General features: G+C 68.1%; 63 protein-coding genes, 3 tRNA genes and 3 pseudogenes (1 of these 69 running past the window's edge). 61 read left to right on the top strand and 8 right to left on the bottom strand.

The window, feature by feature from the left end; all coding sequences use genetic code 11:
• Positions 1–244, bottom strand: partial view of an NAD(P)H-binding protein gene (locus AB0I73_RS25690; RefSeq protein WP_363041026.1) — the 5' end (the start) only. Its footprint begins 413 nt before the window's first position; only the first 244 of its 657 coding nucleotides appear in the window; it begins with the start codon at positions 242–244; its stop codon lies off the left edge, out of view.
• A 115-nt stretch (positions 245–359) separates the two neighbouring features.
• The gene (locus AB0I73_RS25685; protein ID WP_363041024.1) at positions 360–1637 is read right to left on the bottom strand and encodes an amidohydrolase family protein; all 1278 of its coding nucleotides are present in this window, start codon (positions 1635–1637) and stop codon (positions 360–362) included.
• A 240-nt stretch (positions 1638–1877) separates the two neighbouring features.
• On the opposite strand from AB0I73_RS25685, the gene AB0I73_RS25680 reads away from it, so the two are divergent.
• The 9 genes and pseudogenes from AB0I73_RS25680 (at position 1878) to AB0I73_RS25640 (ending at position 7198) form a co-directional block, all read left to right on the top strand.
• Positions 1878–1950 (top strand) — tRNA-Thr (locus tag AB0I73_RS25680).
• A 46-nt stretch (positions 1951–1996) separates the two neighbouring features.
• Positions 1997–2069: transfer RNA gene (locus AB0I73_RS25675), tRNA-Met, on the top strand.
• An 87-nt stretch (positions 2070–2156) separates the two neighbouring features.
• On the top strand, positions 2157–2321 hold the full coding sequence (rpmG, locus tag AB0I73_RS25670; RefSeq protein ID WP_003948671.1) for a 50S ribosomal protein L33: 165 nt from the start codon (positions 2157–2159) through the stop codon (positions 2319–2321).
• A 130-nt stretch (positions 2322–2451) separates the two neighbouring features.
• Entirely contained in the window at positions 2452–2904 is a 453-nt protein-coding gene (locus tag AB0I73_RS25665; protein WP_363041023.1) for a MaoC family dehydratase N-terminal domain-containing protein, read from the top strand.
• Positions 2905–2912: 8 nt separating this feature from the next.
• The gene (locus AB0I73_RS25660; protein WP_363041040.1) at positions 2913–3347 is read left to right on the top strand and encodes a MaoC family dehydratase; all 435 of its coding nucleotides are present in this window, start codon (positions 2913–2915) and stop codon (positions 3345–3347) included.
• A 175-nt stretch (positions 3348–3522) separates the two neighbouring features.
• Complete coding sequence (locus tag AB0I73_RS25655) at positions 3523–4092, top strand: helix-turn-helix domain-containing protein (protein WP_363041021.1); 570 nt, start codon at positions 3523–3525, stop codon at positions 4090–4092.
• Positions 4093–4182: 90 nt separating this feature from the next.
• A complete protein-coding gene (locus tag AB0I73_RS25650) occupies positions 4183–5625 on the top strand; it encodes an MFS transporter (protein ID WP_363041019.1) in 1443 nt (480 codons plus the stop codon).
• A 62-nt stretch (positions 5626–5687) separates the two neighbouring features.
• A pseudogene (locus AB0I73_RS25645) lies at positions 5688–6065 on the top strand (hypothetical protein); the annotation flags it as partial.
• 77 nt (positions 6066–6142) lie between these two features.
• Positions 6143–7198 (top strand): UDP-N-acetylmuramate dehydrogenase, encoded by a 1056-nt coding sequence (locus AB0I73_RS25640; protein WP_363041017.1) that lies wholly within the window; start codon positions 6143–6145, stop codon positions 7196–7198.
• Positions 7199–7241: 43 nt separating this feature from the next.
• Here AB0I73_RS25640 and AB0I73_RS25635 read toward each other — a convergent pair whose 3' ends face one another.
• A complete protein-coding gene (locus tag AB0I73_RS25635) occupies positions 7242–8282 on the bottom strand; it encodes an adenosine deaminase (protein WP_363041015.1) in 1041 nt (346 codons plus the stop codon).
• A gap of 144 nt (positions 8283–8426) precedes the next feature.
• The gene (locus AB0I73_RS25630) at positions 8427–9653 is read right to left on the bottom strand and encodes a pyridoxal phosphate-dependent aminotransferase (protein ID WP_363041013.1); all 1227 of its coding nucleotides are present in this window, start codon (positions 9651–9653) and stop codon (positions 8427–8429) included.
• A 270-nt stretch (positions 9654–9923) separates the two neighbouring features.
• Between AB0I73_RS25630 and AB0I73_RS25625 the strand changes: the two genes are divergently transcribed.
• The 17 genes from AB0I73_RS25625 to AB0I73_RS25545 all read left to right on the top strand — a co-directional run bounded on the left by AB0I73_RS25625 (position 9924) and on the right by AB0I73_RS25545 (position 30563).
• Positions 9924–9996, top strand: a tRNA-Trp gene (locus AB0I73_RS25625).
• A gap of 108 nt (positions 9997–10104) precedes the next feature.
• Entirely contained in the window at positions 10105–10392 is a 288-nt protein-coding gene (gene secE / locus AB0I73_RS25620; protein ID WP_109381540.1) for a preprotein translocase subunit SecE, read from the top strand.
• A gap of 81 nt (positions 10393–10473) precedes the next feature.
• Positions 10474–11292, top strand: coding sequence for a transcription termination/antitermination protein NusG (nusG, locus tag AB0I73_RS25615; RefSeq protein ID WP_363041011.1), 819 nt, complete (start codon positions 10474–10476; stop codon positions 11290–11292).
• Between the two features lie 207 nt (positions 11293–11499).
• Positions 11500–11934: a 50S ribosomal protein L11 gene (gene rplK, locus AB0I73_RS25610; RefSeq protein WP_006130605.1), complete on the top strand. Its 435-nt coding sequence runs from the start codon at positions 11500–11502 to the stop codon at positions 11932–11934.
• Positions 11935–12018: 84 nt separating this feature from the next.
• The gene (gene rplA, locus AB0I73_RS25605) at positions 12019–12744 is read left to right on the top strand and encodes a 50S ribosomal protein L1 (protein ID WP_202275705.1); all 726 of its coding nucleotides are present in this window, start codon (positions 12019–12021) and stop codon (positions 12742–12744) included.
• A gap of 169 nt (positions 12745–12913) precedes the next feature.
• A complete protein-coding gene (locus tag AB0I73_RS25600; protein WP_363041008.1) occupies positions 12914–13885 on the top strand; it encodes a hypothetical protein in 972 nt (323 codons plus the stop codon).
• Between the two features lie 135 nt (positions 13886–14020).
• Positions 14021–14854, top strand: coding sequence for an LppX_LprAFG lipoprotein (locus AB0I73_RS25595; protein WP_363041006.1), 834 nt, complete (start codon positions 14021–14023; stop codon positions 14852–14854).
• Between the two features lie 318 nt (positions 14855–15172).
• Complete coding sequence (gene rplJ, locus AB0I73_RS25590) at positions 15173–15703, top strand: 50S ribosomal protein L10 (RefSeq protein WP_363041004.1); 531 nt, start codon at positions 15173–15175, stop codon at positions 15701–15703.
• A gap of 114 nt (positions 15704–15817) precedes the next feature.
• The gene (rplL, locus tag AB0I73_RS25585) at positions 15818–16204 is read left to right on the top strand and encodes a 50S ribosomal protein L7/L12 (RefSeq protein WP_363041002.1); all 387 of its coding nucleotides are present in this window, start codon (positions 15818–15820) and stop codon (positions 16202–16204) included.
• Positions 16205–16830: 626 nt separating this feature from the next.
• On the top strand, positions 16831–20316 hold the full coding sequence (rpoB, locus tag AB0I73_RS25580; RefSeq protein ID WP_363041000.1) for a DNA-directed RNA polymerase subunit beta: 3486 nt from the start codon (positions 16831–16833) through the stop codon (positions 20314–20316).
• Positions 20317–20427: 111 nt separating this feature from the next.
• Positions 20428–24327: a DNA-directed RNA polymerase subunit beta' gene (locus AB0I73_RS25575; protein WP_363040998.1), complete on the top strand. Its 3900-nt coding sequence runs from the start codon at positions 20428–20430 to the stop codon at positions 24325–24327.
• Between the two features lie 300 nt (positions 24328–24627).
• A complete protein-coding gene (locus AB0I73_RS25570; RefSeq protein WP_363040996.1) occupies positions 24628–25101 on the top strand; it encodes a DUF1707 and DUF4190 domain-containing protein in 474 nt (157 codons plus the stop codon).
• 328 nt (positions 25102–25429) lie between these two features.
• Positions 25430–25801 (top strand): 30S ribosomal protein S12, encoded by a 372-nt coding sequence (gene rpsL, locus AB0I73_RS25565; protein ID WP_003948652.1) that lies wholly within the window; start codon positions 25430–25432, stop codon positions 25799–25801.
• A 2-nt stretch (positions 25802–25803) separates the two neighbouring features.
• Positions 25804–26274, top strand: coding sequence for a 30S ribosomal protein S7 (rpsG, locus tag AB0I73_RS25560; protein WP_003998848.1), 471 nt, complete (start codon positions 25804–25806; stop codon positions 26272–26274).
• 39 nt (positions 26275–26313) lie between these two features.
• Complete coding sequence (gene fusA / locus AB0I73_RS25555; protein WP_363040994.1) at positions 26314–28440, top strand: elongation factor G; 2127 nt, start codon at positions 26314–26316, stop codon at positions 28438–28440.
• A gap of 155 nt (positions 28441–28595) precedes the next feature.
• On the top strand, positions 28596–29789 hold the full coding sequence (tuf, locus tag AB0I73_RS25550; RefSeq protein WP_363040992.1) for an elongation factor Tu: 1194 nt from the start codon (positions 28596–28598) through the stop codon (positions 29787–29789).
• A 312-nt stretch (positions 29790–30101) separates the two neighbouring features.
• Positions 30102–30563: a hypothetical protein gene (locus AB0I73_RS25545; protein ID WP_363040990.1), complete on the top strand. Its 462-nt coding sequence runs from the start codon at positions 30102–30104 to the stop codon at positions 30561–30563.
• 41 nt (positions 30564–30604) lie between these two features.
• On the opposite strand, the gene AB0I73_RS25540 is transcribed toward AB0I73_RS25545, so the two are convergent.
• The 3 genes from AB0I73_RS25540 to AB0I73_RS25530 are packed head-to-tail and all read right to left on the bottom strand — an operon-like array spanning position 30605 to position 32549.
• Positions 30605–31105, bottom strand: a complete 501-nt coding sequence (locus AB0I73_RS25540; protein WP_363040988.1) for an FtsX-like permease family protein — start codon at positions 31103–31105, stop codon at positions 30605–30607.
• 50 nt (positions 31106–31155) lie between these two features.
• Positions 31156–32187 carry a hypothetical protein gene (locus AB0I73_RS25535; protein ID WP_363040986.1) on the bottom strand — a complete coding sequence of 344 codons (1032 nt, stop codon included), beginning with the start codon at positions 32185–32187 and terminating at the stop codon, positions 31156–31158.
• Entirely contained in the window at positions 32184–32549 is a 366-nt protein-coding gene (locus AB0I73_RS25530) for a PadR family transcriptional regulator (protein ID WP_363040984.1), read from the bottom strand. The genes AB0I73_RS25535 and AB0I73_RS25530 overlap by 4 nt, the downstream gene beginning before the upstream one ends.
• A gap of 426 nt (positions 32550–32975) precedes the next feature.
• Between AB0I73_RS25530 and AB0I73_RS25525 the strand changes: the two are divergent.
• Positions 32976–33851 (top strand): annotated as a pseudogene (locus AB0I73_RS25525) (helix-turn-helix transcriptional regulator).
• Complete coding sequence (locus tag AB0I73_RS25520; RefSeq protein WP_363040982.1) at positions 33848–34057, top strand: DUF397 domain-containing protein; 210 nt, start codon at positions 33848–33850, stop codon at positions 34055–34057. The pseudogene AB0I73_RS25525 and the gene AB0I73_RS25520 overlap by 4 nt, the downstream one beginning before the upstream one ends.
• A gap of 13 nt (positions 34058–34070) precedes the next feature.
• Here AB0I73_RS25520 and AB0I73_RS25515 read toward each other — a convergent pair whose 3' ends face one another.
• Positions 34071–35528, bottom strand: a complete 1458-nt coding sequence (locus AB0I73_RS25515; protein ID WP_363040980.1) for an FAD-binding oxidoreductase — start codon at positions 35526–35528, stop codon at positions 34071–34073.
• Between the two features lie 279 nt (positions 35529–35807).
• Here AB0I73_RS25515 and gdhA point away from each other — a divergent pair, with 279 nt between their 5' ends.
• The 33 genes and pseudogenes from gdhA to rpsK all read left to right on the top strand — a co-directional run bounded on the left by gdhA (position 35808) and on the right by rpsK (position 54231).
• Positions 35808–37166, top strand: coding sequence for an NADP-specific glutamate dehydrogenase (gdhA, locus tag AB0I73_RS25510; RefSeq protein WP_181383744.1), 1359 nt, complete (start codon positions 35808–35810; stop codon positions 37164–37166).
• Positions 37167–37276: 110 nt separating this feature from the next.
• Positions 37277–37609: a cupin domain-containing protein gene (locus AB0I73_RS25505; RefSeq protein ID WP_363040978.1), complete on the top strand. Its 333-nt coding sequence runs from the start codon at positions 37277–37279 to the stop codon at positions 37607–37609.
• A 96-nt stretch (positions 37610–37705) separates the two neighbouring features.
• Entirely contained in the window at positions 37706–38353 is a 648-nt protein-coding gene (locus AB0I73_RS25500; RefSeq protein WP_363041038.1) for a hypothetical protein, read from the top strand.
• A gap of 5 nt (positions 38354–38358) precedes the next feature.
• Positions 38359–38832, top strand: coding sequence for a hypothetical protein (locus tag AB0I73_RS25495; protein ID WP_363040976.1), 474 nt, complete (start codon positions 38359–38361; stop codon positions 38830–38832).
• Positions 38833–39354: 522 nt separating this feature from the next.
• Positions 39355–39663 carry a 30S ribosomal protein S10 gene (gene rpsJ, locus AB0I73_RS25490; RefSeq protein WP_003948644.1) on the top strand — a complete coding sequence of 103 codons (309 nt, stop codon included), beginning with the start codon at positions 39355–39357 and terminating at the stop codon, positions 39661–39663.
• Between the two features lie 18 nt (positions 39664–39681).
• Entirely contained in the window at positions 39682–40326 is a 645-nt protein-coding gene (gene rplC / locus AB0I73_RS25485; protein ID WP_109381518.1) for a 50S ribosomal protein L3, read from the top strand.
• A gap of 7 nt (positions 40327–40333) precedes the next feature.
• Positions 40334–40993 carry a 50S ribosomal protein L4 gene (rplD, locus tag AB0I73_RS25480; protein WP_109381517.1) on the top strand — a complete coding sequence of 220 codons (660 nt, stop codon included), beginning with the start codon at positions 40334–40336 and terminating at the stop codon, positions 40991–40993.
• On the top strand, positions 40993–41412 hold the full coding sequence (gene rplW / locus AB0I73_RS25475; RefSeq protein ID WP_363040974.1) for a 50S ribosomal protein L23: 420 nt from the start codon (positions 40993–40995) through the stop codon (positions 41410–41412). Before rplD ends, rplW begins: the two co-directional genes overlap by 1 nt.
• 52 nt (positions 41413–41464) lie before the next feature.
• Entirely contained in the window at positions 41465–42301 is an 837-nt protein-coding gene (rplB, locus tag AB0I73_RS25470; RefSeq protein WP_109381515.1) for a 50S ribosomal protein L2, read from the top strand.
• Positions 42302–42313: 12 nt separating this feature from the next.
• Positions 42314–42595 carry a 30S ribosomal protein S19 gene (rpsS, locus tag AB0I73_RS25465; protein ID WP_003948639.1) on the top strand — a complete coding sequence of 94 codons (282 nt, stop codon included), beginning with the start codon at positions 42314–42316 and terminating at the stop codon, positions 42593–42595.
• A 42-nt stretch (positions 42596–42637) separates the two neighbouring features.
• A complete protein-coding gene (gene rplV, locus AB0I73_RS25460; RefSeq protein WP_363040971.1) occupies positions 42638–42985 on the top strand; it encodes a 50S ribosomal protein L22 in 348 nt (115 codons plus the stop codon).
• On the top strand, positions 42985–43812 hold the full coding sequence (rpsC, locus tag AB0I73_RS25455; RefSeq protein ID WP_004927271.1) for a 30S ribosomal protein S3: 828 nt from the start codon (positions 42985–42987) through the stop codon (positions 43810–43812). The genes rplV and rpsC overlap by 1 nt, the downstream gene beginning before the upstream one ends.
• 5 nt (positions 43813–43817) lie before the next feature.
• The gene (gene rplP, locus AB0I73_RS25450) at positions 43818–44237 is read left to right on the top strand and encodes a 50S ribosomal protein L16 (protein ID WP_109381513.1); all 420 of its coding nucleotides are present in this window, start codon (positions 43818–43820) and stop codon (positions 44235–44237) included.
• The gene (gene rpmC, locus AB0I73_RS25445) at positions 44237–44461 is read left to right on the top strand and encodes a 50S ribosomal protein L29 (RefSeq protein ID WP_003998824.1); all 225 of its coding nucleotides are present in this window, start codon (positions 44237–44239) and stop codon (positions 44459–44461) included. The genes rplP and rpmC overlap by 1 nt, the downstream gene beginning before the upstream one ends.
• Positions 44461–44748: a 30S ribosomal protein S17 gene (rpsQ, locus tag AB0I73_RS25440; RefSeq protein WP_279334424.1), complete on the top strand. Its 288-nt coding sequence runs from the start codon at positions 44461–44463 to the stop codon at positions 44746–44748. Before rpmC ends, rpsQ begins: the two co-directional genes overlap by 1 nt.
• Before the next feature lie 155 nt (positions 44749–44903).
• Positions 44904–45272, top strand: coding sequence for a 50S ribosomal protein L14 (gene rplN / locus AB0I73_RS25435; protein ID WP_003992364.1), 369 nt, complete (start codon positions 44904–44906; stop codon positions 45270–45272).
• Between the two features lie 2 nt (positions 45273–45274).
• Positions 45275–45598: a 50S ribosomal protein L24 gene (rplX, locus tag AB0I73_RS25430; RefSeq protein WP_109381511.1), complete on the top strand. Its 324-nt coding sequence runs from the start codon at positions 45275–45277 to the stop codon at positions 45596–45598.
• Positions 45598–46155 carry a 50S ribosomal protein L5 gene (rplE, locus tag AB0I73_RS25425; RefSeq protein ID WP_109381510.1) on the top strand — a complete coding sequence of 186 codons (558 nt, stop codon included), beginning with the start codon at positions 45598–45600 and terminating at the stop codon, positions 46153–46155. Before rplX ends, rplE begins: the two co-directional genes overlap by 1 nt.
• A gap of 5 nt (positions 46156–46160) precedes the next feature.
• On the top strand, positions 46161–46346 hold the full coding sequence (locus tag AB0I73_RS25420; RefSeq protein ID WP_363040967.1) for a type Z 30S ribosomal protein S14: 186 nt from the start codon (positions 46161–46163) through the stop codon (positions 46344–46346).
• Between the two features lie 239 nt (positions 46347–46585).
• Positions 46586–46984, top strand: coding sequence for a 30S ribosomal protein S8 (gene rpsH, locus AB0I73_RS25415; RefSeq protein WP_013001411.1), 399 nt, complete (start codon positions 46586–46588; stop codon positions 46982–46984).
• Between the two features lie 24 nt (positions 46985–47008).
• A complete protein-coding gene (gene rplF / locus AB0I73_RS25410) occupies positions 47009–47548 on the top strand; it encodes a 50S ribosomal protein L6 (RefSeq protein WP_109381509.1) in 540 nt (179 codons plus the stop codon).
• Positions 47549–47551: 3 nt separating this feature from the next.
• Entirely contained in the window at positions 47552–47935 is a 384-nt protein-coding gene (gene rplR, locus AB0I73_RS25405; RefSeq protein ID WP_109381508.1) for a 50S ribosomal protein L18, read from the top strand.
• Between the two features lie 39 nt (positions 47936–47974).
• Positions 47975–48580: a 30S ribosomal protein S5 gene (rpsE, locus tag AB0I73_RS25400; protein WP_109381507.1), complete on the top strand. Its 606-nt coding sequence runs from the start codon at positions 47975–47977 to the stop codon at positions 48578–48580.
• Between the two features lie 2 nt (positions 48581–48582).
• Positions 48583–48765 (top strand): 50S ribosomal protein L30, encoded by a 183-nt coding sequence (rpmD, locus tag AB0I73_RS25395; RefSeq protein ID WP_109381506.1) that lies wholly within the window; start codon positions 48583–48585, stop codon positions 48763–48765.
• Positions 48766–48767: 2 nt separating this feature from the next.
• Positions 48768–49223, top strand: a complete 456-nt coding sequence (gene rplO, locus AB0I73_RS25390; protein WP_109381505.1) for a 50S ribosomal protein L15 — start codon at positions 48768–48770, stop codon at positions 49221–49223.
• Positions 49224–49464: 241 nt separating this feature from the next.
• Positions 49465–50778, top strand: a complete 1314-nt coding sequence (gene secY, locus AB0I73_RS25385; RefSeq protein ID WP_363040964.1) for a preprotein translocase subunit SecY — start codon at positions 49465–49467, stop codon at positions 50776–50778.
• A complete protein-coding gene (locus tag AB0I73_RS25380; RefSeq protein WP_109381503.1) occupies positions 50778–51431 on the top strand; it encodes an adenylate kinase in 654 nt (217 codons plus the stop codon). The genes secY and AB0I73_RS25380 overlap by 1 nt, the downstream gene beginning before the upstream one ends.
• Positions 51432–51560: 129 nt before the next feature.
• Entirely contained in the window at positions 51561–52397 is an 837-nt protein-coding gene (map, locus tag AB0I73_RS25375) for a type I methionyl aminopeptidase (RefSeq protein ID WP_363040961.1), read from the top strand.
• A 100-nt stretch (positions 52398–52497) separates the two neighbouring features.
• Positions 52498–52590: pseudogene (locus tag AB0I73_RS25370) on the top strand (type I methionyl aminopeptidase); the annotation flags it as partial.
• 181 nt (positions 52591–52771) lie between these two features.
• Entirely contained in the window at positions 52772–52993 is a 222-nt protein-coding gene (infA, locus tag AB0I73_RS25365; protein ID WP_003948620.1) for a translation initiation factor IF-1, read from the top strand.
• A gap of 66 nt (positions 52994–53059) precedes the next feature.
• Positions 53060–53173, top strand: a complete 114-nt coding sequence (gene rpmJ / locus AB0I73_RS25360; protein WP_003974245.1) for a 50S ribosomal protein L36 — start codon at positions 53060–53062, stop codon at positions 53171–53173.
• Positions 53174–53380: 207 nt separating this feature from the next.
• Positions 53381–53761 carry a 30S ribosomal protein S13 gene (rpsM, locus tag AB0I73_RS25355; RefSeq protein ID WP_361157573.1) on the top strand — a complete coding sequence of 127 codons (381 nt, stop codon included), beginning with the start codon at positions 53381–53383 and terminating at the stop codon, positions 53759–53761.
• A 65-nt stretch (positions 53762–53826) separates the two neighbouring features.
• Positions 53827–54231 carry a 30S ribosomal protein S11 gene (gene rpsK, locus AB0I73_RS25350; RefSeq protein ID WP_003948617.1) on the top strand — a complete coding sequence of 135 codons (405 nt, stop codon included), beginning with the start codon at positions 53827–53829 and terminating at the stop codon, positions 54229–54231.
• The last annotated feature ends 162 nt before the right edge of the window (positions 54232–54393 follow it).

Here is a 54393-nt window from a genome sequence, read left to right as displayed (position 1 = left end):
CGCCACTGCCCGGACCGGCGCCCGCGGCGAACACCGCGGCGTCCGCGCCCCGGAGTTGCTCCGCGACCTCCTCCACCGACGCCGACTCCAGGTCGAGTACGACCGGTTCGGCGCCGAGTTGCCGCAGCGCGTCGGCCTGTTCGGGCTTGCGGATGATGCCCGCCGCCTCGTCCCCGCGCGCGACGAGCAATCGCTCCAGCCGCAGCGCGATCTGACCATGACCACCAGCGATGACAATGCGCATGTCTTCGACCGTACGCCGTGGCGATCGCATCCGCCCGCGACGTACCGAACACGACGTCCTGAACGCGGAGTCCTGAACGTGAAGTCCTGAACGCGCCGGGCCGAACGCGACGGGTCTACGACGTTTCGCCACGTCCCTGCCGGGGCAGCCCCCGCCCCGGCTCCGCGGGCGGTGCCGTCGTCGAACCGCGGTACTCGCGTACCGCGCTCGTGCGGGTCACCACGCGTCCCCGGTGCACCACGATCCGGCTGTACGCCAGTGACAGAGCCGCCGGCAGCCGGTCGCCGCGGACCGCGAGGAGTTCGGCGGGGAAACCCGCCTCCACCCGTACCTCGGGGAGCCCGAGGGCCGCCCGTGCCGAGGTGCTCACCGCGTCGTAGGCGTCCTCGGGGGACAGTCCGTGACGGGAGGCCAGCAGGTACGCCGCCTCCAGCGGGTCGCCTCGGCCGACCGGGTTCGACACGTCCCGCAGGGCGCCGCTCCCGGCCGCCACCCGGACGCCCGCCGCGCGCAGCAGCCGTACGGGAGCCGTGCCCCGGCGGTCGACGCCGCCGCAGCCGCCCTGCGGCAGGCACACCACGGTCACCCCGGCCGCCGCCAGTTGGTCCGCGGTCCGCGAGGCCGCTTCGGCGGGCAGCCGTCCGAGGCCGCCGCACGGGCTGAGCGTCACCCCCGGTCGCAGCCCGCCCGCCATCGCCGCGAGCCGGGCCAGGCGGGCGGGGTCGGCGGTGTCGGTGTGCAGGTCGACGGGGACGCCGTGCTCGGCGGCGACCTCCAGGACCGCCTCCACGTACCCCGTGGGATCGGGGTCGACGTCCGGACAGCCGCCCACCACCGACGCGCCCATCTTCACCGCGTCCCGCAGCATCGCGAGCCCGTCCGCTCCGGCCGCCCCGGTCAGCACGCGCGGCATCGCCGCCGTCGCCAGCTCGGTCAGCCCGCGCAGCGCATGTTCGACCTGCAGCACGGCGGTCAGTGCGCCGAGCCCGGTCACGTCGTCCACGCGCACATGTGCCCGCAGTGCCGTCGCCCCGTGCCCGAGCTGGAGCAGCGCGGCCTCCGTCGCCCGGCGCCGGACGTCCTGGGGCTCGTAGGAGACGGGGCCGTCGGCGTCGGCGGAGAGGGCGGTGTCGGCGTGGCTGTGCGGCTCGACAGGGGCCGGGAGGAGCAGATGGCCGGCGAGATCGACCCGGGTGCCGCCCCCGCGGGCGCCGTCCACGGTCAGACTGCCGGCCGTGCCGACCGCCTCGATGAGTCCGCCGCCCAGCCGTACGTCCACGGTCCGGCCGTCGGTGAGCCGCGCGCCGCACAGCAGGAGCGGCTCCGGGGCGGCCGGGCCGGAGGGCGACGAGGGCGACGAGGGGGGCGGCGGCTGAGGCCGGCTGTCGGGCATCGCGCTCCTGGGGCTCGGACTGCGCGCGGTCGTCGCAGGATCACACAGAGGGAAGATCACGCAGAGTGAGTCGAGCCTAGGGCGGTGATCCGCCCCTCGCCGGGAGGAGCGCAATAGTCGTACCGGCATGGTCGAGTGGGAACTGCTTCGCTCCCGGGAAGGGTGAGCCACAGGGTGGGACAGGGACCGCGAAACGGATTTGGGTGAACGGCGGCGGAGCGTGTAATGTCTTCATCGCTCGCCCCAATAGCTCAGTCGGCAGAGCGTCTCCATGGTAAGGAGAAGGTCAACGGTTCGATTCCGTTTTGGGGCTCTGGTGTGTGAGGTTCCCGCCGCGAGGCGGGGCCCGACCGCATCACAGCGGTGTAGCTCAGTCGGTAGAGCAAGCGGCTCATAATCGCTGTGTCACCGGTTCAAGTCCGGTCACCGCTACACACAGTAGCCGATTGCGGGGTCGGTCCTTCGGTCGGCTACTCTTTCTGTGTTCATTCGTCTATCCGTTCGTCAAGGAGCACTCACGTGGCTGCCACCGACGTCCGCCCGAAGATCACGCTGGCCTGCGTGGAGTGCAAGGAGCGGAACTACATCACCAAGAAGAACCGGCGTAACAACCCGGACCGTCTTGAGATGAAGAAGCACTGCCCGCGTTGCAATGCGCACACCGCGCACCGCGAAACGCGATAAATCAGGCTCGTACGCGAGGCCGTCCCCGTGGTCAGGGGGCGGCCTCGCGTCGTTCTGCTCACCGGCCCACCGTGGCCGTACCGGATTCAGGCCGACCAGGGCCGGACCAGACACAGGAGGTGCTGCGCGCATGGCGCTCGACCAGTCCTTCGTGGGACGGAGCTACCCGCCCACCGATCCCTATGAGGTGGGCCGGGAGAAGATCCGCGAGTTCGCCGAAGCGGTGGGGGACGCCAACCCGGCGTACACGGACGTGGAGGCCGCCAAAGCGCTCGGCCACCCCGATGTGATCGCCCCGCCGACCTTCGTGTTCGCGATCACCTTCAAGGCCGCGGGCGAGGTCATCGCCGATCCACGGCTCGGTCTGGACTACAGCAGGGTGGTGCACGGCGACCAGAAGTTCGCCTACCGCCGCCCGGTGCGTGCCGGAGACCGGCTCACCGTCACCTCGACCATCGAGGCGATCAAGTCGATGGCGGGCAACGACATCCTGGACATCCGCGGCGAGGTGCACGACGAGGCCGGCGAACACGTCGTGACCGCCTGGACCAAGCTGGTGGCCCGTGCCGCCGAGGAGGCGTGAGCAGCATCATGACGGCGAAGATCTCCTACGCCGACGTCGAGGTCGGCACCGAGCTGCCCGCACAGACGTTTCCCGTGACCCGGGCCACCCTCGTCCAGTACGCGGGTGCCTCCGGCGACTTCAACCCCATTCACTGGAACGAGAAGTTCGCCAAGGAGGTCGGCCTGCCCGACGTCATCGGGCACGGCATGCTCACCATGGCCGAGGCGATCCGCGTGGTCACCGACTGGGTGGGCGACCCGGGTGCGGTCGTCGAGTACGGCGTTCGCTTCACCAGGCCGGTCGTCGTCCCCAACGACGAGCAGGGCGCCACCATCGAGGTCAGCGGCAAGGTCGCGGTCAAGCTCGACGACCACGATCGCACGGTCCGCGTCGACCTCACGGCGACCAGCGCCGGGCAGAAGGTGCTGGGGATGTCCCGGGCGGTCGTACGGCTCGCCTGACCCGCGGATCCCCAAGCCCCGCAGATCCCCGAGCAAGGGGCGTTCTCCATCGAGAGATCGAGAGCGCCCCTCGCGTCGTCCTGGGGTGCCCGGCCCCAGGGCGCCCGTCGTTCCGGTCCCTCCAGCCGCGTTTCACCTCTTGACGCAGTTAGTGATTGAGCACTAACTTCATGGCATGGCCAGGATGAGTGCGGAGGAGAGGCGCGAGAGCATCGTCCGCGTGGCGAGCGCCGAGTTCGCCCGCGGCGGCTACCACGGCACGTCGACCGAGGCGATCGCCAAGCGGGTCGGTGTCTCGCAGCCGTACCTCTTCCGGCTCTTCCGGGGGAAGAAGGCCATCTTCCTGGCGGCGGCGGAACGCTGCGTGGCGGACACCATCCGCATGTTCACGGAGGCCTCCGAAGGGCTGGAGGGCGAAGAGGCCCTGCACGCCATGGCGAGCGCCTACACGCGGACCATCGCGGAACGCCCCGAGCTGCTGATGATGCAGATGCAGATGTACCTCGCGGTGGCGGCCGCCGAGCAGGAGGGCGATCGCGAGTTCGGCGAGACGGTGCGCGCCGGCTGGCTGCGCCTGTGGGACGTCGTCCACCTCGCGCTGGGGGCGGACGTCGGCGGGACGACGAACTTCATGGCGCACGGCATGCTCATCAACTGCCTGGCAGCCATGGGGTTCCCGACCGGGCACCGGGTCTGGGAAGGGCTCGATCTGTCGGCACGGCTCGAGGGTGCACCGGAACAGTAGCGGAGGGGAGGGGGGCGGGATGGCGGCGCCCTTTTTCATGAACATGAAAGTTAGTCATCAATAACTAACAACTCATCTCCTGGGGGAGCGATGACACAACAGACCACCGCACGCGGCGGGCCGGCCGTCTGGGCCCTCGTCATCACCAGCGTCGCCGGTTTCATGGCGGCCCTCGACAACCTCGTCGTCACCACCGCGCTGCCCTCCATCCGCAAGGACCTGGGCGGTGCCCTGCACGACCTGGAATGGACCGTGAGCGCCTACACGCTCACCTTCGCCGTCCTGCTGATGTTCGGCGCGGCCCTCGGCGACCGCTTCGGCCGCCGCCGGCTCTTCATCGCCGGAATCACCGTCTTCACCGCGGCCTCCGCCGCAGCGGCCATGGCACCCGGCATCGACTCCCTGATCGCCGCCCGCGCGGTGCAGGGCGCCGGCGCCGCGGTCATGATGCCTCTCACCCTCACGCTGCTCACGGCGGCCGTGCCCGAAGCCCGGCGCGGCATGGCGTACGGCATCTGGGGTGCTGTGAACGGTCTCGCCGTGGCCTCGGGACCGCTGGTCGGCGGCAGCCTCACCGAGCACATCTCCTGGCAGTGGATCTTCTGGCTGAACGTCCCGCTCGGCCTGATCCTCATCCCACTGGCCCGCCTGCGCCTCGCCGAGTCCCACGGCACCGGAGCCCCGCTCGACCTGCCCGGCACCCTGCTCGCCAGCGGCGGACTCTTCGGCGTCGTCTACGGCCTGGTCCGCGGGCCCGTCGACGGCTGGACCGGCACCGTCGTCCTGACCGGCCTGTTCACCGGGACGGCGCTGCTCGTCGGCTTCGTCCACTACAGCATCCGGGCCAAGAACCCCATGCTGCCGATGCGGCTGTTCCGCTCCCGCGCCTTCTCCGGCATCAACGCGGCGAGCCTGCTGATGTTCCTCGGCATGTTCGGCTCGATCTTCCTGCTCAGCCAGTACATGCAGGGTGTACTCGGTTACTCGCCCACCGAGGCGGGCCTGAGGATGCTGCCCTGGACCGGCATGCCGATGCTCGTCGCCCCGATCGCGGGCATCCTCTCCGACCGTGTCGGCGGCCGTCCGGTCGTCGCCACGGGACTGTTCCTGCAGGCGCTCGGTCTCGCCCACCTCGCGGTGGTGGCGACGGCCGATGCCTCCTACGCCGCCCAGCTGCCCGCCCTGGTCATCAGCGGCATCGGCATGGCGCTGTACTTCGCCCCGGCCTCCAACCTGGTGATGTCCAGCGTCCGCCCGAAGGAGCAGGGCATCGCCTCCGGAGCCAACAACGCCCTGCGCGAGGTGGGCGGCGCACTCGGCATCGCGATCATGGCGTCGATCTTCGCGGCCCAGGGCGGCTACGAGTCCGGCCAGGCCTTCGTCGACGGCATGCGGCCGGCACTGGTCACCGGCGCCGCGGCAGTCGCCCTCGCGGGCATCGCGACCCTGTTCATACCGGCCCGCAGGCCCGCCGCTCCCCGCCCGCCCTCGGCCGCTCCGACGCCGGAGACGGCGCTGGAAACGGTCTCCTGAACGCCTCGAAGCGCCACTCACCCGTGCACACGCGCCCACTCCCACCACGGAAGGACCCGGTCGTGCCCACCCTCCCCTGGACCGTCCCGAACACCCCGCCGCCCCACACCGAAGTGCACGTCTTCGCCTCCCGCTTCGAGACCCGCACCCTCTGGGGAGCCCTGCGCTTCCTCCTCAGGACGCCCGGCGTGTGGCGGCAGGTCAGCAGGGCTCCCGGCGCGTACGGAGCCTCTTTGAAGGCGGAGCCGCTGCGCCGGACCTTCTGGACCCTGTCCGCCTGGGAGTCCAGGAAGGCCCTCGGCGAGTTCGCCCGTACCGGCCCGCACGGGCCGACCGCCCGAGGGCTCGCCGTGCAGATGCGCGACGCCGAGTTCGCCGGCTGGACCGTGAAGAGCGAGGACCTCCCCGTCGACTGGCCCGAGGTGCGGCGCCGCCTCTCCTCAAGGCCCGCGTGCGAAGGCACGCACGCGTACCGCCCCCGCCGGCCCGTCCCGGCGGGGGCCTTAGTCTTGAGCCCGTGCAGGAACTCCACGACGCGCCCCTCGCCCCGCTGACCACGTTCCGCCTGGGCGGACCCGCGACCAGGCTGGTCACCGCGACGACCGACGACGAGGTGATCGCCGTCGTCCGCCAGGCCGACGCCGACGGCACGCCCCTGCTGCTCATCGGCGGCGGCTCGAACCTGGTCGTCGGCGACAAGGGCTTCGACGGCACCGCGCTCGTCATCGCCACCAAGGGCGTCACCCTCGACGGCACCCACCTGGAACTGGCGGCGGGCGAGGTGTGGACCGACGCCGTCGCCCGCACCGTGGAGGCCGGCCTGGCCGGCATCGAATGCCTGGCCGGCATCCCCGGCTCGGCGGGTGCGACCCCGATCCAGAACGTCGGCGCGTACGGCCAGGAGGTCTCCTCCACGATCACCGAGGTGGTCGCCTACGACCGCACCACCGGTGAGACGGTCGTCCTGGCCAACGAGGAGTGCGCCTTCTCCTACCGCCACAGCCGCTTCAAGGCCGACCCCGAGCGTTACGTCGTCCTGCGGGTCCGCTTCGACCTGGAGGACGCCGGCGGTCTCTCCGGCCCGGTGAAGTACGCCGAGACGGCCCGTGCCCTCGGCGTGGAACAGGGCGACCGCGTCCCCCTGGCCGCGGCCCGCGAGACGGTGCTGGGGCTCCGCGCGGGCAAGGGCATGGTCCTGGACCCCGAGGACCACGACACCTGGTCGGCCGGCTCCTTCTTCACCAACCCCATCCTGACCACCGCGGAGTTCACGGCCTTCCGGACCCGGGCGCGACAGCTCCTCGGCCCCGACACGGAGCCCCCCGCGTACCCCGCGGGCGAGGGCCACACCAAGACCTCCGCCGCCTGGCTGATCGACAAGGCCGGCTTCACCAAGGGCTACGGCGACGGCCCGGCCCGCATCTCCACCAAGCACACCCTCGCCCTCACCAACCGCGGCGACGCGACCACCGAGGACCTCCTGGCCCTCGCCCGCGAGGTCGTGGCCGGCGTCCACCGGACCTTCGGCATCACCCTCACCAACGAGCCGGTGACCGTGGGCGTCACCCTCTGACCGAGGGCCCCTCCGCCGACACGCCGACACGCCGACGACGTCCTCACACCCCCGGCCCCACCAGCCACGCGTCGATCCCCGCCAGCAGCTCCGCCTTGACGTCCTCCGGCGCCACCGACCCCCGCACCGACTGCCGCGCCAGCTCCGCCAGCTCCGCGTCCGTGAACCCGTGGTACCGGCGCGCGATCTCGTACTGCGCCGCCAGCCGCGAGCCGAACAGCAACGGGTCGTCCGCACCCAGTGCGAGCGGCACGCCCGCCTCGAACAGCCGCCGCAACGGCACGTCCCCCGGCTTCTCGTACACACCCAGCGCCACATTCGACGCCGGGCACACCTCGCAGGTCACCTGCCGGTCCGCGAGCCGCTGCAACAGCCGCGGGTCCTCCGCCGCCCGCACCCCGTGCCCGATCCGGTCGGCCTCCAGATCGTCCAGGCAGTCCCGCACGGACGCGGGCCCGGTCAGCTCACCTCCGTGCGGCGCCGACAGCAGCCCGCCCTCGCGTGCGATGGCGAACGCCCGGTCGAAGTCGCGGGCCATTCCGCGCCGCTCGTCGTTGGACAGACCGAATCCGACGACCCCCCGGTCGGCGTACCGCACCGCCAGCCGGGCCAGGGTGCGCGCGTCCAGGTGGTGCTTCATCCGGTTCGCGGCGACCAGCACCCTGATCCCGAGCCCGGTGTCCCGCCGCGCCACGTCCACCGCGTCCAGGATGATCTCCAGCGCCGGGATCAGCCCGCCCAGCCGCGGGGCGTACGAGGTGGGGTCCACCTGGATCTCCAGCCAGCCCGAGCCGTCCTTCAGGTCCTCCTCCGCCGCCTCCAGCACCAGCCGGTGGATGTCCTCCGGCTCCCTCAGGCAGGAGCGGGCGGCGTCGTACAGCCGCTGGAACCGGAACCAGCCCCGCTCGTCCGTGGCCCGCAGACTCGGCGGTTCCCCGCTGGTCAGCGCGTCGGTCAGCGTCTCGGGGAGGCGCACGCCGTACTTGTCGGCCAGCTCCAGCACGGTGGCGGGCCGCATCGACCCGGTGAAGTGCAGGTGCAGATGGGCTTTCGGCAGCAGGGAGACATCACGTACACGTTCCATCCCAGGATCGTGCCGCACGCCCCGGCAGCCCCGGTAGCGCTTTCCCTGAACGTGGTCTTGCTCGCACACGAGCCCGAGCGAACGGAAGCGGGCCGCCTCCCGCGATGGGGAAGCGGCCCGCCGAGGCACTCACGGTGCGTGGGTTCAGTCCCGCGCCTCCGCCAGCAGCTTCTGGATCCGGCTCACGCCCTCCACCAGGTCCTCGTCGCCCAGCGCGTAGGACAGCCGCAGGTACCCCGGGGTGCCGAAGGCCTCGCCGGGTACGACCGCGACCTCGACCTCCTCCAGGATGAGCGCGGCCAGTTCGACGGAGTTCTGCGGCCGCTTGCCCCGGATCTCCTTGCCGATCAGGGCCTTCACCGACGGGTAGGCGTAGAACGCGCCCTCGGGCTCCGGGCAGACCACGCCGTCGATCTCGTTGAGCATCCGCACGATGGTCCGGCGTCGGCGGTCGAAGGCCTCACGCATCGTGGCGACCGCGTCCAGGGAGCCGGAGACCGCGGCCAGCGCCGCCACCTGGGCGACGTTCGACACGTTCGACGTGGCGTGGGACTGCAGGTTGGTCGCCGCCTTCACGACGTCCTTCGGACCGATGATCCAGCCCACCCGCCAGCCGGTCATCGCGTACGTCTTGGCGACGCCGTTGACCACGATGCACTTGTCCCGCAGCTCGGGCAGGACGGCGGGCAGCGAGGTGAAAGTGGCGTCACCGTAGACCAGGTGCTCGTAGATCTCGTCGGTCAGCACCCACAGCCCGTGCTCGACCGCCCAGCGGCCGATCGCCTCGGCGTCCTCGGCGCTGTAGACCGCTCCGGTCGGGTTCGAGGGGGAGACGAACAGGACGACCTTGGTCTTCTCCGTCCGCGCGGCCTCCAGCTGCTCCACGCTGACCCGGTAGCCGGTCGTCTCGTCGGCGACGACCTCGACCGGGACACCGCCGGCCAGCCGGATCGACTCCGGGTACGTCGTCCAGTACGGCGCCGGGACGATGACCTCGTCGCCCGGGTCGAGGATCGCGGCGAAGGCCTCGTAGATGGCCTGCTTGCCGCCGTTGGTGACGAGAACCTGGGCGGGGTCCACCTCGTAGCCGGAGTCGCGCAGCGTCTTCGCGGCGATCGCGGCCTTCAGTTCGGGCAGCCCGCCGGCCGGCGTGTACCGGTGGTACTTCGGGTTCCTGCACGCCTCGATGGCGGCGTCGACGATGTAGTCCGGGGTCGGGAAGTCGGGTTCACCGGCGCCGAAGCCGATCACCGGACGTCCGGCGGCCTTGAGGGCCTTGGCCTTGGCGTCCACGGCGAGGGTGGCGGACTCGGAGATCGCACCGATCCGGGCGGAGACCCGGCGCTCGGTGGGAGGGGTTGCAGCGCTCATGAACCCATCGTTCCAGACTGGAAACCCGTCCGGCACGGGGGTTTCACAGACTGAACAAGTACCGGCAAACCGTTGAACACCAGTCCGTATTCGCTCTTCCGGAGTCCCGCGGCCTGGACGATCTTGCATCGGAAGACCCGTCACGGGCGCTTTCTGTTCGACGCCCGGCGCCGGAACACGTACACTCACACCTCGTTGGCCTTCGCCGGCCGCGCTCGCCGGGTGCACACCAAGCATCCGTGTGAATGCGGTACGTTGGGGGACACACAAAGGGTCGTAGCTCAATTGGTAGAGCACTGGTCTCCAAAACCAGCGGTTGGGGGTTCGAGTCCCTCCGGCCCTGCTGCACACACCTCAGCCAGGATGTGTACGCATGTACGTACAGCAATGCATCGCCGTGCGGCTCATACCGGGCGCGGCACGGCCACGACCCGGAATCAGGTGAGGACGAGTGACGGACGCCGTGGGCTCCATCGACATGCCTGATGCCGAGGACGAGACGCCGGATGCCAGGAAGAAGAACCGCAAGGGCGGCAAGCGGGCCAAGAAGGGCCCCCTGAAGCGTCTGGCGCTCTTCTACCGGCAGATCGTGGCGGAGCTTCGCAAGGTTGTCTGGCCGACACGTAACCAGCTGTCGTCGTACACCACCGCAGTGATCATCTTCGTGATCGTCATGATCGGCCTGGTCACCTTGTTCGACTACGGTTTCGGTCACGCCGCCAAGTACGTCTTCGGCTGAGCCGCCAGCGAAGAGCGCCGAGGTACCCGGCGCTCATTTTCGCGTGTTCCACCCCTATGTATCCAGGAAGAAGCAGCCACCGTGTCTGACCCGAACGTGAACGACGCCGTTGAGCCTCGCGGCGAAGGGGCCGAGTCCGTCGAGGACGAGCTCGACGCCGTCGAGGTCGAGGCTGCCGACGCCGCGGACGAGACCGAGGAGCTCGGGGAGCCCGGGGAGGCGGCCGACGGGACCGCCGAGGCCGGGGAAGCCGCCGAAGAGGCCGAGGAAGTCGAGGACGTCCGCGACCCGGTCGAGCAGCTCCGCGAGGAACTGCGGACGCTGCCCGGCGAGTGGTACGTCATCCACACCTACGCGGGCTACGAGAAGCGCGTGAAGGCCAACCTGGAGCAGCGGGCCGTCTCGCTCAACGTCGAGGACCTCATCTACCAGGCCGAGGTGCCCGAGGAAGAGATCGTCCAGATCAAGAACGGTGAGCGCAAGACGGTCAAGCAGAACAAGCTGCCCGGCTACGTCCTGGTCCGCATGGACCTCACCGACCAGTCCTGGGGCGCGGTGCGTCACACGCCGGGTGTCACGGGCTTCGTCGGTGACGCCTTCAACCCGTACCCGCTGACCCTGGACGAGATCGTCAAGATGCTCGCGCCGGAGGCCGAGGAGAAGGCCGCCCGTGAGGCCGCCGAGGCCGAGGGCAAGCCGGTTCCGCAGCGCAAGGTCGAGGTCCAGGTGCTGGACTTCGAGGTCGGCGACTCGGTCACCGTCACCGACGGCCCGTTCGCCACGCTCCAGGCGACCATCAACGAGATCAACCCGGACTCCAAGAAGGTCAAGGGCCTGGTGGAGATCTTCGGCCGCGAGACGCCGGTCGAGCTCTCCTTCGACCAGATCCAGAAGAACTGACCCACCCCGAACCGCCGGCTCTGCCGGCTCCGCTGGGCAGAGTTCAGGACAAATGCTTCCGCGCAGGTCAGGCGAACGCTCAGGCGCCCGCCTGACCTGCTCGGTTTTTGGCCGCACATCCATACCCGCTATCGTTGTGCGGTATGCCTGCGTCCGGGCTGGTCCCGTCGCGCAGGCAGGACCCGAATGGAAAGGACCCGGAGAGCCATGCCTCCCAAGAAGAAGAAGGTCACGGGGCTCATCAAGCTCCAGATCCAGGCCGGTGCCGCCAACCCGGCTCCGCCGGTCGGCCCCGCGCTGGGTCAGCACGGCGTCAACATCATGGAGTTCTGCAAGGCCTACAACGCCGCGACCGAGTCGCAGCGTGGCTGGGTCATCCCGGTGGAGATCACGGTCTACGAGGACCGTTCCTTCACCTTCATCACCAAGACCCCGCCGGCCGCGAAGATGATCCTCAAGGCCGCGGGCGTGGAGAAGGGCTCCGGCGAGCCGCACAAGACCAAGGTCGCGAAGATCACGCGTGACCAGGTCCGCGAGATCGCCACCACCAAGATGCCCGACCTCAACGCCAACGACCTGGACGCCGCCGAGAAGATCATCGCCGGCACCGCCCGTTCCATGGGCGTCACGGTCGAGGGCTGACCTCCACCCCCGCAAGCCAGGCAGAAGTGTGGAAGGGCCCGCTCGGCCCGGACCACGACTCCTAAGAACCCACAGGAGCTTTAAGTGAGCAAGCGCAGCAAGTCTCTCCGCGCTGCGGACGCCAAGATCGACCGGGAGAAGCAGTACGCCCCGCTCGAGGCCGTCCGTCTCGCCAAGGAGACCTCCACGTCCAAGTTCGACGGCACCGTCGAGGTCGCCTTCCGTCTGGGTGTCGACCCGCGCAAGGCCGACCAGATGGTCCGTGGCACCGTGAACCTCCCGCACGGCACCGGCAAGACCGCCCGGGTCCTGGTCTTCGCGACCGGCGACCGTGCCGAGGCCGCGCGTGCCGCGGGCGCCGACATCGTCGGCGCCGACGAACTGATCGACGAGGTGTCGAAGGGCCGTCTGGACTTCGACGCCGTCGTCGCCACCCCGGACCTCATGGGCAAGGTCGGCCGCCTCGGCCGCGTGCTCGGTCCCCGTGGTCTCATGCCGAACCCCAAGACCGGCACCGTGACCCCGGACGTCGCCAAGGCTGTCAACGACATCAAGGGCGGCAAGATCGAGTTCCGCGTCGACAAGCACTCGAACCTGCACTTCATCATCGGCAAGACGTCCTTCGACGAGACCAAGCTGGTGGAGAACTACGGTGCCGCGCTGGACGAGATCCTCCGTCTGAAGCCGTCCGCCGCGAAGGGCCGCTACATCAAGAAGGCCTCGATGACGACCACGATGGGCCCGGGCATTCCGCTCGACCCGAACCGCACCCGCAACCTCCTCGTCGAGGAGGACCCGGCGGCGGTCTGAGCCTGAGGGCTCGTCCCGACCGGTCACGGGCCCCGGGCCCGCAGCGTCCCTGCTGCGGGCCCGGGGCCCGTTCCGGTTCCGGCACGTGTGCCGGGTGGTCTGCGCTACGGTTCGGCCAGGGGGTTCGCACGGGAGAGGGCGGGGGCGCGTACGGGTGGGACCGGGACCGATGACGATCACGACCGTGCGCCGTACGGGCCTGGTGCTCGCGGCGTCGCTCGCGCTCACGGCGCTGACCACGCTGACCGCGATCTCCGCCTGCACCTCCTCGACCGCCTCCGGCTCCTTCGGCTTCTTCGGCCCTTCTGGTTCCGCCGACCCCTCCGGCGGCCGTGGTGCCGGCGCCGGACAGCGGGACGAGGCGTCGCGCCTGCGGTCCGTCGCGGCGCTGCGGTCCGCCGAGCGCTCCACCGCCGGCGCGGGCTCCGCCCGCGTGGAGTCCACCACGGCCATGGGCTCGCTGATGTCCATGACGGCCGACGGCACCCTCGCCTGGGGCGACGACCTCATCGGCGCCCTGACCATCACCTACACGGACGGCGCGGTGGCCGACGCCATGCGTCGCCTCGGCAGCGCGTCGATGGAGGCCCGCTACCTGCCCGACGCCTACTACGCGCGCATGGGCGACACGTTCGCCGCGCGGACGGGCGGCGGGCACTGGCTCCGGTACGGCCACGACGACCTGGAGGACATCGCAGGCGGCGGAGCCGCCGGTCTCGGTGACCAGATCCGCGGCTTCACGCCCCAGCGGTGCGTGAAGCTGCTGCTGGCCTCCGGCGACGTGCGGAAGGTCGGTGAGGAACAGGTGCGGGGCACGCCCGCCACGCGCTACTCCGGCACGGTGGAACCGGCCCGTCTGAAGATCCGGAACCCGGGCCCAGGGACGGAGCGGTCGGCCGAACTGGCGGATCTCAAGGAGCAGTTGATCAGGTCCGGGGTCACCACCCAGACGGTGGACGTCTGGGTCGACGACCGGGATCTGCTGGTCAAGAAGGTGGAGCGGGCGGAGACGGCGACAGGTCGGCTCACCCAGACCGCGTACTACGCCGACTACGGCGTGCAGGTGACGACCGAGGCTCCCCCCGTCGCCGACACCCAGGACGCCACGAACGTGCTGGACGGCCGGCGTGCCGCCCCCTGAGCCGCCGCCCGCACCCCTTGCCAAGGCCCTCCGGCAGAACTCGAAGGCCGCTGTCAGAGGTGTGGGATAGGGTCAAAATCCTTGTTGTACAAGCCATGTGTTCCCTGGGGGGAACCGAGGACCTGGGGGGATTCGATGAGAACTTCCATACCTGCCGCCGGACTCACCGCGCTCGTTCTTGCGGCCGGCGCGGTCGGCTGTTCCAGTGGCTCCGAGGAGTCGCCCGAGATGACGCCGGCGGCGGCCGTGGCCAAGGCGGCGAAGAACACCGAGGACATCACGTCCTTCCGGTACACGATGACCGGTGAGGTCCCGGCGCAGGGCAAGATCGAGGCCGAGGCCTCGATGCGGGTCAAGCCCGATGTCGCCATGAGCATGCAGATGACGGCGCCCGGCGCGGGTACGCAGGGCAAGGTGGAGATCCGGCTCGTCGACAAGGCCATGTACATCGGCGGCGGCGCCGAGATGGCCAAGGAGATGGACGGCAAGAGCTGGATGAAGTTCGACATGGCCGAGCTCGGCGCCGACGCGGAGCTGAACGAGCTCGGCGCCCCCGGCCAGGCCGAGCAGAACCCGGCCACCGAGTCCACCTTCCTCACCGGCGCCAAGGACGTGAAGAAGGTCGGCACCGAGAAGATCGACGGGGTCGAGACCACCCACTACTCGGGCACCGTCACCCTCGACGACCTGCGCGACTCGCTCAAGGGCAAGGACGCCAAGGCCGCCGAGACCGGTGAGAAGAGCATCGAGCAGTACGAGAAGATGGGCGTCGAATCGCTCACGATGGACATGTGGGTCGACAGTGAGGACCACACCAAGCAGTTCCGGATGCGCGGTGACGCCACCCAGGGTCCGCTGGACATGACCATCAAGTTCCTCGACGTCAACAAGCCGGTGACGGTCGAGGCCCCGCCGGCCGAGGAGACCGCCGACCTGGCCGAGATGATGAAGGAAGCCGAGCAGGGCTGACCGGCCCGGACTGGACCGGTCGGCTGGTCCCGGGAACGGATTTGCCTCGCGGCGATCCGTTCCCGTACTCTCCTGAAGAAGCCAAAGACCGCTGGTTGTTGCCGTGCCCTCGTCAGAGAGTGCGGTGGCCGAAGGATCCGCTGAACTGCGGACGACCCGCGCAGGTGACAGTGGAAGAGTTCCCGGAATTCGCTGCCGCGAGGATGCGAATCACCGGTTGAGCCTCGCCCCGTGCGCCTGCGCCCGGGGCGTTTCGTTTTTCCCAGTCCTCCTTCGGGTCCGCGCGGTCCGAATCACCCGGAAGGAGGCCGAGGCTCTATGGCGAGGCCCGACAAGGCTGCTGCGGTTGCCGAGCTGACGGACAAGTTCCGCAGCTCCAACGCCGCCGTGCTGACCGAGTACCGCGGTCTCACCGTGGCGCAGCTCAAGACGCTGCGTCGTTCGCTCGGTGAGAACGCCCAGTACGCCGTGGTGAAGAACACGCTGACCAAGATTGCGGCCAACGAGGCCGGGATCACGCTGGACGACCAGCTCTTCGCTGGTCCGACGGCGGTCGCCTTCGTCACCGGTGACCCGGTGGAGTCGGCGAAGGGTCTCCGTGACTTCGCCAAGGAAAACCCGAATCTCGTCATCAAGGGCGGTGTCCTTGACGGCAAGGCGCTGTCCGCCGACGAGATCAAGAAGCTCGCGGACCTCGAGTCCCGCGAGGTTCTGCTCTCCAAGCTGGCCGGTGCCTTCAAGGGCAAGCAGTCCCAGGCTGCTCAGCTCTTCCAGGCGCTGCCGTCGAAGCTCGTCCGCACCGTGGACGCGCTCCGTGCCAAGCAGGACGAGCAGGGCGGTGCCGAGTAATTCGGCTCGCTTTCCGATCCTCGCCGCATGAGGTGAGGGTCGATGCGGGCCCGACGTACGCCCGCCTCACCCAGTACATCCGGCACCTGCCGATTTAGTGGAAGGACCGCCATCATGGCGAAGCTCACCCAGGACGAGCTGCTGGCCCAGTTCGAGGGCATGACCCTCATCGAGCTCTCCGAGTTCGTGAAGGCCTTCGAGGAGAAGTTCGACGTCACCGCCGCCGCCGCGACCGTGGCCGTCGCGGGCCCGGCCCAGGGTGGCCCGGCCGCCCCGGCCGAGGAGGAGAAGGACGAGTTCGACGTCATCCTCACCGGCGCCGGCGACAAGAAGATCCAGGTCATCAAGGTCGTGCGCGAGCTGACCTCCCTCGGCCTGAAGGAGGCCAAGGACCTGGTCGACGGTGCGCCGAAGCCCGTCGTCGAGAAGGTCAACAAGGAAGCCGCCGACAAGGCCAAGGAGGCCCTCGAGGGCGCCGGCGCCTCCGTCGAGGTCAAGTAAGACCTTCCGGGTCCGACAGGACTCCAGCGGCCCGGCTGAGCCGGATCCGCACCGCGTCCAGCAGGACGTGTAACGCGTAAGCGTCGAGGAGCGATCATCCATCCGGGTGGTCGCTCCTCGGTGTGTCCGGGGCCCGGCGGCGGCTGCCTTGCCCCTGGGACGGCGGGGGGTATGGTGATCTTCGATGCGGCCCTCCGCGGGCCGCGAAGAGTCGCCTGTTGAGAGGCGGTTCGAGCAAGGGGGGCCTTGACGAACCGCACGCAGCGCGCAATTCTCAGGACGCGTCGTCACAAGGATCCGAATCCGAGGCATGGATCGACGGCGAAGAGGGCAGTATCACGGTGCGTCGAGGGCACGACCGTGCCGCAGGAGTTGAGAACAACGAGGGCCTCTGAGGGTCTCGAAAACCCGCGCTGGACATCAGTGTGCCAAGTGGCTACACTGACCCTTTGCGCTGCCTGTTAGCTGTCCCCTGCCCGTCACCAGGGGTCTGCCCTCACTTGAGCACAGACGATCAGACCTCTCCGACCTGGCCTTTCCCGGTCGGACGGAGAAGCGTCCGACATCGTGTCCCGTGGGGGGCCGGCACGCGCGTAGTGAGTCCGAGCCCTCGGAAGGACCCCCTCTTGGCCGCCTCGCGCAATGCCTCGACCGCGAATACGAACAACGCCGCCAGCACCGCCCCGCTGCGCATCTCCTTTGCAAAGATCAAGGAGCCCCTCGAGGTTCCGAACCTTCTCGCGCTGCAGACCGAGAGCTTCGACTGGCTGCTCGGCAACGACGCCTGGAAGGCTCGCGTCGAGGCCGCTCTGGAGAACGGTCAGGACGTCCCCACCAAGTCCGGTCTGGAGGAGATCTTCGAGGAGATCTCCCCGATCGAGGACTTCTCCGGGTCGATGTCGCTGACCTTCCGCGATCACCGCTTCGAGCCGCCGAAGAACTCCATCGACGAGTGCAAGGACCGTGACTTCACATACGCGGCGCCGCTCTTCGTCACCGCCGAGTTCACCAACAACGAGACCGGCGAGATCAAGTCCCAGACCGTCTTCATGGGCGACTTCCCGCTCATGACGAACAAGGGCACCTTCGTCATCAACGGCACCGAGCGTGTCGTGGTGTCGCAGCTGGTCCGTTCGCCGGGTGTCTACTTCGACTCCAGCATCGACAAGACGTCCGACAAGGACATCTTCTCGGCCAAGATCATCCCGTCCCGGGGTGCCTGGCTGGAGATGGAGATCGACAAGCGCGACATGGTCGGCGTCCGCGTCGACCGCAAGCGCAAGCAGTCCGTCACCGTCCTGCTCAAGGCGCTCGGCTGGACCACCGAGCAGATCCTCGAGGAGTTCGGCGAGTACGAGTCCATGCGCGCCACCCTGGAGAAGGACCACACCCAGGGCCAGGACGACGCGCTGCTCGACATCTACCGCAAGCTGCGTCCGGGCGAGCCCCCCACCCGCGAGGCCGCGCAGACGCTGCTCGAGAACCTCTACTTCAACCCCAAGCGCTACGACCTGGCCAAGGTCGGCCGCTACAAGGTCAACAAGAAGCTGGGTGCCGACGCGCCGCTCGACGCGGGCGTGCTGACCGTCGAGGACGTCATCTCGACGATCAAGTACCTGGTGAAGCTGCACGCCGGTGAGATCGAGACCGTCGGCGACAGCGGCCAGACCATCGTCGTCGAGACGGACGACATCGACCACTTCGGCAACCGGCGCCTGCGCAGCGTCGGCGAGCTCATCCAGAACCAGGTCCGCACGGGTCTGGCCCGGATGGAGCGCGTCGTGCGTGAGCGCATGACCACGCAGGACGTCGAGGCGATCACGCCGCAGACCCTGATCAACATCCGGCCGGTCGTCGCCTCCATCAAGGAGTTCTTCGGCACCAGCCAGCTGTCCCAGTTCATGGACCAGAACAACCCGCTGTCCGGGCTGACGCACAAGCGTCGTCTGTCCGCGCTCGGCCCGGGTGGTCTCTCCCGTGAGCGGGCCGGCTTCGAGGTCCGTGACGTGCACCCCTCGCACTACGGCCGCATGTGCCCGATCGAGACGCCCGAAGGCCCGAACATCGGTCTGATCGGCTCGCTCGCCTCCTACGGCCGGGTCAACGCGTTCGGTTTCGTCGAGACCCCCTACCGCAATGTGAGCGACGGCCAGGTCACCGACGACGTCGACTATCTGACCGCAGACGAGGAGGACCGCTTCGTCATCGCGCAGGCCAACTCGCCGCTCACCGACGACCTGCAGTTCGCCGAGTCCCGCGTGCTGGTCCGCCGCAAGGGCGGCGAGGTCGACTACGTCAGCCCCGACGAGGTCGACTACATGGACGTCTCGCCGCGCCAGATGGTGTCGGTCGCGACCGCCATGATCCCCTTCCTCGAGCATGACGACGCCAACCGTGCCCTCATGGGCGCGAACATGATGCGTCAGGCCGTGCCGCTGATCAGGTCCGAGGCCCCGCTCGTCGGCACCGGCATGGAGTACCGCTCCGCCGCCGACGCCGGTGACGTGGTCAAGGCCGAGAAGTCGGGTGTGGTCCAGGAGGTCTCCGCGGACTACATCACCACCACCAACGACGACGGCACGTACATCACGTACCGCCTGGCCAAGTTCGCCCGCTCCAACCAGGGCACCTCGGTCAACCAGAAGGTCATCGTCAACGAGGGCGACCGCGTCGTCGAGGGCCAGGTCCTCGCCGACGGTCCGGCCACCGAGAACGGCGAGATGGCGCTCGGCAAGAACCTGCTGGTCGCGTTCATGCCGTGGGAGGGTCACAACTACGAGGACGCGATCATCCTGTCGCAGCGCCTCGTGCAGGACGACGTCCTCTCCTCGATCCACATCGAGGAGCACGAGGTCGACGCCCGTGACACCAAGCTCGGCCCCGAGGAGATCACCCGGGACATCCCGAACGTCTCCGAGGAGGTCCTCGCCGACCTCGACGAGCGCGGCATCATCCGCATCGGTGCCGAGGTCGTCGCCGGCGACATCCTCGTCGGCAAGGTCACGCCCAAGGGCGAGACCGAGCTGACCCCCGAGGAGCGCCTGCTGCGCGCGATCTTCGGTGAGAAGGCCCGTGAGGTCCGCGACACCTCGCTGAAGGTGCCGCACGGCGAGATCGGCAAGATCATCGGCGTGCGCGTCTTCGACCGCGAGGAGGGCGACGAGCTTCCCCCCGGTGTGAACCAGCTGGTGCGCGTCTACGTCGCGCAGAAGCGCAAGATCACCGACGGTGACAAGCTCGCCGGCCGCCACGGCAACAAGGGCGTCATCTCGAAGATCCTGCCGATCGAGGACATGCCGTTCCTGGAGGACGGCACCCCGGTCGACATCATCCTCAACCCGCTGGGTGTGCCGTCCCGAATGAACCCGGGGCAGGTACTGGAGATCCACCTCGGCTGGCTCGCCAGTCGCGGCTGGGACGTCTCCGGCCTCGCCGAGGAATGGGCCGAGCGTCTGCGGGCCATCGGCGCCGACCGCGTCGAGCCCGGCACCAACGTCGCCACCCCGGTCTTCGACGGTGCGCGCGAGGACGAGCTGGCCGGTCTGCTGCAGCACACCATCCCGAACCGCGACGGCGAGCGCATGGTGCTCCCGAGCGGTAAGGCGCGGCTGTTCGACGGCCGCTCCGGTGAGCCGTTCCCGGAGCCGATCTCGGTCGGCTACATGTACATCCTCAAGCTGCACCACCTGGTCGACGACAAGCTGCACGCCCGCTCGACCGGTCCGTACTCGATGATCACCCAGCAGCCGCTGGGCGGTAAGGCCCAGTTCGGTGGCCAGCGCTTCGGCGAGATGGAGGTGTGGGCGCTGGAGGCGTACGGCGCCGCGTACGCCCTCCAGGAGCTGCTGACCATCAAGTCCGACGACGTCACCGGCCGTGTGAAGGTCTACGAGGCCATCGTCAAGGGCGAGAACATCCCCGAGCCGGGCATCCCCGAGTCCTTCAAGGTCCTCATCAAGGAGATGCAGTCCCTGTGCCTGAACGTGGAGGTGCTGTCCAGCGACGGCATGTCCATCGAGATGCGTGACACCGACGAGGACGTCTTCCGCGCTGCGGAGGAGCTCGGCATCGACCTGTCCCGGCGCGAGCCGAGCAGCGTCGAAGAGGTCTGACGGGAGTTTCGGTCCGGAGGTTCAGCGATGAAGATCCCTGAACCTCCGGCCGGCCCCAGGACCCCCGTTTCAGACCCCACGACTTACGACCCTGAGAGGGATTGACGCATAGTGCTCGACGTCAACTTCTTCGACGAGCTCCGGATCGGCCTGGCCACCGCTGACGACATCCGTCAGTGGAGCCACGGCGAGGTCAAGAAGCCCGAGACCATCAACTACCGCACCCTCAAGCCGGAAAAGGACGGGCTCTTCTGCGAGAAGATCTTCGGTCCGACCCGGGACTGGGAGTGCTACTGCGGCAAGTACAAGCGCGTCCGTTTCAAGGGCATCATCTGTGAGCGCTGTGGCGTCGAGGTCACGCGCGCCAAGGTGCGCCGTGAGCGGATGGGCCACATCGAGCTGGCCGCGCCCGTCACGCACATCTGGTATTTCAAGGGCGTTCCGTCGCGCCTCGGCTACCTGCTCGACCTCGCCCCGAAGGACCTGGAGAAGGTCATCTACTTCGCGGCGTACATGATCACGTACGTCGACGAGGAGCGCCGCACCCGCGACCTGCCCTCGCTGGAGGCGCACGTCTCCGTCGAGCGCCAGCAGGTGGAGAACCGTCGCGACGCCGACCTGGAGGCCCGCGCCAAGAAGCTCGAGACCGACCTGGCCGAGCTCGAGGCCGAGGGCGCCAAGGCCGACGTGCGCCGCAAGGTGCGCGAGGGCGCCGAGCGTGAGATGAAGCAGCTGCGCGACCGCGCGCAGCGCGAGATCGACCGTCTCGACGAGGTGTGGAACCGGTTCAAGAGCCTCAAGGTCCAGGACCTCGAGGGCGACGAACTGCTCTACCGCGAGCTGCGTGACCGCTTCGGCACGTACTTCGACGGCTCGATGGGTGCCGCGGCGCTGCAGAAGCGTCTGGAATCCTTCGACCTCGAGGAGGAGGCCGAGCGCCTCCGCGAGATCATCCGCACCGGCAAGGGCCAGAAGAAGACCCGCGCGCTCAAGCGCCTCAAGGTCGTCTCCGCGTTCCTGCAGACCAGCAACAGCCCCAAGGGCATGGTGCTGGACTGCGTGCCGGTCATCCCGCCGGACCTGCGTCCGATGGTGCAGCTGGACGGTGGCCGCTTCGCGACCTCCGACCTGAACGACCTGTATCGCCGCGTGATCAACCGCAACAACCGCCTGAAGCGGCTTCTCGACCTCGGCGCGCCCGAGATCATCGTGAACAACGAGAAGCGCATGCTCCAGGAGGCCGTCGACGCGCTCTTCGACAACGGCCGTCGTGGCCGTCCGGTGACGGGCCCCGGCAACCGTCCGCTGAAGTCGCTGTCCGACATGCTCAAGGGCAAGCAGGGCCGCTTCCGTCAGAACCTGCTCGGCAAGCGCGTGGACTACTCCGCGCGTTCCGTGATCGTCGTCGGTCCGCAGCTGAAGCTGCACCAGTGCGGTCTGCCGAAGGCGATGGCGCTGGAGCTGTTCAAGCCGTTCGTGATGAAGCGTCTGGTCGACCTGAACCACGCGCAGAACATCAAGAGCGCCAAGCGCATGGTCGAGCGCGGCCGCACGGTCGTGTACGACGTCCTCGAAGAGGTCATCGCGGAGCACCCGGTTCTGCTGAACCGTGCGCCCACGCTGCACCGCCTCGGCATCCAGGCCTTCGAGCCGCAGCTGGTCGAGGGCAAGGCCATTCAGATCCACCCGCTCGTCTGCACCGCGTTCAACGCGGACTTCGACGGTGACCAGATGGCCGTGCACCTGCCGCTGTCCGCGGAGGCGCAGGCCGAGGCCCGCATCCTGATGCTGTCCTCGAACAACATCCTCAAGCCGGCCGACGGCCGTCCGGTGACGATGCCGACCCAGGACATGGTCCTCGGTCTGTTCTTCCTCACCACCGACGGCGAGATGCGCGAGCTCAAGGGCGAGGAGCGTTCCTTCTCCTCGGTCGCCGAGGCGATCATGGCCTTCGACGCGGGCGAGCTGTCGCTCCAGTCGAAGATCGACGTCCGCTTCCCGGTCGGCACCATCCCGCCGCGCAGCTGGACGCCGCCGGCGCGTGAAGCGGATGAGCCGGAGTGGCAGCAGGGTGACAGCTTCCGGCTGAGCACCACCCTGGGCCGTGCGCTCTTCAACGAGCTGCTGCCCGAGGACTACCCGTTCGTCGACTACGAGGTCGGCAAGAAGCAGCTCTCCGAAATCGTCAACGACCTCGCCGAGCGCTACCCGAAGGTCATCGTGGCGGCGACGCTCGACAACCTGAAGGCGGCCGGCTTCCACTGGGCGACCCGTTCCGGCGTCACCGTCGCCATCTCCGACGTCGTCGTTCCCGAGGCGAAGAAGGCGATCGTCCACGGCTACGAGGCGCAGGACGAGAAGGTCCAGAAGCAGTACGAGCGCGGTCTGATCACCAAGGACGAGCGCACGCAGGAGCTCATCGCGATCTGGACCAAGGCGACCAACGAGGTCGCCGAGGCGATGAACGACAACTTCCCGAAGACCAACCCGATCTTCATGATGGTGAACTCGGGCGCACGAGGCAACATGATGCAGATGCGTCAGATCGCCGGTATGCGTGGTCTGGTGTCGAACGCGAAGAACGAGACGATCCCGCGGCCCATCAAGGCCTCGTTCCGTGAGGGTCTGTCCGTGCTGGAGTACTTCATCTCCACGCACGGTGCCCGTAAGGGTCTGGCGGACACCGCCCTGCGTACCGCCGACTCGGGTTACCTCACCCGTCGTCTGGTCGACGTCTCCCAGGACGTCATCATCCGCGAGGAGGACTGCGGCACCGACCGCGGTCTGAAGCTGCGGATCGCCACGCGGGAGGCCGACGGCACCCTGCGCAAGGCGGACGACGTCGAGACCAGCGTCTACGCCCGCATGCTCGCCGAGGACGTCGTCATCGACGGCAAGGTGATCGCGCCGGCCAACGTCGACCTCGGTGACGTGCTCATCGAGCAGCTGGTGCACCACGGCGTCGAGCAGGTCAAGACCCGTTCGATCCTGACCTGCGAGTCCGCCGTCGGCACCTGCGCCATGTGCTACGGCCGTTCGCTGGCCACCGGCAAGCTGGTCGACATCGGTGAGGCGGTCGGCATCATCGCCGCCCAGTCCATCGGTGAGCCCGGCACCCAGCTGACGATGCGTACCTTCCACACCGGTGGTGTGGCCGGTGACGACATCACCCAGGGTCTGCCGCGTGTCGTCGAGCTCTTCGAGGCCCGTACCCCGAAGGGTGTCGCCCCGATCTCCGAGGCCGCCGGCCGCGTCCGGATCGAGGAGACCGAGAAGACGAAGAAGATCGTCGTCACCCCGGACGACGGCAGCGACGAGACGGCGTTCCCGATCTCGAAGCGCGCCCGTCTGCTGGTCGGCGAGGGCGATCACGTCGAGGTGGGCCAGAAGCTCACCGTGGGTGCCACCAACCCGCACGACGTGCTGCGCATCCTGGGTCAGCGGGCCGTCCAGGTCCACCTGGTCGGCGAGGTCCAGAAGGTCTACAACTCGCAGGGCGTGTCGATCCACGACAAGCACATCGAGATCATCATCCGGCAGATGCTCCGCCGCGTGACGATCATCGAGTCCGGCGACGCCGAACTGCTGCCCGGCGAGCTGGTCGAGCGCTCGAAGTTCGAGACCGAGAACCGTCGTGTGGTCCAGGAGGGCGGTCACCCGGCCTCCGGTCGTCCGCAGCTGATGGGTATCACCAAGGCCTCGCTGGCGACCGAGTCGTGGCTGTCGGCGGCGTCCTTCCAGGAGACGACCAGGGTCCTCACGGACGCGGCGATCAACGCCAAGTCCGACTCCCTGATCGGCCTCAAGGAGAACGTCATCATCGGTAAGCTCATCCCGGCCGGTACGGGCCTGTCCCGTTACCGCAACATCCGGGTCGAGCCGACCGAGGAGGCCAAGGCCGCGATGTACTCGGCCGTCGGCTACGACGACATCGACTACTCGCCGTTCGGCACGGGCTCCGGCCAGGCCGTTCCGCTGGAGGACTACGACTACGGTCCGTACAACCAGTAGGCGGGTCGGCTGAAGTACCGCAGGGCGGTCACCCCGGGCACAATGGGGTGGCCGCCCTGCGGCGTTCCGCGATCCGTATCCGTGAGCTGTACGAGTGACCCGTACCGGTGACCTGTACCGGTTTCGTGACGCGTAGCCCGTGCTGTAAGGCTTTGCGTGGGCGCATGATGGAATGACGTGTGCAGTCGGGGGAGGTACCTGGTGTCGCAGTCGCCGTATCCGTCGTGGCAGCCCTGGCAGGGGCGAGGCGCTCCACAGCCGTGGGGCGGACCGGGAGGGCCGCAGCAGGGCGGGCCCCCGATGCTGGCCTCGCACGCGGACCGGGAGCGCACCGTGGACGTGCTCCGGGCCGGGTACGCGGAGGGCCGTCTGGAGCAGCAGGAGCTCGAGCGGCGGGTGGCGCGGGCCTACCAGGCCCGTACGGTGGCGGATCTCTCGCTGCTGGTGGCCGATCTGCCGCAGGGCCCCGTGCCGCAGACCGCGGTGGTGCAGCAGCACGCCGTCCCCATGGCGCCGGCGACGTTCCTGCCCCGGCAGAAGACCAATGAGAAGGCGATCGGGTCCATGGTGTGCGGGGTGCTGTGCCTGGCGACGGGCGGGGTGACCGGCATCCCGGCCGTGGTGCTGGGGCACATGGCCCGTACGGAGATCCGGCGCTCGGGGGAGCAGGGGGACGGGCTCGCGGTGGCCGGGCTGGTGCTCGGCTGGCTGTCCGTGGCCGGCTGGGCCGCTTTCCTGTTCCTGTTGGTCATGTTCGGTATCGCGGCGGTGTGACGCCCGGGAGAACGGAAAGGGGCCGGAGCCACCCTTTCGAAGATCATTCCCTTTCCCGGGCTTCACTCGCTCCGCGCGGAGGCGGGGTGACGGCCCATTTGTTTTGACCGCAGCCAATGCTATAGGTACGCTCAGACCTTGTGCCTGGGGTGTGCCCTGGCCTCCGCGTGTGCCGTCAGACCGCGCCGGGGGCTGTGAACGGCCACCGCGATCATGCGCTTCTTTCTGCCTTGCGGCGGGAGTCCGCGGGATTCGACACACCCGACCGCGTGGGTCGGTGACGTTCCAGGTTAGCTGTACCTATCGGCACACAGAAACCGGAGAAGTAGTGCCTACGATCCAGCAGCTGGTCCGTAAGGGCCGGCAGGACAAGGTCGAGAAGAACAAGACGCCCGCACTCGAGGGCTCCCCTCAGCGTCGTGGCGTCTGCACGCGTGTGTTCACCACCACCCCGAAGAAGCCGAACTCGGCCCTCCGTAAGGTCGCGCGTGTGCGTCTGACCAGCGGTATCGAGGTCACTGCTTACATTCCGGGTGAGGGGCACAACCTGCAGGAGCACTCCATCGTGCTCGTGCGCGGCGGCCGTGTGAAGGACCTGCCGGGTGTTCGCTACAAGATCATCCGTGGCTCCCTCGACACCCAGGGTGTCAAGAACCGCAAGCAGGCCCGCAGCCGTTACGGCGCCAAGAAGGAGAAGTAAGAATGCCTCGTAAGGGCCCCGCCCCGAAGCGCCCGGTCATCATCGACCCGGTCTACGGTTCTCCTCTGGTGACCTCCCTGATCAACAAGGTGCTGCTGAACGGCAAGCGCTCCACCGCCGAGCGCATCGTCTACGGCGCCATGGAGGGCCTTCGCGAGAAGACCGGCAACGACCCGGTCATCACGCTGAAGCGCGCTCTCGAGAACATCAAGCCGACCCTCGAGGTCAAGTCCCGCCGTGTCGGTGGCGCCACCTACCAGGTGCCGGTCGAGGTCAAGCCCGGCCGCGCCAACACCCTGGCGCTGCGCTGGCTGGTCGGTTACTCCCGCGCCCGTCGCGAGAAGACCATGACCGAGCGTCTGCTCAACGAGCTCCTCGACGCCAGCAACGGCCTCGGTGCCGCTGTGAAGAAGCGCGAGGACACGCACAAGATGGCCGAGTCCAACAAGGCCTTCGCGCACTACCGCTGGTAGTCGCTACCCACATCGAGACCGAGAGAAGACTGAAGCCTTATGGCTACCACTTCACTTGACCTGGCCAAGGTCCGCAACATCGGGATCATGGCCCACATCGACGCGGGCAAGACGACCACCACCGAGCGGATCCTGTTCTACACCGGCGTGTCGTACAAGCTTGGCGAGACCCACGAGGGTTCCGCCACGATGGACTGGATGGAGCAGGAGCAGGAGCGTGGCATCACGATCACCTCTGCTGCGACGACCTGTCACTGGCCGCTCGAGGACAACGACTACACGATCAACATCATCGACACCCCGGGGCACGTCGACTTCACCGTAGAGGTGGAGCGTTCCCTGCGCGTGCTCGACGGTGCCGTGACCGTGTTCGACGGTGTCGCCGGTGTCGAGCCGCAGTCCGAGACGGTGTGGCGTCAGGCCGACCGTTACGGCGTGCCGCGTATCTGCTTCGTCAACAAGCTGGACCGTACCGGCGCGGACTTCCACCGCTGCGTCGGCATGATCAAGGACCGCCTGGGTGCGCAGCCGTTGGTCATGCAGCTGCCGATCGGCGCCGAGGCCGACTTCCACGGCGTCGTGGACCTGGTCCGCATGAAGGCGCTCGTGTGGTCCGCCGAGGCCGCCAAGGGCGAGATGTACGACGTCGTCGACATCCCGGCCACGCACGTCGAGGCCGCCGAGGAGTGGCACGGCAAGCTGGTCGAGGCCGTCGCGGAGAACGACGAAGAGATCATGGAGCTGTACCTGGAGGGCCAGGAGCCCACCCAGGAGCAGCTGCACGCCGCGATCCGTCGCATCACCATCGCGTCCGGCAAGTCCACCGACACCACCATCACCCCGGTGTTCTGCGGCACCGCGTTCAAGAACAAGGGCGTCCAGCCCCTGCTCGACGCGGTGGTGCGCTACCTCCCGACCCCGCTCGACATCGAGGCCATCGAGGGCCACGACGTCAAGAACCCCGAGGTCGTGATCACGCGCAAGCCGTCCGTGGACGAGCCGCTGTCGGCCCTCGCGTTCAAGATCGCGAGCGACCCGCACCTCGGCAAGCTCACCTACGTCCGGGTCTACTCGGGCCGCCTGGTGTCCGGCACCGCCGTGCTGAACTCCGTCAAGGGCAAGAGGGAGCGCATCGGCAAGATCTACCGCATGCACGCCAACAAGCGTGAGGAGATCGAGTCGGTGACCGCCGGCGACATCGTCGCCGTCATGGGCCTGAAGCAGACCACCACCGGTGAGACGCTGTCCGACGACAAGCAGCCGGTGATCCTGGAGTCCATGGACTTCCCGGCGCCGGTCATCCAGGTCGCCATCGAGCCCAAGTCGAAGGGCGACCAGGAGAAGCTGGGCGTCGCGATCCAGCGCCTGGCCGAGGAGGACCCGTCCTTCCAGGTCCACTCGGACGAGGAGACCGGCCAGACCATCATCGGCGGTATGGGCGAGCTGCACCTCGAGGTGCTGGTCGACCGTATGCGCCGTGAGTTCAAGGTCGAGGCCAACGTCGGCAAGCCGCAGGTCGCCTACCGCGAGACGATCCGCAAGGCCGTCGAACGCGTGGACTACACCCACAAGAAGCAGACCGGTGGTACCGGTCAGTTCGCCAAGGTGCAGATCGCGATCGAGCCCATCGAGGGCGGCGACGCCTCGTACGAGTTCGTGAACAAGGTGACCGGTGGCCGTGTGCCGAAGGAGTACATCCCTTCGGTGGACGCCGGTGCGCAGGAGGCCATGCAGTTCGGTATCCTCGCCGGCTACGAGATGACGGGCGTCCGCGTCACGCTTCTCGACGGTGGCTACCACGAGGTGGACTCCTCCGAGCTCGCGTTCAAGATCGCCGGTTCGCAGGCCTTCAAGGAGGCCGCGCGCAAGGCTTCGCCCGTGCTCCTCGAGCCGATGATGGCCGTCGAGGTCACCACGCCCGAGGACTACATGGGTGAGGTCATCGGCGACATCAACTCCCGCCGTGGCCAGATCCAGGCCATGGAGGAGCGGGCCGGTGCTCGCGTCGTGAAGGGCCTCGTGCCCCTTTCGGAGATGTTCGGCTACGTCGGGGACCTCCGCAGCAAGACGTCGGGTCGCGCAAGCTACTCGATGCAGTTCGACTCCTACGCCGAGGTTCCGCGGAACGTCGCCGAGGAGATCATCGCGAAGGCCAAGGGCGAGTAACGGACTCCGTTCACACGCTTTAGGCTTGACCCCGGAGCCTGCTTGGGGCATTCCGCCGCAAACCCGGTGGAATGCCCCCGGCCCCGGGCTTTCCAGCAAAGATCACCTGGCGCCGATGAGTAAGGCGTACAGAACCACTCCACAGGAGGACCCCAGTGGCGAAGGCGAAGTTCGAGCGGACTAAGCCGCACGTCAACATCGGCACCATCGGTCACATCGACCACGGTAAGACGACCCTCACGGCCGCCATTACCAAGGTGCTGCACGACGCGTACCCGGACCTGAACGAGGCCTCGGCCTTCGACATGATCGACAAGGCGCCCGAAGAGCGCCAGCGTGGTATCACGATCTCGATCTCGCACGTCGAGTACCAGACCGAGCAGCGTCACTACGCCCACGTTGACTGCCCCGGTCACGCGGACTACATCAAGAACATGATCACGGGTGCCGCCCAGATGGACGGCGCCATCCTCGTGGTCGCCGCCACCGACGGCCCGATGCCGCAGACCAAGGAGCACGTGCTCCTGGCCCGCCAGGTCGGCGTTCCGTACATCGTCGTCGCCCTGAACAAGGCCGACATGGTGGACGACGAGGAGATCCTGGAGCTCGTCGAGCTCGAGGTCCGTGAGCTCCTCTCCGAGTACGAGTTCCCGGGCGACGACGTTCCCGTCGTCAAGGTCTCCGCTCTGAAGGCCCTCGAGGGCGACAAGGAGTGGGGCAACACCGTCCTCGAGCTGATGAAGGCCGTGGACGAGTCGATCCCGGCTCCCGAGCGTGACGTCGACAAGCCGTTCCTGATGCCGATCGAGGACGTCTTCACGATCACCGGTCGCGGTACGGTCGTCACCGGCCGTATCGAGCGTGGTGTCCTCAAGGTCAACGAGACCGTCGACATCATCGGCATCAAGCCGGAGAAGACCACCACCACGGTCACCGGCATCGAGATGTTCCGCAAGCTGCTCGACGAGGGCCAGGCCGGTGAGAACGTCGGTCTGCTGCTCCGCGGCATCAAGCGCGAGGACGTCGAGCGCGGCCAGGTCATCATCAAGCCCGGTTCGGTCACCCCGCACACCGAGTTCGAGGCCCAGGCCTACATCCTGTCGAAGGACGAGGGTGGCCGTCACACCCCCTTCTTCAACAACTACCGCCCGCAGTTCTACTTCCGTACGACGGACGTGACCGGCGTCGTGACCCTCCCCGAGGGCACCGAGATGGTCATGCCGGGTGACAACACCGAGATGAAGGTGGAGCTCATCCAGCCCATCGCCATGGAAGAGGGCCTGAAGTTCGCCATCCGCGAGGGTGGCCGGACCGTGGGCGCCGGCCAGGTCACCAAGATCAACAAGTAAGCTCCGGCTGCTTGCTGATCCGACCTGGTAGCTCCACCGCGAGCACCTGAGAGGGCCCGCACGACTTCGGTCGTGCGGGCCTTTTCGTGTTGCAGGGGCCGATGGTGTCAACCTCCATGTCCTGCCTGTCACTCGAACGCGGGAAGGATTGGCATATGCGCGCCGTAGATACGGCATCCCCCCGGTCCTCCTCGTCGTCTGCGCGGACCGGTCCACCGCGACCTGTGGGCGGCCCGGCAGGTGGACATCGGCCCGCCGCAGTGGCCCTCGCTCACCCTGCGCCCTCTGGTCCTGGGGCCGGACAGTCTGCCGGTGATCGCCAGCCCCGACGAGGCCGCTCGCGACATTCCGCTCACGGTCCTGTCGGCGGCTCTGCACCGCCGGGATCCGGGCGCCGATGCCATACTGAATGCGCTGGCAAAGGCACTGAAGGGCTTGTCGGCCGACGACGAGGACACCGCGGGCACCTTCATCGAACTCACCGAACAAGGCCTCGGCAAGACGCCGGCCGCGGATCTCTGGAAGCACCTGATGGCTGTCGACCTCTCTTTCTTCCAGTCGGAGACTGCACAGAGGCTTCGGGCGGAGGGCCGGGTCGAGGGCCGGGCAGAGGACATTCTGCGGCTGCTCGACGGCCGGGGCATCGAGGTGTCCGCGGAGGAGCGGGAGCGTATTGCCGGGTGCGGTGATCTGGCCACGTTGGAGGTCTGGTTCACCCGGGCGATCACGGCCACGTCGGCGGCGGAGGTCTTCGAGGGGGGTAAGGCGGGCTGAGCCGGTTCGGCGGTGCGGCAGCGATGTGTCGGGAAGGGTGGTCATTCGCGGATGCCCGCGAGTTCCACCGCGTGGCGCCGTAGGGCCAGGCCGGCCGGGGCGACGGACGCGAGTGCCGCGAGGAACGCGCAGGCGCCGACGACCGCGCCGATCGTAGGCCACGGCAGCACGGGTGTGGGGCGCACCGGGAGCAGGCCCAGCGCCGCCCGCCTCCCGGTCAGGTCGAGCGCGGCGACGGCCAGTCCCAGGAGCGCTCCGACCGCGACGACCAGCAGCGACTCGGCGCGCACCAGCCGCAGTACCTGCCCGTTGGTGACCCCGGCCAGTCGCAGCACCGCCAGGTCACGGACCCGGTCGGAGGTGGCCGTCACCATCGTGTTGACCAGGGAGATGCCGGTGTGGAGCAGGGCGATGCCGAGCACCGGCAGAAGGCCGGGTCGGGTCGAACGGTTGGTCTCCGGACAGGTGGCCGCGACCCACTCGTCCTCGCCGAGCACCTGACCGCCTGCCGACCGCACCATCTCGCGCAGCCCGGCGGCCACGGCCCCGATGCGGGCCTCTTCGCATGACCGTCAAAGATGGCCCGCGTGGGTCACCGGACCTTCGTCCTCCGGAAAAGGACGATCGTCCAGGCGGTGGCGCAGACGAAGAGCACCGCGTGGACCCAGGGCGCCGAGCCGCCGCTGTCGGAGTCCAGCAAGGTGAGGGTGAACAGCACGGCGAAGACGGCCATGGAGGAGAGGGCGCCGAGGAACTGGTGGCGGGTCCGCTGGACGGCCCGGCCCGGGCCGTCGGTCAGGTCCATGGCGTAGACCTCCACCTGGCCGAGTTCCTGCTGGGCGCCGCGTCCGGTGGCCGCCAGGTGTTCCCGTGCCTCGGTCACATGCCGCTGTGCGGTGCGCAGGGGGAGGCCGTGCCGCCCGTGCAGCAACTCGCCCAGTCGGCGCAGCCATTGCTCGTCATCGAGCCGTCGGCCTTCACCGGGGGAGAACCACCGGTTCACCGCCTGTGCGGGTATGGCCAGCCCGAGGGCGCCGAGCAGTACCCCGCACCCTGCTGCCGCGATCGGGGGGAACGGGAAGGGGTGCGCGTCCCGGATCGCGGGGAGGGCCGCGAGGTGGACGCCGACCGCGGTGATGACGCCGGCGACGGCGCCGTGGAGCCAGGCGGTCCGGGTCCGCCCCGCCGCGCGCAGGGCGGGGAAGACCGCGAAGCCGACGGCCACGAACACGGACGTGGAGAGGGACAGGAGGAGAGCCGAGGCGCCGGACAGTTCCTCACCGTTGAACGTGCCCACCGCGGCCATGATCAGGACGGCGATGCCTCCGGCCACCATGCCCTGCCGGAAATGCGTGGCCGGTGTCCTGCCCTCGAAGTCGCGTGTGCTGCGGTGCCCGGCGTCGACCCGTTCGGTGGCCACCCTGGCGGCGTACTCCTCGGCGGGGCCGAAGAGTTCCTCCGCCCGCTGTCCCGTCTCGGTGACCGCCTCGGCGACCTCCTCCAGCACACGGTTCACCAGCTCGCGCGGCACGCTGTGCACGAGGGTGAGTTCCAGTTCCAGCTTGTCGGTCCAGGCGTCCCGGTCGCTGTGACCCGGCCGGGTACCGGCGGCGGCCTTCGTCATCGGTCCTTCTCCTGTTCGTGAGGTGTGGTGGGGTCGGCCGGGAACGCCGCCACCGTGTCGACCGCCGTGCGGAACTCCTGCCATGCCTGGCGCTCCCGTGCCAGCCGATCCCGCCCCGCATCGGTCAGCCGGTAGTACTTCCGGCCGGGGCCGCCTTCTCCCGGGGCCCAGCGGACCTCGACCGCACCGTCGTCGGCGAGCCGCGTCAGTGCCGGGTACAGCACGGCGCCCTTGACCGTGCCGAGTCCCGATTCCTCGAGCTGTTGGAGCAGCGCGTACCCGTAACTCTCTCCGCGCTCCAGCGTGGCCAGAAGGCACAGCGGCAGGACGGCGCGGAGCCATGCGGGCTGGATGTCGCCCATGCATCGACCTCTTCTTGATCAAGACTAGTCTGAAATTCAGAATAGTCGGGTGTCAAGAGTATGCGGGGGAAGGGAGCCGGGAGCGGGGCTCCGTTGCGGGCGGTCGGCTCAGCGAGGCGATCGACTGTGAGGAAACGGGGCGCCAGAAGACGTGGCGGCTGCTTTGCGCCAGGGGTCAGAGGCAGGAGTCCGGGGCCAAGTGAGGCAGGGCGCCGGTCGCGGCTGACCGGTATGGCGTGGTGGTGCTCGAAAGTGTGAATTGTTCGTGTGGCTCATCGGGGGACCCTGTCGCGATCTAGCGTGATTTGTGGCGGATCGACTACGTGAGGTGACTGTCCGTCGGCTGTCCGGTGCTGTCCGGGCCGTCGGGGCGGTTGGTGCGGGTAGGGCGTCGCGGTGCGACGCGGGACGACGAAGGGGCGCGGCATGACAGTGGACGGCGAGGCGGTACGGCTCAGGAGCGAGGCGGACGAGCCGGGTGGGGAGGCCGATCCGGACGACGAGTGGGGAGTCGCGGTGATCACGACCGTCGGACGGCAACTGAAGCTGCGCCGCGAGGCGGTGGGGATGCGGGTCGCCGAGTTCGGGGCGGCGGCGGGGTACGGGGACGACCTGGTGTACAAGATCGAGGGCGGCAAGCGGATCCCTCGGTAGGAGTATCTGGACAGGGCCGACGAGGTGTTGGGCGCGGGCGGGCTCACCGCAGCGGCCTGGGAGGACGTCAAGAAGGTCCGGTATCCCAAGAGCGTGAGGGCGTTGGCCGAGCTGGAGGCCAAGGCGGTCGAGCTCGGGGTGTATGTCGGGCTCAGCATTCATGGCCTGTTGCAGACACCGGGGCATGCACGCGCCTTGTTCGAAGTGTGGCAGCCGCCGTACTCGGAAGAGGAGGTGGAGCACCTGGTCGCTGCACGCATGGCACGCAGGTCGATCTTCGAGCGTTCCCCGGCTCCGGCTCTCAGCTTCGTCCTGGAAGAGGCGACTCTGCGGCGACGCGTTGGAGGCACAATGGTGTGGCGTCAGCAGCTCGAACATCTGCTGGAGGTGGCGCGGTTGCGTAACGTCACGTTTCAGGTGATGCCGACGAGCGCGGGGGCTCACCCCGGGCTGGACGGCAGGATCGAGGTGCTGAAGTTCGCCGACGGCACGGCGGCGGGCCGCTCCGACGGTGCTTTCAGCGGTCGGCCGACTTTCGATCCGAAGCAGCTGCGGATCCTTGAACTGCGGTATGGGACGATCCGGGCGCAGGCTCTCACCCCACGGGAGTCGCTGGCCTTCATCGAGCAAGTACTGGGAGAGACATGATTCGCAAGGCTTCTGCCGGGAACGTCTCTGAACTGGTCTGGTTCAAGAGCAGCTACAGCGACGGCCCGGACGGCAACTCCTGTGTCGAGGTCGCGACAGCGCCCCGTGCCGTGCACGTCCGTGACTCCAAGAACCTGGGAGGCCCTCAGCTCGCGGTCGCCCTTGAGGTGTGGGCGGGATTCGTGGCGTACGCATCGGGAAGCTGACCGGCGCTCAGCCTCAACTCTTCGGCTTGATATTGGCGTTGAGGTGGAAGAGGTTCGCGGGGTCGTACTTCGCCTTGACTGCCGAGAGGCGTTCGTAGTTCATGCCGTAGCCCTCGCGCAGGAGGTGCTCGCCCTCCTCGAGGAATCCGGGGAAGTTGAGGTAGACGCCTCCGGCGGAGAACGATTTCAGGTCGGCGAAGGTGTCGCGCACCCAGGTCATGTTCTCGGCCGAGTCGGCCTCCGCCTCCCAGTTCGCCTCGATTCCGAGCAGGTAGGGGGCGTCGCGGTTGGCGAAGGCGGTCTCCTCCTCGCCGATGCGGGCCATGGCGCCGCCCTGGTACCAGACGTCGATGGTGCTCTGGGGCGAAGGCGCCGCGGCGGCGCGCTCGGCGAGCCGCTCGATCAGCTCGTCGCCGAGCTCGGGCACGTTCACGGACTTCCAGTAGTAGTGCAGGCCGTCGGGGTAGTCCTCGTCCAGGATCGCCTGGACTTCCGTGTAGGGCATGGGGCCGCTGAGGTCGCAGATCGGGTCGGCGATCTCTCGCAGCGGCTGGAGCAGTCGCTCGCCGTCCGCCGGGTCGCCCGGGTACGGCGCGAGCAGGGCCGTGAAGTCCTTCCCGTGCGCCTCCGGCGGGAAGGGCTCCGCCGGTGGGACCTTCCCGAGGACTCCGATCGGGGCGAAGTCGTCCGGCCGCTGGGACAGGTAGTGCTCGCAGGCCCGCAGCACCTCCTTGGTGCGGTCCGCGGGGTAGAGCACGAAGCAGAGGAAGACCTCCGGCCCGAGGGGATGCAGGCGGTACTCGAACGAGGTGACGACGCCGAAGTTGCCGCCACCGCCCCGGACCGCCCAGAAGAGGTCCTGGTGCCGGCTCTCGTCGGCGACCAGGAGGCGCCCGTCCGCGGTGACCACCCGTACGGACAGGAGATTGTCGCAGCTCAGCCCGTGTTTGCGCCGGAGCCAGCCTATTCCCCCGGACAAGGTCAGGCCGGCTGCCCCCGTCTCCGTCACCACGCCCAACGGAGTGGCGAGCCCATGGCGCTGGGTCTCCCGGTCGATGTCCCCCAACGTGCAGCCGCCCTGCGCGACCGCCCTTCGCCCCTCCGGGTCGACATCGACCCCTCGCATCTCCGACAGGTCGATGACCAGGCCACCGTCGCAGACCGCCTGACCGGCGACTCCGTGTCCGCCCCCGCGCACGGCGACGAGCATCTCGTTGTCGCGGGCGAAGTCGACCGCGGCGACCACGTCCTCGTCGCCCGCGCACCGGGCCACCAGCGCCGGACGCCTGTCGATCATGCCGTTCCAGAGTTTTCGTGCCGACTCGTAGTCGGCCTCCCCGGGCCGGACGACCCGCCCCCGCAACCTGGAGGCGAACGCGTCCACGAGGGAACTCGGAACATCCGCCTCCCTGCCACGCCGCCCCTCCTCCCCCCTGACCGGCGTGCCGCTGTGGCTGTGACTCCCGCTCATGGGGCTCACCTCCCGGTTTTCAGCATCACGCCTGGCAGGAGGAGGTGCCATTCGAGCTCTCTGCGCACCGTGCCGACCGTCCCGCGCTTCGTACGAAGGGTCTCGAATGGCGGACAATTGTGCGAGGCCCTTGGCCTTCCGCTTAACACATGAGTAACACTGAAGGGTCGACTGCTGTATCGAAAATCCACGAGGCGGTCGCCGTCCTGCGCGAGGCAATGGCGCCGCGCGCCCATCACCGGGCCCGTTCCGGTGTCAGCCGCGCCAGAAAGGGACCCCGTGACTTCACGACCCGACTTCACCTCCTCGCTCGAGAACCTGCGTACCGAGATCCTGCGCCGCAATCCGGCCGAACCCGAGTTCCACCAGGCCGCGCGCGAGGTGCTCGACACCCTCGGGCCGGTGCTCAAGGCGCGTCCGGAGTACGCGGAACCGGGGCTCGTCGAGCGGCTCATCGAGCCGGAGCGGCAGATCATCTTCCGGGTGCCGTGGCAGGACGACCAGGGGTGTGTTCACGTCAACCGGGGATTCCGGATCGAATACAACAGCGCCCTCGGCCCGTACAAGGGCGGTCTGCGATTCCACCCCTCGGTGAACCTCGGGATCATCAAGTTCCTCGGCTTCGAGCAGGTCTTCAAGAACGCGCTGACCGGGCTCGGCATCGGCGGCGGCAAGGGCGGCAGCGACTTCGACCCGCAGGGCCGCAGCGACGCGGAGGTCATGCGCTTCTGCCAGTCGTTCATGACGGAGCTGTACCGGCACATCGGTGAGTACACCGACGTACCGGCGGGCGACATCGGTGTCGGCGCCCGGGAGATCGGCTACCTGTTCGGCCAGTACCGGCGGATCACCAACCGCTGGGAGGGCGGCGTCCTGACCGGCAAGCGCGCCGGCTGGGGCGGCTCGCTGATACGGCCGGAGGCGACCGGATACGGCAACGTGCTGTTCGCGGAGGCGATGCTGCACGAGCGTGGCGAGGAACTGGAGGGCCAGACCGCGGTCGTCTCCGGATCCGGAAACGTCGCGATCTACACCATCCAGAAGCTGACGGCCCTCGGCGCCAACCCGGTGACCTGCTCCGACTCCAGCGGCTACGTGGTCGACGAGAAGGGCATCGACCTGGAGCTGCTGTGCCAGATCAAGGAGGTCGAGCGCGGCCGGGTGAGCGCGTACGCCGAGCGGCGTGGCGCCTCCGCGCGGTTCGTGCCCGGCGGGCGGGTCTGGGAGGTCCCGGCCGACATCGCCCTGCCGTCGGCGACGCAGAACGAGCTGAACGCGGACGCCGCCGCCGTGCTCATCCGTAACGGCGTGAAGGCGGTGTCGGAGGGCGCGAACATGCCGACGACACCGGATGCCGTGCAGCTCTTCCAGAAGGCCGGAGTCGCCTTCGGGCCCGGCAAGGCCGCGAACGCGGGCGGGGTCGCGGTCAGCGCACTGGAGATGACGCAGAACGCGTCGCGCACGACGTGGAAGGCCGACCAGGTCGAGAACGAGCTGGCCCGCATCATGACCGACATCCACAACACGTGCGCCGAGACCGCAGACCGCTACGGTGCCCCCGGCGACTACGTCGCGGGCGCGAACATCGCCGGCTTCGAGCGGGTCGCGGACGCGATCCTGGCGCAGGGCGTCATCTGACGGTGCCGGTGCCGAGCGGGGAGGGTCGGGGGGCCTCCCCGCTCGGGCCGGAAGGGGAGTACCCCACATGGCCCTGGTGCCCCACATCCCGGCCGGAGAGACTCGGATCCATGCAGAAGCTCTCCCTCGAGGCCCTCGCCCGCGAGCACCTCGAACGCGCCGCAGCCTCCTCCACCGGTCGCAGCGCGAGCACGGTCCACGGCGGCCACGAGCACACCCTGCGCCAGACCCTCCTCGCCCTGACCGCCGGCACCTCCCTCGCGGAGCACGACAGCCCCGGCGAGGCGACCCTGCTGGTCCTGAGCGGTCACGTCCGCCTCACCAGCGGCGACGCCTCGTGGGAAGGCCGGACCGGCGACCTGCTCGTCATCCCACCGGCCCGCCACGCCCTGGAAGCCCTGGAGGACGCGGCGGTGATCCTCACGGTCGCCAAAAAGGGCTGAGGGGCCCGCGAGGTCCGGCGGGGTCGGCCTCTCCAGCGGTTCACGCGATGGCACGATGTCCGCACAGACGATCGAGTGAACGGGGAGGCCGGCGTCATGGCCCGCTACATGGAGGCGCTGACCGTCGAGCGCGGCGGTTTCCGGATCAAGGTGCCGGAGTCCTGGTGGGAGTTCGACGTACGGCCGGAGTCGCGGGACGACTCGATCCACCGGATGGTGAGTGAACGCCTGCGGCAGCACCCGGAGTTGGCGCCGCACCGGGACACGTACACCGCGTTCCTGCGGAGGGCGGCGGCGGACGCCTGGAAGTCGGGCGCGCTGTACTGCGGCTGCATGGCGGAGAACTTCGGCGGTGACGTACCGATCACCGGCTCGGTGACGGTCTCGCTGGTCGGCGGCCGTACGGGCAAGGGCGATCCGCTGCCCACCGACCCGGCCGCCGTCGCCGCCCGACTCGCCGTCAAGGAGGCCAAGAAGCCGGGTGACTCCTGGCGGAAGGTCACCACCGTCGACATCCCCGGCGTGGGCCCGGCGGCGCGGACGTACGGCATCGAGGACATCCCCGTACCCGGCGACGAACTCGACCGGACCATCCGCGCGGTACTGACCCAGACCTTCATCCCCGTACCCGGCCAGGAGGGCAAGGTCGCCCTGGTGGCGGGCAGCAGCCAGGTCCTCGACCTCGCCGACTCCTTCTTCGACATCTTCGACGCGATCACCTCGACGTTCCGCTTCACCGGCTGAGGGCCGTGGTGGTCGGGTGGGACTGGAAGAGCGGCGAGGGGCTGCTGGGCGTCGACGACCCGGCCGAGTGGGATGCCGCGTTCGAGCGTGGCGAAAATCATCTCGGCACAGCGGCGATCGGGTTGGCCTTCAGCTGTTCGCTGGAGGAGGCGTCGCCACGCGTTGCCAGAGCGATGCGGTTGCCGGACGTCGCTCAGCGCGGGTTCGCGTTCACCGCGGCGGGCACCGCTGCCCAGCTCAACGGGAGACTGACGTCGGAGCTGTACGCCGCGCTGCAGGCGGAAGGTCCCGGCCGCAGGAGCATCGCCGGGAACGCCGTCAGGGACACGCTGACCTTCGTGCCGTTCCGGGACCTGCCGCCCTGGTTCAAGCGGCGGTCGGTGTATTTGACGGTGCGGGACACACTGGAGGGCTGGTGGCTGCGCTCCGAGGACGCGGTCAGTGATGCCCGGCGGGCCCTGCGCGGCCGGCGTCCGTAGGCGCGTCCGCACCGGTCGGCGAGCCCGGTTCGGCATGTCCCGGGCCGAGGCCGTGGCGCGCATCGATGCCGCACACGAAGGGCGCGCGCGTCGGCGCGATCACCGTCGTGTTTGACGTCGGGCGCCCCCGGGGTATTCTCATCCGCCCGATTGGCCAGCCCCCTGCCCTCTGTGGCAAACTAGCGGGGTTGCTCGGTCGAGTGCCGATGCTGCGCGCCTCCCGCCGGGGGGACCGGAAGCGAGTCCCACAGTACTCGTCGTCCCACGCATTGCACCGAGAGGTGCAGGGGCGGACGTACGGGAATCTTCCGGGAAGCGTCAGCGGGGTGCAGGCCAGGCGCCCGGTGGGCCTCTCGCCCCCAGCCGCGGTTCCGGAAGGGTCCGCACTCCCCATACAGGGAAGTTCCGGCAAGGGACATCTGTGTCAGTGGGAGCGCGACACGCCCGACCGCGTGGGTCGGAGGGGAGGGCGGGAACACCGGGTTCCGGAGCGTTTACGAGAGACAGGACTACGAAGTAGCCATGGCGGGACAGAAGATCCGCATCCGGCTCAAGGCCTACGACCACGAGGTCATCGATTCCTCGGCGAAGAAGATCGTCGAGACGGTGACGCGTACTGGTGCGTCGGTCGCGGGCCCGGTGCCGCTGCCCACTGAGAAGAACGTGTACTGCGTCATCAAGTCGCCGCACAAGTACAAGGACTCGCGCGAGCACTTCGAGATGCGCACGCACAAGCGCCTCATCGACATCCTCGACCCGACTCCCAAGACCGTTGACTCTCTGATGCGACTCGACCTCCCGGCCGGTGTCGACATCGAGATCAAGCTCTGAGGGCCGGTGATCTGAGAGATGACCAAGCAGATCAAGGGCATCCTGGGCGAGAAGCTCGGCATGACGCAGGTGTGGGACGAGAGCAACCGCGTTGTTCCCGTCACCGTCGTCAAGGCCGGGCCCAACGTCGTCACCCAGGTCCGTACGAACGACGTCGACGGCTACGAGTCCGTGCAGATCGCCTTCGGTGAGATCGACCCGCGCAAGGTGAACAAGCCCCTCAAGGGCCACTTCGCGAAGGCCGACGTCACCCCCCGTCGCCACCTCGTCGAGCTCCGCACCGCGGACGCCTCCGAGTACACGCTGGGCCAGGAAGTCACCGCTGAGGTGTTCGAGGCCGGCGTGAAGGTCGACGTGACCGCGAAGAGCAAGGGCAAGGGCTTCAGTGGCGTCATGAAGCGCCACAACTTCAAGGGCAACAACTCCTCGCACGGTGCCAAGCGCGTGCACCGCATGCCCGGCTCCATCGGCGGTTGCGCCACCCCGGGTCGTGTGTTCAAGGGCCAGCGCATGGCGGGCCGCATGGGCAACGAGCGGGTCACCACCCAGAACCTGACCGTCCACGCCGTTGACGCGGAGAAGGGTCTGCTGCTCATCAAGGGCGCGGTCCCCGGTCCGAACGGCGGCCTCGTCCTGGTCCGCACCGCGGCCAAGGGGGCCTGAGGTAACGATGAGCACTGTTGACATCCTTTCGCCGGCAGGCGACAAGGCCGGTACCGTCGAGCTCCCCGCGGAGATCTTCGGCGTGGAGAAGGTCAGCATCCCGCTGATCCACCAGGTCGTCGTCGCTCAGTTGGCCGCTGCCCGCCAGGGCACGCACAAGACCAAGACCCGCGGTGAAGTCCGTGGTGGCGGCAGGAAGCCGTACCGCCAGAAGGGCACCGGCCGAGCCCGTCAGGGTTCGACCCGTGCGCCGCAGTTCGCCGGCGGTGGCGTCGTCCACGGCCCGCAGCCGCGCGACTACTCGCAGCGGACCCCGAAGAAGATGAAGGCCGCGGCCCTGCGCCACGCCCTCACCGACCGGGCCCGCCACGACCGCATCCACGTCGTCACCGGCGTGATCGAGGGCGAGACCCCCTCCACGAAGGCCGCCAAGACGCTGTTCGGCAAGATCTCGGAGCGCAAGAACCTGCTCCTGGTCGTCGACCGCGCCGACGAGGCCGCGTGGCTGTCCGCCCGCAACCTGCCCCAGGTGCACATCCTGGAGCCGGGCCAGCTGAACACGTACGACGTTCTCGTCTCGGACGACGTGGTCTTCACCAAGGCCGCTTTCGAGTCCTTCGTCGCCGGCCCGAACAAGGCCAACGACAACGAAGGGAGCGAGGTCTGATGGCTATCCGTCACCCCTCCGTCGCCTCCAAGGCGGCGAAGAAGGCCAAGGAGGCGCGCCTCCAGAAGGCACGCCGCCACGCCACCGAAGGCAAGAACACCGTCATCACCCCGGCGAGCAAGTCGTTCACGGACCCCCGTGACGTCCTGATCAAGCCGGTCGTGTCGGAGAAGAGCTACGCGCTCATCGACGAGAACAAGTACACGTTCATCGTCGCTCCGGGCTCCAACAAGACGGAGATCAAGGAGGCCGTGCAGGCGGTCTTCTCGGTCAAGGTCACCGGCGTCAACACGATCAACCGCCAGGGCAAGCGCAAGCGCACGCGCACCGGCTTCGGCCAGCGCACGGGCACCAGGCGCGCGATCGTGACCCTCGCCGAGGGCGACCGTATCGACATCTTCGGCGGTCCGACCTCCTGACGGAGGTCGGAACGTCCAGATTTCGGAACAAACTTCCGAGGACTGAGAGACAATGGGTATCCGCAAGTACAAGCCGACGACCCCGGGCCGTCGTGGCTCCAGCGTCGCCGACTTCGTCGAGATCACGCGGTCCACGCCGGAGAAGTCGCTGGTCCGTCCCCTGCACAGCAAGGGCGGCCGTAACAATTCCGGTCGTGTGACCGTTCGCCACCAGGGTGGCGGACACAAGCGCGCCTACCGCGTGATCGACTTCCGTCGTCACGACAAGGACGGCGTGCCGGCGAAGGTCGCGCACATCGAGTACGACCCCAACCGCACCGCGCGCATCGCGCTCCTGCACTACGCGGACGGCGAGAAGCGCTACATTCTCGCGCCGCGTGGCCTGAGCCAGGGCGACCGCGTCGAGAACGGTCCCGGGGCCGACATCAAGCCGGGCAACAACCTCGCCCTGCGCAACATCCCGGTCGGTACGACGCTGCACGCCATCGAGCTGCGTCCCGGCGGCGGCGCCAAGTTCGCCCGCTCCGCCGGCGCCTCGGTGCAGCTGCTCGCGAAGGAGGGCCAGATGGCCCACCTGCGCATGCCGTCCGGTGAGATCCGCCTGGTCGACGTCCGCTGCCGCGGCACCATCGGCGAGGTCGGCAACGCCGAGCAGAGCAACATCAGCTGGGGCAAGGCCGGTCGTAAGCGCTGGCTGGGCGTCCGCCCGAGCGTGCGTGGTGTGGTCATGAACCCGGTGGACCACCCGCACGGTGGTGGTGAGGGCCGTACCTCCGGTGGTCGCCACCCGGTGTCCCCGTGGGGCCAGAAGGAAGGCCGTACCCGGGCGCCCAAGAAGGCGTCGAACAAGTACATCGTCCGCCGCCGCAAGACGAACAAGAAGCGCTAAGGACGGGTTGAGATGCCTCGTAGCCTGAAGAAGGGGCCCTTCGTCGACGACCACCTGATCAAGAAGGTGGACGTCCAGAACGAAGCCGGCACCAAGAACGTCATCAAGACCTGGTCCCGTCGCTCGATGATCGTCCCGGCCATGCTCGGCCACACGATCGCGGTGCACAACGGCAAGACCCACATTCCGGTGTTCGTCACCGAGTCGATGGTCGGCCACAAGCTCGGCGAGTTCTCGCCGACGCGCACCTTCCGGGGTCACGTCAAGGACGACCGGAAGTCGAAGCGCCGCTAAAGGCGGGGTGGAATGACCATGACAGACACTGGAAGGACAACCATGGAAGCCAGGGCCCAGGCGCGGTACATCCGCGTCACGCCCATGAAGGCCCGCCGCGTGGTGGACCTCATCCGTGGCATGAACGCCACGGAGGCTCAGGCGGTCCTGCGTTTCGCCCCGCAGGCCGCGAGCGTGCCGGTCGGCAAGGTGCTGGACAGCGCCATTGCCAACGCCGCGCACAACTACGACCACACCGACGCCGACAGCCTCTTCGTTTCCGAGGCGTACGTCGACGAGGGTCCGACCCTGAAGCGGTTCCGTCCGCGCGCCCAGGGTCGTGCCTACCGGATCCGCAAGCGGACCAGCCACATCACCGTGGTCGTCAGCAGCAAGGAAGGAACCCGGTAATGGGCCAGAAGGTAAACCCGCACGGGTTCCGGCTCGGTGTCACGACCGACTTCAAGTCGCGTTGGTACGCCGACAAGCTGTACAAGGACTACGTCAAGGAAGACGTCGCCATCCGTCGGATGATGACGTCCGGCATGGAGCGCGCCGGTATCTCGAAGGTGGAGATCGAGCGCACCCGTGACCGTGTGCGGGTGGACATCCACACCGCGCGTCCGGGCATCGTCATCGGCCGCCGCGGCGCCGAGGCCGACCGCATCCGCGGCGACCTCGAGAAGCTCACCGGCAAGCAGGTCCAGCTGAACATCCTCGAGGTCAAGAACCCCGAGACGGACGCTCAGCTCGTGGCCCAGGCCGTCGCCGAGCAGCTCTCCTCCCGCGTCTCCTTCCGCCGCGCCATGCGCAAGAGCATGCAGTCGGCGATGAAGGCGGGCGCCAAGGGCATCAAGATCCAGTGCGGTGGCCGTCTCGGCGGCGCCGAGATGTCCCGCTCGGAGTTCTACCGCGAGGGCCGCGTGCCCCTGCACACGCTCCGCGCGAACGTGGACTACGGCTTCTTCGAGGCCAAGACGACCTTCGGCCGCATCGGCGTGAAGGTCTGGATCTACAAGGGCGACGTCAAGAACATCGCCGAGGTCCGCGCCGAGAACGCCGCTGCCCGCGCCGGCAACCGCCCGGCCCGTGGCGGTGCCGACCGCCCGGCCCGTGGTGGCCGCGGTGGCGAGCGTGGCGGGCGCGGTCGCAAGCCGCAGCAGGCTCCGGCTGCCGAGGCCCCCAAGGCCGAGGCTCCCGCCGCCGCTCCGGCTGAGAGCACCGGAACGGAGGCCTGACCGACATGCTGATCCCCCGTAGGGTCAAGCACCGCAAGCAGCACCACCCCAGTCGCAGCGGCATGTCCAAGGGCGGAACGCAGGTCGCGTTCGGCGAGTACGGCATCCAGGCGCTGACCCCGGCGTATGTGACGAACCGCCAGATCGAGGCGGCTCGTATCGCCATGACCCGCCACATCAAGCGTGGTGGCAAGGTCTGGATCAACATCTACCCGGACCGCCCGCTGACGAAGAAGCCGGCCGAGACCCGCATGGGTTCCGGTAAGGGTTCTCCGGAGTGGTGGATCGCCAACGTCAAGCCCGGACGCGTCATGTTCGAGCTGTCGTACCCCAACGAGAAGATCGCCCGTGAGGCGCTGACCCGTGCGGCCCACAAGCTGCCGATGAAGTGCCGGATCGTCAAGCGCGAGGCAGGTGAAGCGTGATGTCGGCCGGTACCAAGGCGTCCGAGCTGCGCGAACTGGGTGACGAGGAGCTTCTCGCGAAGCTCCGCGAAGCCAAGGAAGAGCTGTTCAACCTCCGCTTCCAGGCGGCGACCGGACAGCTCGAGAACCACGGCCGGCTGAAGGCCGTCCGCAAGGACATCGCGCGGATCTACACCCTGATGCGCGAGCGCGAGCTGGGCATCGAAACGGTGGAGAGCGCCTGATGAGCGAGAACAACGTGACTGAGACGAACACTGAGGCTCGGGGCTTCCGCAAGAGCCGTGAGGGCATCGTCGTCAGCGACAAGATGGACAAGACCGTCGTCGTCGCCGTCGAGGACCGCAAGAAGCACGGGCTGTACGGCAAAGTCATCCGCAGCACGAGCAAGCTCAAGGCCCACGACGAGCAGAACGCTGCCGGCGTCGGCGACCGCGTCCTCCTGATGGAGACCCGGCCGCTGTCCGCGACGAAGCACTGGCGCATCGTCGAGATCCTCGAGAAGGCCAAGTAGGTAATTCCCGCAAGGGAATTCCAAAAGTACGTTCCTGCGGGGCACCCCTCGCAGGACAGTTCCGCCAGGCTCCAACGGGGCTACCGCGCTTGACTGAGTTCGACTGAAAGCGCGTCAGCCCCGTTGGGGAACCGGCAGACAATCAGGAGATAGACGTGATCCAGCAGGAGTCGCGACTGCGCGTCGCCGACAACACGGGGGCGAAGGAAATCCTTTGCATCCGTGTGCTCGGTGGCTCCGGTCGCCGCTACGCGGGCATCGGTGACGTCATCGTCGCCACCGTCAAGGACGCGATCCCCGGCGGCAACGTGAAGAAGGGTGACGTCATCAAGGCGGTCATCGTTCGCACCGTCAAGGAGCGCCGCCGTCCGGACGGCTCGTACATCCGCTTCGACGAGAACGCCGCCGTCATTCTGAAGAACGACGGCGACCCCCGTGGCACCCGTATCTTCGGCCCGGTCGGCCGAGAGCTGCGCGAGAAGAAGTTCATGAAGATCATCTCCCTCGCGCCGGAGGTGCTGTGAGCATGAAGATCAAGAAGGGTGACCTGGTCCAGGTCGTCACCGGCAAGGACAAGGGCAAGCAGGGCAAGGTCATTGCCGCTTACCCGCGCGAGGAGCGCGTCCTGGTCGAGGGCGTCAACCGGGTCAAGAAGCACACCAAGGCCGCCCCGACCGCCGGTGGTTCGCAGGCCGGCGGGATCGTGACCACCGAGGCCCCCGTCCACGTGAGCAACGTTCAGCTCGTCGTGGAGAAGGACGGCAAGAAGGTCGTGACCCGCGTCGGCTACCGCTTCGACGACGAAGGCAACAAGATCCGCGTTGCCAAGCGGACGGGTGAGGACATCTGATGGCTACCACCACCACTCCGCGTCTGAAGACGAAGTACCGCGAGGAGATCGCGGGCAAGCTGCGTGAGGAGTTCTCCTACGAGAACGTCATGCAGGTTCCCGGCCTCGTCAAGATCGTGGTCAACATGGGTGTGGGCGACGCCGCCCGCGACTCCAAGCTGATCGAGGGCGCCGTGCGCGACCTCACCACGATCACCGGTCAGAAGCCGGCCGTCACCAAGGCCCGCAAGTCCATCGCGCAGTTCAAGCTGCGTGAGGGTCAGCCGATCGGTGCCCACGTCACGCTCCGTGGCGACCGCATGTGGGAGTTCCTGGACCGCACCCTGTCGCTCGCGCTGCCGCGCATCCGCGACTTCCGCGGTCTGTCCCCCAAGCAGTTCGACGGCCGTGGCAACTACACCTTCGGTCTCACCGAGCAGGTCATGTTCCACGAGATCGACCAGGACAAGATCGACCGTGTCCGGGGTATGGACATCACCGTGGTCACCACGGCGACCAATGACGCAGAGGGCCGTGCCCTTCTCCGTCACCTCGGCTTCCCGTTCAAGGAGGCGTGAGCGAGATGGCGAAGAAGGCTCTCATCGCGAAGGCTGTTCGCAAGCCCAAGTTCGGAGTGCGCGGCTACACCCGCTGCCAGCGCTGCGGTCGTCCGCACTCCGTGTACCGCAAGTTCGGCCTGTGCCGCGTGTGCCTTCGTGAGATGGCTCACCGTGGCGAGCTGCCGGGCGTGACCAAGAGTTCCTGGTAATCCGGTAGTTCCGGACTCCCAGGGCTCTCGGTAAGCAACGGGATTCGGCGGGAGGCCCGCTCCACATGGCTTAGGCTTGTGGGGTTGGGCACCTGTCGTGCCCCGAAGCACGCGGGCGACAACCCGCTCATGTTTGCTTACTACGCCGTAGGTCCACCGCGCCGCACCCGTCCCGTCTCGGATCGGGGAGAGGGATGGCGCACCAGGAAACCACGGCGAGAGAGGCCGAAGGCCAATTCATGACCATGACTGATCCGATCGCAGACATGCTGACGCGTCTGCGGAACGCGAACTCGGCGTACCACGACTCCGTGACGATGCCGGCGTCCAAGATCAAGTCTCACATCGCGGAGATCCTCCAGCAGGAGGGCTTCATCACGGGCTGGAAGGTCGAGGACGCCGAGGTCGGCAAGAACCTCGTCCTGGAGCTGAAGTTCGGCCCCAACCGTGAGCGCTCCATCGCGGGCATCAAGCGGATCTCCAAGCCCGGTCTCCGGGTGTACGCGAAGTCCACCTCCCTGCCGAAGGTGCTGGGCGGCCTCGGCGTGGCGATCATCTCCACGTCGCACGGGCTCCTCACCGACAAGCAGGCCGGCAAGAAGGGCGTGGGTGGGGAAGTCCTCGCCTACGTCTGGTAGCGGAAGGGAACGGAGGAAACAGCTATGTCGCGCATCGGCAAGCTCCCCATCGCGGTTCCCGCCGGCGTGGACGTCACCATCGACGGCCGTACGGTCGCGGTCAAGGGCCCGAAGGGTTCGCTGACCCACACCGTGGCGGCGCCGATCGAGGTCGCCAGGGGTGAGGACGGCGTGCTCAGCGTCACCCGCCCCAACGACGAGCGTCAGAACAAGGCCCTGCACGGCCTGTCCCGCACGCTGGTGGCGAACATGATCACCGGCGTGACCCAGGGTTACGTGAAGAAGCTCGAGATCAGCGGTGTCGGTTACCGCGTGCTCGCCAAGGGTTCGAACCTGGAGTTCTCCCTGGGCTACAGCCACCCGATTCTGGTCGAGGCCCCCGAGGGCATCACCTTCAAGGTGGAGTCCCCGACCCGTTTCTCGGTCGAGGGCATCGACAAGCAGAAGGTCGGCGAGGTTGCGGCGAACATCCGCAAGCTGCGCAAGCCCGACCCGTACAAGGCCAAGGGCGTCAAGTACGAGGGCGAAGTCATCCGGCGCAAGGTCGGAAAGGCGGGTAAGTAAGCCATGGCATACGGGCAGAAGATCCTCAAGGGCGACGCCTACAAGCGTGCCGCGATCAAGCGTCGTCACCTTCGGATCCGCAAGAAGGTCGCCGGTACCGCCGAGCGTCCTCGCCTGGTCGTGACCCGCTCCAACCGCCACATCGTGGCGCAGGTGATCGACGACCTGAAGGGCCACACCGTGGCGTCGGCGTCCACCCTGGACGCGTCGATCCGCGGCGGCGAGGCCGACAAGTCCGCACAGGCCAAGCAGGTCGGGGCCCTGGTCGCCGAGCGTGCCAAGGCCGCCGGTGTCGAGGCCGTGGTGTTCGACCGTGGTGGCAACCAGTACGCGGGGCGCATCGCCGCCCTGGCGGACGCCGCCCGCGAAGCCGGGCTCAAGTTCTGAGCCTGCCGTAGCTAGCGGAAACAGAGAGAGGTAATTCCAATGGCTGGACCCCAGCGCCGCGGTGGCGGTGCCGGTGGCGGCGAGCGGCGGGACCGGAAGGGCCGTGACGGCGGCGCAGCTGCCGCCGACAAGACCGCATACGTTGAGCGCGTCGTCGCGATCAACCGTGTCGCCAAGGTTGTGAAGGGTGGTCGTCGCTTCAGCTTCACCGCGCTGGTCGTGGTGGGCGACGGTGACGGCACCGTGGGTGTCGGATACGGCAAGGCCAAGGAGGTGCCGGCCGCCATCGCCAAGGGCGTTGAGGAGGCCAAGAAGCACTTCTTCAAGGTCCCCCGCATCCAGGGCACCATCCCGCACCCGATCCAGGGTGAGAAGGCTGCCGGTGTCGTGCTGCTCAAGCCGGCTTCCCCGGGTACCGGTGTGATCGCCGGTGGTCCGGTGCGTGCCGTGCTCGAGTGCGCCGGTATCCACGACGTGCTGTCGAAGTCGCTCGGCTCCCACAACCAGATCAACATCGTGCACGCGACCGTGGAGGCCCTCAAGGGCCTGCAGCGTCCCGAGGAGGTCGCGGCCCGCCGCGGTCTGCCGCTCGAGGACGTCGCCCCCGCGGCTCTTCTCCGTGCGCGTGCCGGGGCGGGTGCGTAATCATGGCGCAGCTCAGGATTACGCAGGTCAAGTCCTACATCGGCAGCAAGCAGAACCACCGTGACACCCTGCGTTCGCTTGGCCTGAAGAAGGTCAACGACGTGGTCGTCAAGGAGGACCGTCCCGAGTTCCGCGGCATGGTGCACACCGTCCGCCACCTCGTGACGGTCGAGGAGGTCGACTGATCATGGCGGAGCAGAACCCGCTCAAGATCCACAACCTCCGTCCCGCCCCGGGCGCCAAGACCGCCAAGACCCGTGTGGGTCGTGGTGAGGCGTCCAAGGGTAAGACGGCCGGTCGTGGTACGAAGGGCACCAAGGCCCGTTACCAGGTTCCGGAGAACTTCGAGGGTGGCCAGATGCCGCTCCACATGCGTCTCCCGAAGCTGAAGGGCTTCAAGAACCCGTTCAAGACCGAGTTCCAGGTCGTGAACCTCGACAAGCTGGCCGCGCTCTACCCCGAGGGTGGCGAGGTCACCGTCGAGGGTCTGGTGGCCAAGGGGGCCGTTCGCAAGAACAGCCTCGTCAAGGTCCTCGGCCAGGGCGAGATCTCCGTGGCGCTGCAGGTGACGGTCGACGCCGTCTCCGGCTCCGCCAAGGAGAAGATCACCGCCGCCGGCGGTACCGTCACCGAGCTCGTCTGAATCACTCAGGCGTGCCGATGACCTGAACGATCCCGACCGGGGATACCCCACATTTGGGGTATCCCCGGTTGGTCGTTCCAAGGGCGGTGGTCTCGCCGGTAAGGTGGCCTGCACTGCCCACTTTCCCCGGGCGCCCCACTCGGGCACTCCGGAGGGAAGTTGTCCGTTACGTATTCGTCCCTCATCGGAATCTCACGACCACCACCCTTGACGCGGTTGCGCGGGGGTCGCAGGAGGCACCGTGCTCACCGCGTTCGCCCGGGCGTTCAAGACGCCCGACCTGCGCAAGAAACTGCTGTTCACACTCGGCATCATCGTGGTGTACCGGATCGGTACGAACATCCCGATTCCCGGCGTCGACTACCGCAACGTGCAGGCCTGTCTCGACGCGGCCCAGGCGAACCAGGGCCTGTTCGGACTGGTCAACATGTTCAGCGGCGGCGCGCTGCTGCAGATCACGATCTTCGCCCTGGGCATCATGCCGTACATCACGGCGAGCATCATTCTGCAGTTGCTGACCGTGGTGATCCCGCGCCTGGAAGCCCTGAAGAAGGAGGGCCAGGCCGGCACCGCCAAGATCACGCAGTACACGCGTTACCTGACCGTGGCGCTCGCCGTCCTGCAGGGCACCGGCCTGGTGGCCACCGCCCGTAGCGGCGCCCTCTTCCAGGGCTGCCCGGTGGCGAACCAGATCGTCCCCGACCAGTCCATGTTCGTGACCATCACCATGGTCATCACCATGACCGCCGGTACGGCCGTCGTGATGTGGCTCGGTGAGCTCATCACCGACCGCGGCATCGGCAACGGCATGTCGATCCTGATGTTCATCTCGATCGCCGCGACCTTCCCCTCCGCCCTGTGGGCCATCAAGGAGCAGGGCGACCTGGCGGACGGCTGGATCGAGTTCGGCACGGTTCTGCTCGTCGGTCTGGTCATGGTCGGCCTGGTCGTCTTCGTCGAGCAGGCCCAGCGCCGGATTCCCGTGCAGTACGCGAAGCGCATGATCGGCCGCCGGTCCTACGGCGGTACGTCCACCTACATTCCCCTCAAGGTGAACCAGGCGGGCGTCATCCCCGTCATCTTCGCCTCGTCGCTGCTCTACATTCCGGCGCTGATCGTCCAGTTCTCCAACTCCACCGCGGGTTGGGCGGCCTGGATCACGAAGAACCTCGCCGACACCGGGGCCACGCCGCACATCATTCTTTACTTCTTCTTGATCGTGTTCTTCGCGTTCTTCTATGTGGCGATCACCTTCAACCCCGAAGAAGTCGCCGACAACATGAAGAAGTATGGTGGCTTCATCCCGGGCATCCGGGCTGGCCGACCGACCGCTGAGTACCTCAGCTACGTACTCAACCGGATCACCTGGCCGGGCTCGCTGTACTTGGGTCTGATCTCTCTCGTGCCGACGATGGCGTTGGCCGGTTTCGGGGCAAACCAGAACTTCCCGTTCGGCGGGACCAGCATCCTGATCATCGTGGGTGTCGGTCTCGAGACGGTGAGGCAGATCGAGAGCCAGCTCCAGCAGCGCAATTACGAAGGGTTCCTCCGCTGATGCGAATCGTCCTCGTCGGGCCGCCCGGTGCCGGCAAAGGCACCCAGGCCACCCGCCTTGCCGAGAAGCTGAGCATCCCCCACATCTCCACGGGCGACCTGTTCCGCGCCAATATCAGTCGGCAGACCGAGCTGGGCAAGCTCGCGAAGTCGTACATGGACGCGGGCAACCTCGTACCGGACGAGGTCACCATCGCCATGGCGAAGGACCGTATGGAGCAGCCGGACGCCGAGGCGGGCTTCCTGCTGGACGGGTTCCCGAGGAACGTCTCCCAGGCGGAGTCGCTCGACGAGCTGCTGGAGTCCGAGGGCATCACGCTGGACGCGGTGCTCGACCTGGAGGCCCCCGAGGCCGAGGTGGTCAAGCGGATCGCCGGGCGGCGGATCTGCCGCAAGGACTCCAGCCACGTCTTCCACGTGACGTACAGCAAGCCGAAGCAGGAGGGCGTCTGCGACGTCTGCGGCGGCGAGCTGTACCAGCGCGACGACGACGCCGAGGAAACGGTGCGCACCCGGCTGGAGGTCTACCACACGCAGACCGAGCCGATCATCGACTACTACCGGGCCCAGGGCCTCGTGGTGACGATCTCGGCGCTGGGTCCGGTCGACGAGGTCACCGGGCGTGCGCTGGAGGCGCTCAACCGCGATCAGTGACGGTGCGCGTCCGGCCGCGGTTCCCTGCGGGGGCCGCGGCCGACGTGTGCGCGGGGAAGGGGCGGACGGCCTCCCCCGTATCGTTGACGGTGTCCGCAGTCTCTCCGGTCCAGAAAGGCCGTAGCCCCCATGGTGCAGATCAAGACCCCCGAGCAGATCGCCAAGATGCGTGAGGCGGGGCTGGTGGTCGCCGCCATCCACGCGGCCACGCGTGAGGCGGCCGTGCCCGGGGCCACGACGAGGGATCTGGACCAGGTCGCCCGCAAGGTGCTCGCCGAGCACGACGCCAAGCCGAACTTCCTCGGCTACGGCGGCTTCCCCGCGACGATCTGCACCTCCGTCAACGAGGTCGTCGTCCACGGCATCCCCTCCGACGATGTCGTCCTCAAGGACGGGGACATCATCTCCATCGACTGCGGCGCCATCATCGACGGCTGGCACGGTGACGCGGCCTACACCGCCTTCGTCGGGTCGGGGCACGCGCCGGAGCTGGTCGAGCTGTCCCGGGTGACCGAGGAGTCGATGTGGGCCGGCGTCGCGGCGATGAAGCAGGGCAACCGGCTGGTCGACGTCTCCCGCGCCATCGAGACCTACATCCGCCGGCAGCCGAAGCCCGGCGGCGGGCGCTACGGGATCATCGAGGACTACGGCGGCCACGGCATCGGCACCGAGATGCACATGGACCCGCATCTGCTGAACTACGTCGACCGCCGCCGGGGCAAGGGGCCCAAGCTGGTGCCGGGCTTCTGCCTCGCCATCGAGCCGATGGTCTCGCTGGGCACCGCGAAGACGCAGGTGCTGGAGGACGACTGGACCGTCATCACCACGGACGGCACCTGGTCCTCGCACTGGGAGCACTCGGTCGCGCTGACGGAGGCGGGGCCGCTGGTGCTGACGGCGCCGGACGGGGGGAAGGCGAAGCTCGCCGAGTACGGGGTGACGGCGGCGCCGGACCCGCTCGCCTGACGGAGGCCTTCACCGCGACCGCCGGTCGGAGACCGGCGCAGCCGCTCGAAGCCTGTGAGGCGCCCCGGGCGCCGAGCCCGCGAGGGGGCGTCGAGGTGGGGAGGCGGGGCCGCTGGTGCTGACGGCGCCGGACGGGGGGAAGGCGAAGCTCGCCGAGTACGGGGTGACGGCGGCGCCCGATCCGCCGGCGTGAGCCCGGAGGCTCGGCGGAAGCCCGCGGGTTAAGGATCTCGCGGGTGGGGCAGACTTCCTCGATTCGTCTTTCGGGGTGCCCTGACGTAGACTGACTCGTCGGCTCTTGTGCATCCGCATGCCTGCATGTGATCACGGTGCGCAGCGGAGTCGATCAAGGTAGTCGATTCGAAGGGCGAAGCGTGGCCAAGAAGCAAGGTGCCATCGAGATCGAGGGCACTGTCGTCGAGTCTCTTCCGAACGCCATGTTCAAGGTCGAGCTCCAGAACGGCCACCAGGTCCTGGCACACATCAGCGGCAAGATGCGTATGCACTACATCCGTATCCTCCCTGACGACCGGGTCGTGGTGGAGCTCTCTCCGTATGACCTGACCCGGGGTCGGATCGTCTACCGGTACAAGTGAGCAAGTAGATCTTGCCCCCTCCCCTCGTGGTGCGGGGGGCACTGAGCCCGGAGAACTTCACATCCCATGAAGGTCAAGCCGAGCGTCAAGAAGATCTGCGACAAGTGCAGGGTGATCCGCCGTCACGGCCGGGTCATGGTTATCTGCGACAACCCGCGCCACAAGCAGCGCCAGGGCTGACCCGCACGATCCACCCTCTGCGACTTTCCCGCAGAACTTCGCGCGACGCGAGCAACATGTTCATACGCAGAGCCCGAGCCGCACGGCTCGACACCCCCGGTCTCGGAGGCTGGGGACCCGGTTCGTACCAAATCGCCGCACCAGGCGAGGACGGCGGCCGGGGGACGGTTCTGCGGAAGACCTCCGACAACTAACTGGAGCCATTGAATGGCACGCGTTTCCGGTGTTGACATCCCGCGCGAAAAGCGCGTGGAGATCGCCCTCACCTACGTGTTCGGCATCGGCCGAACCCTTTCGCAGCAGACGCTGGCCGCTGTCGGCGTCGACCCGAACACCCGCGTTCGCGACCTCTCCGAGGAGCAGCTCGTCGCGATCCGCGAGTACGTCGACAACAACATCAAGACCGAGGGTGACCTCCGTCGCGAGATCCAGGCCGACATCCGCCGCAAGGTCGAGATCGGCACCTACCAGGGTCTGCGTCACCGTCGCGGTCTGCCCGTCCGCGGTCAGCGCACCAGCACCAACGCGCGTACCCGCAAGGGCCCGCGTCGCGCCATCGCCGGCAAGAAGAAGCCGGGCAAGAAGTAGTCCGCAGCGGACACCTGTCCACGGTCTTCGCTGTAGGACCGACCACCTCCCGTAGGAGTTTGTAGATGCCCCCCAAGGGTCGTCAGGGCGCTGCCAAGAAGGTGCGCCGCAAGGAAAAGAAGAACGTCGCTCACGGCCACGCGCACATCAAGAGCACGTTCAACAACACGATCGTGTCCATCACGGACCCGACCGGCAACGTGATCTCCTGGGCCTCCGCCGGCCACGTCGGCTTCAAGGGCTCCCGGAAGTCCACGCCGTTCGCCGCGCAGATGGCCGCCGAGTCGGCTGCCCGTCGCGCGCAGGAGCACGGCATGCGCAAGGTCGACGTGTTCGTCAAGGGCCCGGGTTCCGGTCGTGAGACCGCCATCCGTTCGCTCCAGGCGACCGGTCTCGAGGTCGGCTCCATCCAGGACGTCACCCCGACCCCGCACAACGGCTGCCGCCCGCCGAAGCGCCGCCGCGTCTGAGTCGCCGGTTCGCTCGGTCGGCCTCCTGCTGGGGGTGCGGGGGTCGCCCCCCGCAATGTCGCAGCACGGCTGCCGCCCGCCGAAGCGCCGCCGCGTCTGAGTCGCCGGTTCGCTCGGTCGGCCTCCTGCTGGGGGTGCGGGGGTCGCCCCCCGCAATGTCGC

Source organism: Streptomyces sp. NPDC050388 (genome assembly GCF_040655635.1).
Taxonomy (GTDB): Bacteria; Actinomycetota; Actinomycetes; order Streptomycetales; family Streptomycetaceae; genus Streptomyces.
The sequence above is the reverse complement of the archived record's forward strand: the minus strand, read 5'-3'. Positions and strand labels throughout refer to the sequence as shown.

Excerpts from the sequence above, each read along its gene's own strand:
- AB0I73_RS25685 (WP_363041024.1), bottom strand. The coding sequence starts at position 1,637 with ATGCCCGACAGCCGGCCTCAGCCGCCGCCCCCCTCGTCGCCCTCGTCG.
- AB0I73_RS25665 (WP_363041023.1), top strand. The coding sequence starts at position 2,452 with ATGGCGCTCGACCAGTCCTTCGTGGGACGGAGCTACCCGCCCACCGAT.
- AB0I73_RS25660 (WP_363041040.1), top strand. The coding sequence starts at position 2,913 with ATGACGGCGAAGATCTCCTACGCCGACGTCGAGGTCGGCACCGAGCTG.
- AB0I73_RS25655 (WP_363041021.1), top strand. The coding sequence starts at position 3,523 with ATGGCCAGGATGAGTGCGGAGGAGAGGCGCGAGAGCATCGTCCGCGTG.
- AB0I73_RS25650 (WP_363041019.1), top strand. The coding sequence starts at position 4,183 with ATGACACAACAGACCACCGCACGCGGCGGGCCGGCCGTCTGGGCCCTC.
- AB0I73_RS25635 (WP_363041015.1), bottom strand. The coding sequence starts at position 8,282 with ATGGAACGTGTACGTGATGTCTCCCTGCTGCCGAAAGCCCATCTGCAC.
- AB0I73_RS25630 (WP_363041013.1), bottom strand. The coding sequence starts at position 9,653 with ATGAGCGCTGCAACCCCTCCCACCGAGCGCCGGGTCTCCGCCCGGATC.
- rplK (WP_006130605.1), top strand. The coding sequence starts at position 11,500 with ATGCCTCCCAAGAAGAAGAAGGTCACGGGGCTCATCAAGCTCCAGATC.
- AB0I73_RS25600 (WP_363041008.1), top strand. The coding sequence starts at position 12,914 with ATGACGATCACGACCGTGCGCCGTACGGGCCTGGTGCTCGCGGCGTCG.
- AB0I73_RS25595 (WP_363041006.1), top strand. The coding sequence starts at position 14,021 with ATGAGAACTTCCATACCTGCCGCCGGACTCACCGCGCTCGTTCTTGCG.
- rplJ (WP_363041004.1), top strand. The coding sequence starts at position 15,173 with ATGGCGAGGCCCGACAAGGCTGCTGCGGTTGCCGAGCTGACGGACAAG.
- rplL (WP_363041002.1), top strand. The coding sequence starts at position 15,818 with ATGGCGAAGCTCACCCAGGACGAGCTGCTGGCCCAGTTCGAGGGCATG.
- AB0I73_RS25570 (WP_363040996.1), top strand. The coding sequence starts at position 24,628 with ATGCTGGCCTCGCACGCGGACCGGGAGCGCACCGTGGACGTGCTCCGG.
- rpsG (WP_003998848.1), top strand. The coding sequence starts at position 25,804 with ATGCCTCGTAAGGGCCCCGCCCCGAAGCGCCCGGTCATCATCGACCCG.
- fusA (WP_363040994.1), top strand. The coding sequence starts at position 26,314 with ATGGCTACCACTTCACTTGACCTGGCCAAGGTCCGCAACATCGGGATC.
- AB0I73_RS25535 (WP_363040986.1), bottom strand. The coding sequence starts at position 32,187 with ATGACGAAGGCCGCCGCCGGTACCCGGCCGGGTCACAGCGACCGGGAC.
- AB0I73_RS25530 (WP_363040984.1), bottom strand. The coding sequence starts at position 32,549 with ATGGGCGACATCCAGCCCGCATGGCTCCGCGCCGTCCTGCCGCTGTGC.
- AB0I73_RS25520 (WP_363040982.1), top strand. The coding sequence starts at position 33,848 with ATGATTCGCAAGGCTTCTGCCGGGAACGTCTCTGAACTGGTCTGGTTC.
- AB0I73_RS25515 (WP_363040980.1), bottom strand. The coding sequence starts at position 35,528 with ATGAGCGGGAGTCACAGCCACAGCGGCACGCCGGTCAGGGGGGAGGAG.
- AB0I73_RS25505 (WP_363040978.1), top strand. The coding sequence starts at position 37,277 with ATGCAGAAGCTCTCCCTCGAGGCCCTCGCCCGCGAGCACCTCGAACGC.
- AB0I73_RS25500 (WP_363041038.1), top strand. The coding sequence starts at position 37,706 with ATGGCCCGCTACATGGAGGCGCTGACCGTCGAGCGCGGCGGTTTCCGG.
- rpsJ (WP_003948644.1), top strand. The coding sequence starts at position 39,355 with ATGGCGGGACAGAAGATCCGCATCCGGCTCAAGGCCTACGACCACGAG.
- rplC (WP_109381518.1), top strand. The coding sequence starts at position 39,682 with ATGACCAAGCAGATCAAGGGCATCCTGGGCGAGAAGCTCGGCATGACG.
- rplD (WP_109381517.1), top strand. The coding sequence starts at position 40,334 with ATGAGCACTGTTGACATCCTTTCGCCGGCAGGCGACAAGGCCGGTACC.
- rplW (WP_363040974.1), top strand. The coding sequence starts at position 40,993 with ATGGCTATCCGTCACCCCTCCGTCGCCTCCAAGGCGGCGAAGAAGGCC.
- rplB (WP_109381515.1), top strand. The coding sequence starts at position 41,465 with ATGGGTATCCGCAAGTACAAGCCGACGACCCCGGGCCGTCGTGGCTCC.
- rpsS (WP_003948639.1), top strand. The coding sequence starts at position 42,314 with ATGCCTCGTAGCCTGAAGAAGGGGCCCTTCGTCGACGACCACCTGATC.
- rplV (WP_363040971.1), top strand. The coding sequence starts at position 42,638 with ATGGAAGCCAGGGCCCAGGCGCGGTACATCCGCGTCACGCCCATGAAG.
- rpsC (WP_004927271.1), top strand. The coding sequence starts at position 42,985 with ATGGGCCAGAAGGTAAACCCGCACGGGTTCCGGCTCGGTGTCACGACC.
- rplP (WP_109381513.1), top strand. The coding sequence starts at position 43,818 with ATGCTGATCCCCCGTAGGGTCAAGCACCGCAAGCAGCACCACCCCAGT.
- rpmC (WP_003998824.1), top strand. The coding sequence starts at position 44,237 with ATGTCGGCCGGTACCAAGGCGTCCGAGCTGCGCGAACTGGGTGACGAG.
- rpsQ (WP_279334424.1), top strand. The coding sequence starts at position 44,461 with ATGAGCGAGAACAACGTGACTGAGACGAACACTGAGGCTCGGGGCTTC.
- rplX (WP_109381511.1), top strand. The coding sequence starts at position 45,275 with ATGAAGATCAAGAAGGGTGACCTGGTCCAGGTCGTCACCGGCAAGGAC.
- rplE (WP_109381510.1), top strand. The coding sequence starts at position 45,598 with ATGGCTACCACCACCACTCCGCGTCTGAAGACGAAGTACCGCGAGGAG.
- AB0I73_RS25420 (WP_363040967.1), top strand. The coding sequence starts at position 46,161 with ATGGCGAAGAAGGCTCTCATCGCGAAGGCTGTTCGCAAGCCCAAGTTC.
- rpsH (WP_013001411.1), top strand. The coding sequence starts at position 46,586 with ATGACCATGACTGATCCGATCGCAGACATGCTGACGCGTCTGCGGAAC.
- rplF (WP_109381509.1), top strand. The coding sequence starts at position 47,009 with ATGTCGCGCATCGGCAAGCTCCCCATCGCGGTTCCCGCCGGCGTGGAC.
- rplR (WP_109381508.1), top strand. The coding sequence starts at position 47,552 with ATGGCATACGGGCAGAAGATCCTCAAGGGCGACGCCTACAAGCGTGCC.
- rpsE (WP_109381507.1), top strand. The coding sequence starts at position 47,975 with ATGGCTGGACCCCAGCGCCGCGGTGGCGGTGCCGGTGGCGGCGAGCGG.
- rpmD (WP_109381506.1), top strand. The coding sequence starts at position 48,583 with ATGGCGCAGCTCAGGATTACGCAGGTCAAGTCCTACATCGGCAGCAAG.
- rplO (WP_109381505.1), top strand. The coding sequence starts at position 48,768 with ATGGCGGAGCAGAACCCGCTCAAGATCCACAACCTCCGTCCCGCCCCG.
- AB0I73_RS25380 (WP_109381503.1), top strand. The coding sequence starts at position 50,778 with ATGCGAATCGTCCTCGTCGGGCCGCCCGGTGCCGGCAAAGGCACCCAG.
- map (WP_363040961.1), top strand. The coding sequence starts at position 51,561 with ATGGTGCAGATCAAGACCCCCGAGCAGATCGCCAAGATGCGTGAGGCG.
- rpmJ (WP_003974245.1), top strand. The coding sequence starts at position 53,060 with ATGAAGGTCAAGCCGAGCGTCAAGAAGATCTGCGACAAGTGCAGGGTG.
- rpsM (WP_361157573.1), top strand. The coding sequence starts at position 53,381 with ATGGCACGCGTTTCCGGTGTTGACATCCCGCGCGAAAAGCGCGTGGAG.
- rpsK (WP_003948617.1), top strand. The coding sequence starts at position 53,827 with ATGCCCCCCAAGGGTCGTCAGGGCGCTGCCAAGAAGGTGCGCCGCAAG.